General features: G+C 33.9%; 54 protein-coding genes (2 of these 54 running past the window's edge). 24 read left to right on the top strand and 30 right to left on the bottom strand.

Annotated elements, in window-relative coordinates:
- Nucleotides 1-586: the 3' portion of a glycerophosphodiester phosphodiesterase gene (glpQ, locus tag FS85_RS0102150; RefSeq protein ID WP_010134342.1), read on the top strand. The gene continues 419 nt to the left of window position 1, outside the view; 586 of the gene's 1,005 nt are visible here — the last part of the coding sequence; its start codon lies beyond the left edge, outside the window; its stop codon occupies nucleotides 584-586.
- Between the two features lie 635 nt (nucleotides 587-1,221).
- Here the strand turns inward: glpQ and FS85_RS0102140 are convergent.
- The 13 genes from FS85_RS0102140 to FS85_RS0102080 all read right to left on the bottom strand — a co-directional run bounded on the left by FS85_RS0102140 (nucleotide 1,222) and on the right by FS85_RS0102080 (nucleotide 11,888).
- Nucleotides 1,222-1,953, bottom strand: coding sequence for a hypothetical protein (locus FS85_RS0102140; RefSeq protein WP_010134340.1), 732 nt, complete (start codon nucleotides 1,951-1,953; stop codon nucleotides 1,222-1,224).
- Nucleotides 1,954-2,051: 98 nt separating this feature from the next.
- On the bottom strand, nucleotides 2,052-2,594 hold the full coding sequence (locus FS85_RS0102135; RefSeq protein WP_010134339.1) for a hypothetical protein: 543 nt from the start codon (nucleotides 2,592-2,594) through the stop codon (nucleotides 2,052-2,054).
- A gap of 108 nt (nucleotides 2,595-2,702) precedes the next feature.
- Nucleotides 2,703-3,002: a hypothetical protein gene (locus FS85_RS0102130; RefSeq protein WP_010134338.1), complete on the bottom strand. Its 300-nt coding sequence runs from the start codon at nucleotides 3,000-3,002 to the stop codon at nucleotides 2,703-2,705.
- Nucleotides 3,003-3,007: 5 nt separating this feature from the next.
- Complete coding sequence (locus FS85_RS0102125; RefSeq protein ID WP_010134337.1) at nucleotides 3,008-3,670, bottom strand: RNase A-like domain-containing protein; 663 nt, start codon at nucleotides 3,668-3,670, stop codon at nucleotides 3,008-3,010.
- 158 nt (nucleotides 3,671-3,828) lie between these two features.
- Nucleotides 3,829-4,389, bottom strand: coding sequence for a hypothetical protein (locus tag FS85_RS0102120; RefSeq protein WP_139062125.1), 561 nt, complete (start codon nucleotides 4,387-4,389; stop codon nucleotides 3,829-3,831).
- Nucleotides 4,379-4,537 (bottom strand): hypothetical protein, encoded by a 159-nt coding sequence (locus tag FS85_RS16670; protein ID WP_160162377.1) that lies wholly within the window; start codon nucleotides 4,535-4,537, stop codon nucleotides 4,379-4,381. The genes FS85_RS0102120 and FS85_RS16670 overlap by 11 nt, the downstream gene beginning before the upstream one ends.
- Nucleotides 4,537-5,094, bottom strand: a complete 558-nt coding sequence (locus tag FS85_RS0102110; protein ID WP_029489200.1) for an REP-associated tyrosine transposase — start codon at nucleotides 5,092-5,094, stop codon at nucleotides 4,537-4,539. The genes FS85_RS16670 and FS85_RS0102110 overlap by 1 nt, the downstream gene beginning before the upstream one ends.
- A 193-nt stretch (nucleotides 5,095-5,287) precedes the next feature.
- A complete protein-coding gene (locus FS85_RS0102105) occupies nucleotides 5,288-7,087 on the bottom strand; it encodes a chloride channel protein (protein ID WP_010134333.1) in 1,800 nt (599 codons plus the stop codon).
- 277 nt (nucleotides 7,088-7,364) lie between these two features.
- Entirely contained in the window at nucleotides 7,365-7,883 is a 519-nt protein-coding gene (locus FS85_RS0102100; protein WP_010134332.1) for a ferritin, read from the bottom strand.
- A 56-nt stretch (nucleotides 7,884-7,939) separates the two neighbouring features.
- Nucleotides 7,940-9,697, bottom strand: a complete 1,758-nt coding sequence (aspS, locus tag FS85_RS0102095) for an aspartate--tRNA ligase (protein WP_010134331.1) — start codon at nucleotides 9,695-9,697, stop codon at nucleotides 7,940-7,942.
- Between the two features lie 67 nt (nucleotides 9,698-9,764).
- Nucleotides 9,765-10,187 (bottom strand): large conductance mechanosensitive channel protein MscL, encoded by a 423-nt coding sequence (mscL, locus tag FS85_RS0102090; protein WP_010134330.1) that lies wholly within the window; start codon nucleotides 10,185-10,187, stop codon nucleotides 9,765-9,767.
- Nucleotides 10,184-11,308, bottom strand: a complete 1,125-nt coding sequence (gene alr / locus FS85_RS0102085; RefSeq protein ID WP_033194520.1) for an alanine racemase — start codon at nucleotides 11,306-11,308, stop codon at nucleotides 10,184-10,186. Before alr ends, mscL begins: the two co-directional genes overlap by 4 nt.
- Nucleotides 11,298-11,888 (bottom strand): thymidine kinase, encoded by a 591-nt coding sequence (locus FS85_RS0102080; RefSeq protein ID WP_010134328.1) that lies wholly within the window; start codon nucleotides 11,886-11,888, stop codon nucleotides 11,298-11,300. Before FS85_RS0102080 ends, alr begins: the two co-directional genes overlap by 11 nt.
- A gap of 114 nt (nucleotides 11,889-12,002) precedes the next feature.
- On the opposite strand from FS85_RS0102080, the gene FS85_RS0102075 reads away from it, so the two are divergent.
- Together FS85_RS0102075 and FS85_RS0102070 are read left to right on the top strand one after the other, a co-directional pair.
- Nucleotides 12,003-12,827 (top strand): hypothetical protein, encoded by an 825-nt coding sequence (locus FS85_RS0102075; protein ID WP_010134327.1) that lies wholly within the window; start codon nucleotides 12,003-12,005, stop codon nucleotides 12,825-12,827.
- Between the two features lies 1 nt (nucleotide 12,828).
- Complete coding sequence (locus tag FS85_RS0102070) at nucleotides 12,829-13,437, top strand: DUF4254 domain-containing protein (RefSeq protein WP_010134325.1); 609 nt, start codon at nucleotides 12,829-12,831, stop codon at nucleotides 13,435-13,437.
- Nucleotides 13,438-13,469: 32 nt separating this feature from the next.
- On the opposite strand, the gene FS85_RS0102065 is transcribed toward FS85_RS0102070, so the two are convergent.
- Nucleotides 13,470-13,817, bottom strand: coding sequence for an arsenate reductase family protein (locus tag FS85_RS0102065; protein ID WP_010134324.1), 348 nt, complete (start codon nucleotides 13,815-13,817; stop codon nucleotides 13,470-13,472).
- 51 nt (nucleotides 13,818-13,868) lie between these two features.
- Here FS85_RS0102065 and FS85_RS0102060 point away from each other — a divergent pair, with 51 nt between their 5' ends.
- Entirely contained in the window at nucleotides 13,869-14,333 is a 465-nt protein-coding gene (locus FS85_RS0102060; protein ID WP_010134323.1) for a DinB family protein, read from the top strand.
- A gap of 52 nt (nucleotides 14,334-14,385) precedes the next feature.
- On the opposite strand, the gene FS85_RS0102055 is transcribed toward FS85_RS0102060, so the two are convergent.
- Together FS85_RS0102055 and FS85_RS0102050 are read right to left on the bottom strand one after the other, a co-directional pair.
- Nucleotides 14,386-15,966, bottom strand: coding sequence for an Ig-like domain-containing protein (locus FS85_RS0102055; RefSeq protein WP_010134322.1), 1,581 nt, complete (start codon nucleotides 15,964-15,966; stop codon nucleotides 14,386-14,388).
- Nucleotides 15,967-16,001: 35 nt separating this feature from the next.
- The gene (locus FS85_RS0102050) at nucleotides 16,002-16,595 is read right to left on the bottom strand and encodes a ComF family protein (RefSeq protein ID WP_160162376.1); all 594 of its coding nucleotides are present in this window, start codon (nucleotides 16,593-16,595) and stop codon (nucleotides 16,002-16,004) included.
- 158 nt (nucleotides 16,596-16,753) lie between these two features.
- Here FS85_RS0102050 and FS85_RS0102045 point away from each other — a divergent pair, with 158 nt between their 5' ends.
- Nucleotides 16,754-17,665 carry a hypothetical protein gene (locus FS85_RS0102045; RefSeq protein WP_010134320.1) on the top strand — a complete coding sequence of 304 codons (912 nt, stop codon included), beginning with the start codon at nucleotides 16,754-16,756 and terminating at the stop codon, nucleotides 17,663-17,665.
- Nucleotides 17,666-17,771: 106 nt separating this feature from the next.
- Nucleotides 17,772-19,316, top strand: coding sequence for a glycine--tRNA ligase (locus tag FS85_RS0102040; RefSeq protein WP_010134319.1), 1,545 nt, complete (start codon nucleotides 17,772-17,774; stop codon nucleotides 19,314-19,316).
- Nucleotides 19,317-19,431: 115 nt separating this feature from the next.
- On the opposite strand, the gene FS85_RS0102035 is transcribed toward FS85_RS0102040, so the two are convergent.
- The 5 genes from FS85_RS0102035 to FS85_RS0102015 all read right to left on the bottom strand — a co-directional run bounded on the left by FS85_RS0102035 (nucleotide 19,432) and on the right by FS85_RS0102015 (nucleotide 25,925).
- On the bottom strand, nucleotides 19,432-21,669 hold the full coding sequence (locus tag FS85_RS0102035) for a polyribonucleotide nucleotidyltransferase (protein WP_010134318.1): 2,238 nt from the start codon (nucleotides 21,667-21,669) through the stop codon (nucleotides 19,432-19,434).
- 263 nt (nucleotides 21,670-21,932) lie between these two features.
- On the bottom strand, nucleotides 21,933-22,202 hold the full coding sequence (gene rpsO, locus FS85_RS0102030; RefSeq protein WP_010134316.1) for a 30S ribosomal protein S15: 270 nt from the start codon (nucleotides 22,200-22,202) through the stop codon (nucleotides 21,933-21,935).
- A gap of 87 nt (nucleotides 22,203-22,289) precedes the next feature.
- Nucleotides 22,290-23,453: a Na+/H+ antiporter NhaA gene (gene nhaA, locus FS85_RS0102025; RefSeq protein WP_010134315.1), complete on the bottom strand. Its 1,164-nt coding sequence runs from the start codon at nucleotides 23,451-23,453 to the stop codon at nucleotides 22,290-22,292.
- Between the two features lie 139 nt (nucleotides 23,454-23,592).
- Nucleotides 23,593-24,387 (bottom strand): tRNA pseudouridine(38-40) synthase TruA, encoded by a 795-nt coding sequence (gene truA / locus FS85_RS0102020; RefSeq protein WP_010134314.1) that lies wholly within the window; start codon nucleotides 24,385-24,387, stop codon nucleotides 23,593-23,595.
- Entirely contained in the window at nucleotides 24,384-25,925 is a 1,542-nt protein-coding gene (locus FS85_RS0102015) for a hypothetical protein (RefSeq protein WP_010134313.1), read from the bottom strand. Before FS85_RS0102015 ends, truA begins: the two co-directional genes overlap by 4 nt.
- A 214-nt stretch (nucleotides 25,926-26,139) precedes the next feature.
- Between FS85_RS0102015 and FS85_RS14945 the strand changes: the two genes are divergently transcribed.
- The 3 genes from FS85_RS14945 (at nucleotide 26,140) to FS85_RS0102000 (ending at nucleotide 28,258) form a co-directional block, all read left to right on the top strand.
- A complete protein-coding gene (locus FS85_RS14945) occupies nucleotides 26,140-27,303 on the top strand; it encodes a 2-isopropylmalate synthase (RefSeq protein ID WP_010134312.1) in 1,164 nt (387 codons plus the stop codon).
- 101 nt (nucleotides 27,304-27,404) lie between these two features.
- A complete protein-coding gene (locus tag FS85_RS0102005; RefSeq protein ID WP_010134311.1) occupies nucleotides 27,405-27,677 on the top strand; it encodes a Sec-independent protein translocase subunit TatA/TatB in 273 nt (90 codons plus the stop codon).
- On the top strand, nucleotides 27,677-28,258 hold the full coding sequence (locus FS85_RS0102000; protein ID WP_010134310.1) for a phosphatase PAP2 family protein: 582 nt from the start codon (nucleotides 27,677-27,679) through the stop codon (nucleotides 28,256-28,258). The genes FS85_RS0102005 and FS85_RS0102000 overlap by 1 nt, the downstream gene beginning before the upstream one ends.
- Before the next feature lie 3 nt (nucleotides 28,259-28,261).
- On the opposite strand, the gene FS85_RS0101995 is transcribed toward FS85_RS0102000, so the two are convergent.
- The gene (locus FS85_RS0101995) at nucleotides 28,262-29,257 is read right to left on the bottom strand and encodes an NAD(P)H-dependent glycerol-3-phosphate dehydrogenase (RefSeq protein WP_010134308.1); all 996 of its coding nucleotides are present in this window, start codon (nucleotides 29,255-29,257) and stop codon (nucleotides 28,262-28,264) included.
- 117 nt (nucleotides 29,258-29,374) lie between these two features.
- Here FS85_RS0101995 and FS85_RS0101990 point away from each other — a divergent pair, with 117 nt between their 5' ends.
- Both FS85_RS0101990 and FS85_RS0101985 read left to right on the top strand, forming a co-directional pair.
- The gene (locus tag FS85_RS0101990; protein WP_010134306.1) at nucleotides 29,375-30,166 is read left to right on the top strand and encodes an amidohydrolase; all 792 of its coding nucleotides are present in this window, start codon (nucleotides 29,375-29,377) and stop codon (nucleotides 30,164-30,166) included.
- A gap of 31 nt (nucleotides 30,167-30,197) precedes the next feature.
- Complete coding sequence (locus FS85_RS0101985) at nucleotides 30,198-31,643, top strand: RagB/SusD family nutrient uptake outer membrane protein (RefSeq protein ID WP_010134305.1); 1,446 nt, start codon at nucleotides 30,198-30,200, stop codon at nucleotides 31,641-31,643.
- Here the strand turns inward: FS85_RS0101985 and FS85_RS0101980 are convergent.
- Genes FS85_RS0101980 through FS85_RS16665 form a run of 3 tightly spaced genes read right to left on the bottom strand, consistent with a single transcriptional unit; the run spans nucleotide 31,637 to nucleotide 33,540 of the window.
- The gene (locus tag FS85_RS0101980) at nucleotides 31,637-32,380 is read right to left on the bottom strand and encodes a 1-acyl-sn-glycerol-3-phosphate acyltransferase (RefSeq protein ID WP_033194518.1); all 744 of its coding nucleotides are present in this window, start codon (nucleotides 32,378-32,380) and stop codon (nucleotides 31,637-31,639) included. The two genes, FS85_RS0101985 and FS85_RS0101980, sit on opposite strands and share 7 nt — an antisense overlap.
- A 30-nt stretch (nucleotides 32,381-32,410) precedes the next feature.
- Nucleotides 32,411-32,833, bottom strand: a complete 423-nt coding sequence (locus FS85_RS0101975; RefSeq protein WP_010134303.1) for a hypothetical protein — start codon at nucleotides 32,831-32,833, stop codon at nucleotides 32,411-32,413.
- A 29-nt stretch (nucleotides 32,834-32,862) separates the two neighbouring features.
- Nucleotides 32,863-33,540 carry a DUF6973 domain-containing protein gene (locus FS85_RS16665; RefSeq protein ID WP_050809601.1) on the bottom strand — a complete coding sequence of 226 codons (678 nt, stop codon included), beginning with the start codon at nucleotides 33,538-33,540 and terminating at the stop codon, nucleotides 32,863-32,865.
- Nucleotides 33,541-33,595: 55 nt separating this feature from the next.
- On the opposite strand from FS85_RS16665, the gene FS85_RS0101965 reads away from it, so the two are divergent.
- From FS85_RS0101965 to FS85_RS0101955, 3 genes are read left to right on the top strand one after another with little or no spacing between them, the layout of a single operon-like run.
- On the top strand, nucleotides 33,596-35,041 hold the full coding sequence (locus FS85_RS0101965; protein ID WP_010134301.1) for a lipopolysaccharide biosynthesis protein: 1,446 nt from the start codon (nucleotides 33,596-33,598) through the stop codon (nucleotides 35,039-35,041).
- Nucleotides 35,042-35,073: 32 nt separating this feature from the next.
- Nucleotides 35,074-35,508 (top strand): dUTP diphosphatase, encoded by a 435-nt coding sequence (gene dut, locus FS85_RS0101960; protein WP_010134300.1) that lies wholly within the window; start codon nucleotides 35,074-35,076, stop codon nucleotides 35,506-35,508.
- Nucleotides 35,509-35,514: 6 nt separating this feature from the next.
- Nucleotides 35,515-36,378, top strand: a complete 864-nt coding sequence (locus FS85_RS0101955; RefSeq protein WP_010134298.1) for a DMT family transporter — start codon at nucleotides 35,515-35,517, stop codon at nucleotides 36,376-36,378.
- Here FS85_RS0101955 and dprA read toward each other — a convergent pair.
- Nucleotides 36,375-37,478 carry a DNA-processing protein DprA gene (gene dprA / locus FS85_RS0101950; protein WP_010134297.1) on the bottom strand — a complete coding sequence of 368 codons (1,104 nt, stop codon included), beginning with the start codon at nucleotides 37,476-37,478 and terminating at the stop codon, nucleotides 36,375-36,377. The genes FS85_RS0101955 and dprA overlap by 4 nt on opposite strands.
- Before the next feature lie 94 nt (nucleotides 37,479-37,572).
- Between dprA and FS85_RS0101945 the strand changes: the two genes are divergently transcribed.
- Entirely contained in the window at nucleotides 37,573-38,466 is an 894-nt protein-coding gene (locus tag FS85_RS0101945) for an HU domain-containing protein (protein ID WP_029489197.1), read from the top strand.
- 45 nt (nucleotides 38,467-38,511) lie between these two features.
- On the top strand, nucleotides 38,512-39,024 hold the full coding sequence (locus FS85_RS0101940; protein ID WP_010134295.1) for an acyl-CoA thioesterase: 513 nt from the start codon (nucleotides 38,512-38,514) through the stop codon (nucleotides 39,022-39,024).
- A gap of 408 nt (nucleotides 39,025-39,432) precedes the next feature.
- On the opposite strand, the gene FS85_RS0101930 is transcribed toward FS85_RS0101940, so the two are convergent.
- Genes FS85_RS0101930 through FS85_RS0101915 form a run of 3 tightly spaced genes read right to left on the bottom strand, consistent with a single transcriptional unit; the run spans nucleotide 39,433 to nucleotide 43,179 of the window.
- On the bottom strand, nucleotides 39,433-40,665 hold the full coding sequence (locus FS85_RS0101930) for a murein hydrolase activator EnvC family protein (protein WP_010134294.1): 1,233 nt from the start codon (nucleotides 40,663-40,665) through the stop codon (nucleotides 39,433-39,435).
- Entirely contained in the window at nucleotides 40,655-41,467 is an 813-nt protein-coding gene (locus FS85_RS16025; protein ID WP_010134293.1) for a DUF4292 domain-containing protein, read from the bottom strand. The genes FS85_RS0101930 and FS85_RS16025 overlap by 11 nt, the downstream gene beginning before the upstream one ends.
- A gap of 29 nt (nucleotides 41,468-41,496) precedes the next feature.
- Nucleotides 41,497-43,179, bottom strand: coding sequence for an ABC transporter ATP-binding protein (locus FS85_RS0101915; protein ID WP_010134292.1), 1,683 nt, complete (start codon nucleotides 43,177-43,179; stop codon nucleotides 41,497-41,499).
- An 86-nt stretch (nucleotides 43,180-43,265) separates the two neighbouring features.
- On the opposite strand from FS85_RS0101915, the gene FS85_RS0101910 reads away from it, so the two are divergent.
- A complete protein-coding gene (locus FS85_RS0101910) occupies nucleotides 43,266-44,135 on the top strand; it encodes a hypothetical protein (RefSeq protein ID WP_010134291.1) in 870 nt (289 codons plus the stop codon).
- Between the two features lie 95 nt (nucleotides 44,136-44,230).
- Nucleotides 44,231-46,096 (top strand): ABC-F family ATP-binding cassette domain-containing protein, encoded by a 1,866-nt coding sequence (locus tag FS85_RS0101905; protein WP_010134290.1) that lies wholly within the window; start codon nucleotides 44,231-44,233, stop codon nucleotides 46,094-46,096.
- A gap of 132 nt (nucleotides 46,097-46,228) precedes the next feature.
- On the opposite strand, the gene secDF is transcribed toward FS85_RS0101905, so the two are convergent.
- The gene (secDF, locus tag FS85_RS0101900) at nucleotides 46,229-49,186 is read right to left on the bottom strand and encodes a protein translocase subunit SecDF (protein ID WP_010134289.1); all 2,958 of its coding nucleotides are present in this window, start codon (nucleotides 49,184-49,186) and stop codon (nucleotides 46,229-46,231) included.
- A 246-nt stretch (nucleotides 49,187-49,432) separates the two neighbouring features.
- On the opposite strand from secDF, the gene FS85_RS0101895 reads away from it, so the two are divergent.
- From FS85_RS0101895 to FS85_RS0101870, 6 genes are all read left to right on the top strand, one after another.
- On the top strand, nucleotides 49,433-49,825 hold the full coding sequence (locus tag FS85_RS0101895; protein ID WP_010134288.1) for a hypothetical protein: 393 nt from the start codon (nucleotides 49,433-49,435) through the stop codon (nucleotides 49,823-49,825).
- A gap of 155 nt (nucleotides 49,826-49,980) precedes the next feature.
- Nucleotides 49,981-51,063, top strand: a complete 1,083-nt coding sequence (locus FS85_RS0101890) for an efflux RND transporter periplasmic adaptor subunit (RefSeq protein WP_010134287.1) — start codon at nucleotides 49,981-49,983, stop codon at nucleotides 51,061-51,063.
- 26 nt (nucleotides 51,064-51,089) lie between these two features.
- Complete coding sequence (locus tag FS85_RS0101885; RefSeq protein ID WP_010134286.1) at nucleotides 51,090-54,290, top strand: efflux RND transporter permease subunit; 3,201 nt, start codon at nucleotides 51,090-51,092, stop codon at nucleotides 54,288-54,290.
- The gene (locus FS85_RS0101880) at nucleotides 54,280-55,716 is read left to right on the top strand and encodes a TolC family protein (protein ID WP_010134285.1); all 1,437 of its coding nucleotides are present in this window, start codon (nucleotides 54,280-54,282) and stop codon (nucleotides 55,714-55,716) included. The genes FS85_RS0101885 and FS85_RS0101880 overlap by 11 nt, the downstream gene beginning before the upstream one ends.
- Before the next feature lie 159 nt (nucleotides 55,717-55,875).
- A complete protein-coding gene (locus tag FS85_RS0101875) occupies nucleotides 55,876-56,406 on the top strand; it encodes a hypothetical protein (RefSeq protein WP_010134284.1) in 531 nt (176 codons plus the stop codon).
- A 41-nt stretch (nucleotides 56,407-56,447) separates the two neighbouring features.
- Nucleotides 56,448-57,671, top strand: the 5' portion of a protein-coding gene (locus FS85_RS0101870) for a sulfatase (protein WP_050809600.1). Its footprint extends 192 nt past the window's final position; the window shows 1,224 of its 1,416 coding nt (coding positions 1-1,224); its start codon is at nucleotides 56,448-56,450; the stop codon falls past the right edge of the window.

Here is a 57,671-nt window from a genome sequence, read left to right as displayed (position 1 = left end):
GTTAAGTGATGAAATAGAAATGATACAAGGTTTAAACAAAACCATGAAACGTGATGTAGGAATTTATGTAGAAATTAAAGAACCCCAATTTCATAGAAATGAAGGAAAAGATATCTCAAAAATTGTATTAGAATTGTTGTCTAAATACGGTTACACAACTCAGCAAGATTTGTGTGTTTTACAATGTTTTGATGCGGTGGAATTAAAGAAAATTAGGAAAAATTACTTATCAGATTTATTCTTGGTACAGTTGTTAGAAATAGGTTATTTAGACGAAGAGTTTAGAAACAAAACACCACAAGAAATAGTAAATTATATAGCAGATTATGCCAATGGAATTGGCCCTTGGTACAAGCAAATTTTAGAAGGTAAAAATCAGTCAAAAATAAAAGATTTTGATAAGATTGTACAGTTGGCTCACGAACAACATTTAAAAGTGCATGCGTTTACGTTCCGAGCGGATGACCTAGCGGATTTTAAATCTTACGAAGCCCTACTCCAAAAAGCTGAAGAATTGGAGTTAGATGGTATTTTCACAGACCATCCTGATTTAGCTGTTTCTTATTTTAAGAAAAAGAATCGCTAGACATAATTAATTTTCTCCTGTATGCGTTTAATAGTCGCGATTTAGAAATAAAACCAAGATATTTGCCTTCTTTTATAATAGGTAAGTTCCAGGCAGAGGTAATTATTGAAAATAAAAGAGCAGTAGAACAAATGAGATTGATACAACAGCTTGACGAAGAGGATAAGTAAACTGTTTTTAAAATCATTTATAAAATGCTTACCACCAAGAAGTTTAAAGATTTCTTTGATAAAAACAGACCTTAATAGCTTTTAATGGCTATTAAGGTCTAAATTAAAATACTCCATGCAATAAAAGTCAAGCACTCATATAAAACTTAGTAATTGTAAACACTAATATTATAAAACCTAAAATAGACTTCCAACCCGTTTTATATTTTTTGTTATCTACTAAATAAATTACTTCTACTACAGAAAGAAGTATAATTAAAATAACGTGCAGATAAGAGAATATTATTGATAAGATATATAAGCTATCAAAATGCCTCACTAGACTCAACATAACGAAAGTTAAGATATTAATTATCCTAACTTTTTCCACTATCTTCTCCATCTATATTGGATTATATCCATTCGACAATAATTATGTTGTTAAATTTTTATAAATCCTTCCTTTTAAAACAAAGAGTGAACAAATTATGATATTTGTTTTACGAAACCCAACTTCAAATCATTGTTGTAATGATACAGGTGTTGAATTGAACTTTTAAACTTTAATTTTGAAACTAAAAAATTATCTATACCTAATTGTGTTTTCAAAGAACTAAGAGGAAACCATCCTTCATTTTGAGTATTTTCATTTATTAGGTATTCACATTCTAATGACGTTGCTTTTATCAATTCCTCTGAATACAATCCTGGATATAAAAAATCCCAAACCAGTTTTTTTAGAAATAAAAATACATCTTCATTATCGTATACATCCTCGCCAAAACACTCTTTCAATATAACTTTGGTATCAAACCTAAGAAAATCAAAGTATTCATAATCAACCAATGCATGAATATCTTCAAAGTCTTCTAAATTGATACTTCTGATTACTTCAGAGAAAAGGTTCCTTTCAGGTTCTGAAATATTAAATGTAGAACCTAAATAACTACCTCTGTACAAGTTACCTACACGTATTAGCAAATTATCCACATCCAATTTTGGCTTTTCTTTATAAGTAATTAACCCTGTTTCTAAAGCCAAAGCAACCAAATTATATTGTTTATTGTTTTGAATATGGTCTATCTCTTTCTTTAAATCACCTACATTGAATGTTTCATTCCTTTTACTTATTTTTTCAAAACATTTATCAACTCCAAAGCCTAATTGTTTAAAGGGCAATATAGACCTAAATAAGATTTTTAAATTTGGTACTTCCATGCATTATTTGTTTGGATACATTGTTAGCAATTCAAATGTTCCTGGTGATACTTCTTCATAAACAGCTGTTACTTTATTCATTTGTATCAATCCTTCATCTACTCCTCCTCCTTGTTTGCAATCCGAGTTCTTACACAATTAAAACAAAGGCAAACACCCCCCTCTGTACTCGAAATAATTCGAGCACGAGAGAGGAGTTTGTTACCATCTTCATCTGTATACTCAGTTACATTTGTTTCCGTGTTATTTGTGGTGCTTGTTTGTGTGGTAGTATCTCCACCTTCTCCATCAGGTTTAACTTGCCCATAACTCAAATCTTTCATTTCCGCATTCCGGGTATCTAGAGCAGCCTTGTCAGGAAAATGACTCGCTAATAGCGAATTGTTATGAGTTATATCTGCATCAGTACCCGTAAACGTAAACATATAATTCCCTTTTTCTGTAACCACAATTCCATAAACACTATGAGTATCGTTGCCGTCTTCTGCTGCATACTTTACCATATCTAAAAAACCTCTAAGATCTGCAGGTGAAAACATCGGAACTAAACCAGGCCTCGTATATGTAGTACTTGACCCATCTGGGGTAATTGTTATAAAATATCCCGTATCCTTTTCTATAGCTTTGTATCTGGAAGGCATAGCATTTTTCTAAAAGTAATAAAAAATGCCAACTACTCAATAGTTGACATTTCTTGTTATGTATTATACTATAGACTTGGATTGCAAATCCGAGCCATCAGGTTTTTACTAATATTCAATTATCATAGAGTTTTCAGAACCTAGTGAATTAATTAGCATCAAGTTAAGCCATTTATAAGCCTCATCATCACTATTATCATCCAAAACTTGGTTTGCAATATTATGAACAAAATCCAAAGGATTGGAAAGCTCTTTAGCTAAAATCATTCTTACAATTTGCTCCCAATGTTCAGCGTAGGAAGATTGATTACTTAAAGATTTTCTTAACTCTTTAACAGCTTGAGAATAATATTGATCTCTAAAAAACTGAGATAAAACACTTTTGAGTTTAGTCTCTAATAAATTCATAAATTTTAATTTAAAGACGGATATGCAGAGTCTAAAATATAACCGTCTGGATTAGTACTATCTCTTTTTAATGCAATTACAACTTTATTACTCTCGACATGCTCTGCGACTGGATTGTTTCTCGATCCTGTATTTGTATAACCAGACCCTACTTTACTTCCATAATCGTATTCCAAAGTTAAATAATCATCACTAGAGCTAAAGTGAGATTCTATACTTGACTTATGATGTTTAAATGCTTTATTTACAGCATCTTGATGAACAGCATCCGAATCAAACTTTAGTGCAGATCGTGATTGAGGAAAATCAGGATGTTTATTTAAAACCCTCAATTTCATGTCATTATATGTTAAATGAGATCCATGTCTAAATTTCGAATGTCCTCCTAAAACTTCTTCTACATCTAAGTTTATTTCATTTTTTCTACCACTATTGACATAATCTAGAACCTTTGGATCATTCTTTAAAGCATTATCTGCTCCTAAATCGTCTAGCTTCTTCCACGCATCAACCAACTTTGGATTTTCTTTTACAGCCTCTGCTAGTTTTGGATGATTATTAAGTTCATCAATAACCTTTTTTAGTACTAAATCGCAATCATCACTTGCTTTGTTAAAGCTAGCAAGTAAAAAAAATAGAGATCCTATTATAAATAATATCTTTTTCATGGTATAAAGTCTTTAATTGTATTGTTATGGGTTGGTAATTTTTAAATATTGCCAGTCTTCTGATGTAGTAGTTCTTAATCTAATTTTATAAATATATCCTTTACATTGTTTCTCCTATAAAACCTATGATACCACAACTTTGAAGGATGGTTCAGCTATTAAACCTCTTTTTTCCTCCAAAAATCTTCTCCCCAATTTTTATAAAAATTAGTATAATCTAAATTATCATCTATTATAACAGGCTCTAAAATCGACAAGAACTGAAACAAATCATTTGAAATTTTTATAGCAGTAGTATTTTCATCTCCATCCCAGTCTACTCTATAAATAAAACCAAAATTATCTCGATTTAATCCTAGATAAACTCCTCCTCCTGAAGGAAAAGAAGAATATGCAATTCTAATTAAATTTAAACCATCATCACCTAAAACAGGGTCGTCATAAGGTCTATCATCTAGAGCTGTTTCTAACGATAAAAATGAATCTAATTCCAATAGAAATTCATTTTGTTTGTATTGATAACTAACCAGAGGTAATTTAAATCCAATATCTTCATCTAAATAACTCTGCTTATTAAGACTTTCATCTCCAACCTTATATTTATTCAAAAAAATTTTATAAGAGAGAGGTAAAACAATGCCTCTCTCTTTTTCAATAATAGAAAAATCTAAATCTTTTTTCTCAGAATATAAAAAACTATAAACTAAATTATTCATCATGAATCTTAAAATGGTGAGGTAAACAAATCTTCCAATCCTCCATTGATAACAGCTCTACCTCCTGAATGACTAAAAGAATTACCACTCTGGTGCTCGAATCTTTTCGAGTACCTATACCATCCACATCGTATGTACGATACATACTCATTATTCAAATAAATTAGTAAGTTCTAAACCACCATCGTAATTCAGCTCTTCCGCATAAAAATTATAACTACTATTCTTCCAATATTCAGGTCTAGATACAAAACCTTCATCCACAGGATTTGCATGTATGTAGTGGATTCGTTGTTCTAATTTCTTAGCAGTATCTAAAATAACAGGATGAAAACCATCTTTCCATACTTTATATTGATTGGCTCTTTTGGTTCTATTAGCTTCGTATTTGAACTTTGCTAGTAGCCATTCTCTTCTACTTTCACCAATATCTTCAATTGCTTGAATCAACATTTTGTTGGTATATCTTTTAAAATCTCTAACTATTTCTTGAAGTTTGTTTTTAGCAGAGGTAGCTATCAAATGAATATGATTTGTCATGTATACATAGTAGTGAATCCTTAATCCCTTTTCATTGATACAAAACTGTAAAGATTCATCTAATATAGATGTATAATTTGGTCTTGTTAAGATATCTGCCCACTGGGTAAAAGAGCAAGTAATAAAGGTAGGCATAGAGCTGTCTATAACCTTATATTTCTCTGACATAGTTTTTTCTTTAAAGATATAAAAACTTGTGATAGTCATTGAGAGTCTTTTGCGTATATACGCAATTTATGGTTGGTACTCAAAAGTCCCAAAATTTGGGAGAGCACTAAAGAAGGAAATTTTTCGCATAAATACGCTAGGTTATGATAGGTACTCGAAGGGATTCGAGCACCAGACATATAGAAAACAAGTTTTAAGAAAAAGAATCGCTAGCCATAATTAATTTTCTCCTGTAGGCGTTTAATAATCGCGATTTAGAAATAAAACCAAGATATTTGCCTTCTTTTATAATAGGTAAGTTCCAGGCAGAGGTAATTTTAAATTTTTCCATAATGACTTCCATAGAATCTTGATCGTAGTCAATAATATCTCGTGGACTGGTCATTAAATCAGAAACAAAAGTAGAGTCGTACAGCTCTGTGTTAAACATAATCGGTCTTATATCATCCATATGCAAAACACCAATAAGTTGATTGTCTTTATTTACTACAGGAAAATTATTTCTTTTAGATTTAACGACCGCTTTTTGAACCAGTTCGCCCAAAGTCATTTTAGGAGTGGTAGAAATAAAATCAGTCTCAATAACTTTATCTATATCCATCATCATTAGTACATTTTTGTCTTTGTCGTGTGTAATAAGCTGTCCTTTTTTGGCCAATTCTGCAGCGTAAATATTGTGAGGAATAAAGTTTTTGGTAACCAAAAATGAAATGGCTGCAACAATCATTAACGGGATAAATAATTCGTAACCTCCTGTAATTTCAGCAATTAAAAAGATTGCTGTTAGCGGAGCATGCAACACTCCTGCCATTAAACCAGCCATACCTACCATAGCAAAATTACTTTGAGAAACTGTGTGCGAAACAATTTTAGAATAGTTTACAACCGTTGCTACCACATAACCCGTAACACTACCAATAAAAAGAGTAGGAGCAAAAACACCTCCAATACCACCAGCCCCAAAGGTAAGAGCCATGGCTATCACCTTAAAAATAATAAGTCCTACCAATAAGCCAACTATCATAAGTATAGAGTCTGCTTTAGAGTGAAAAATATTGTTTTTAAGTATGGTAGAAGCATCCCCACGAAGAACACCATTAATAGTTTCAAAACCTTCTCCAAAAAGAGGAGGAATGAAATAAACAATAATTCCAATTAATCCACCCCCTAAAAGGAGTTTGTACCATGGATTCTCAATTTTTTTAAAAAAATCGTGAGTCCAAAAGTACACCTTAGTAAAGTAAATTGAGGTTAGGGAACATATAATTCCCAGAAAAATGTAGAAAGCAATGTCTTCTAACTGAAATTTATCCTGAATCTCAAAGTGTAATAAAACTTCTCCTCCTAAAAAGAAATAAGAAGTTATAACTGCCGAAATAGAAGCCAACAGCAATGGAACCATAGAGGCTAGCGTAAGTTCTAAACTAAAAATTTCTACCGCAAAAACAATGGCTGCAATTGGAGCTTTAAAGATAGAAGACATTGCACCTGCAGCAGCACAACCTACCAAAAGTGTTCTTGTTCTTTGATCTAAGTGAAACAATCTTGCAAAGTTAGAGCCCAAAGCAGAACCCGTTGCTACGGTCGGGCCTTCCAATCCCACAGAACCTCCAAACCCCACGGTTAGCGGGGCGGTTAAAATAGAAGCCCACATTTGGTATCTATACATAATAGATTCTCGCTTAGAAATAGCATAAAGGGTTGATGGAATACCATGCCCAATCTTTTTTCTAATCACAAACTTTATGACCAGTAAAGTTAGACATAGACCAATGATTGGAAATACGAAATAAAATCCCATATGGATTTCTTTAATGAATCCTGTTCTTAAAAACTCAAAAATAAAGTGAGTAAGGTTTTTAAGAGTAACCGCTCCAATTCCGGCCAAAAATCCAACTAAAACACTAATAATATATACAAAATTCTCTGGCGAGATATGCTTGTACTTCCAGATTAGAAATTGGTTAAATAGACTTCTTTTTCTATGTGGCATAAAGCAGTTAGTTTAGATGGCAAAAGTAGGATTTCTGCTTTAAAATATAAAAGGATTTAAGCCTGTATAGGACACTTTTTACAGTGTGATTTTCCTTTCTTTTTATATTTTTTGCAACATTTTTTCTTTTTACCCATACAAGAATAACCAGTACAAGCACTAGTAGTTACTTGTGTTTGCTCTGTAATAGAAAGTTTGTTTAATAAAAAATGCACTGATTTATGTTTTTGATAATCAGTGCAAATATAAACTTTTTATTTTAATCTAATCTAAATAATTATTCTTGAGCTTCGTTTAGTTCAGTTTGAGCCACAATACCTTCAATGTCTTTATCAAACAAATAAGTTCCACTTTTGTCGTCTCCAATAATTTTTAATTTATCCAGAATAGTTCTGGCCAATGCTTCCTCTTCTGCTTGTTCTGCAACGTACCATTGCAAAAAGTTGTGCACAGTGTAGTTTTTTTCTTCCAAAGTTTGAAAGACCAAGTGGTTGATGCTTTCGGTAACGGCTTCTTCACTTTCTAAAAAGTTGCCAAACAATTCGTGCAAATCTTTGTAAGTGCTTTTTGGAGCTTCCAAGCTAGGAATTTCTGCAGTTCCTCCTCGTTCGTTTACAAATTTCACCAGTTTAAGCATATGAATTCTTTCTTCATCCGATTGTTTGTAAAAAAATCCTGCTACTCCGTTGTAACCAATTACTTCGGCCCAAGTTGCCATGGCTAAATATCTCATACAAGCATTGGCTTCTAATTTAATCTGCTTATTTAATGCGTTTTCTATAGTTTCCGATAACATATTCTCTCTTTTTGGGTTACATAGTAAATGTAACAAGTTTGCAATTTACTTCAAAATTAATCTTCAGATGGCTTACTTGCAATGCTCAACTCTTCCAGAACTTCGTTGGCTACTGCAGCAGGTGCATTGATCATAACGTCTCTACCCGAATTGTTTTTTGGGAAAGCAATAAAATCACGAATGGTTTCTTGTCCTCCTAAGATAGCAACCAATCTATCCAAACCAAAGGCTAAACCTCCGTGTGGTGGAGCCCCGTATTCAAATGCATTCATTAAGAAACCAAACTGTTCTTTTGCTTCTTCTTCGCTAAATCCTAAGTGTTTAAACATTAGCGCTTGTACTTCTTTGTCATGAATCCTAATCGATCCTCCTCCAATTTCGTTTCCGTTCAATACCAAGTCGTAAGCGTTGGCTCTTACCTTTCCTGGTTCTGAGTCTAATAAGGCAATATCTTCTGTTTTTGGGCTTGTAAACGGATGGTGCATTGCATGGTATCTTTCTGTATCTTCGTCCCACTCTAATAATGGGAAGTCAACTACCCATAAAGGAGCAAATTCATCCGATTTTCTTAATCCCAAACGCTCTGCTAATTCCATACGTAAGGCAGATAATTGAGCTCTTGTTTTATTTGCTGGTCCAGATAATACACAAATTAAATCCCCTGCTTTAGCTCCTGTAGCTTCTGCCCAAGCAGCTAAATCCTCTTGATCGTAGAATTTGTCTACTGATGATTTGTAAGAACCGTCTTCATTGCATTTAACATACACCATTCCTAAAGCTCCAACTTGTGGACGTTTTACCCAGTCAATCAACTTGTCAATTTCTTTACGAGTATAACTAGCTCCTCCTGGTACTGCAATTCCCACCACCAATTCAGCAGAGTTGAATACCTTGAATTCTTTGTGTTGTGCAACAGCGTTCAACTCACCGAACTCCATTCCAAAACGGATGTCTGGTTTGTCGTTTCCGTAGGTTTTCATGGCATGCTCAAAAGTCATTCTAGGGAAACTCCCCACTTTTACATTATTGATTTTCTCTAACAAATGACGAGTCATTCCTTCAAAAATTCTTAAAATATCTTCTTGCTCTATAAAAGCCAATTCACAGTCAATCTGAGTAAATTCTGGTTGACGATCGGCACGTAAATCCTCATCACGAAAACACTTTACAATTTGAAAGTATTTATCCATTCCCCCCACCATTAACAACTGTTTAAAAGTTTGAGGTGATTGTGGTAAAGCATAAAATTCTCCTTGGTTCATTCTCGATGGAACAATAAAATCACGAGCTCCCTCTGGAGTAGATTTAATTAAATAAGGAGTTTCTACTTCAATAAAATCTTGGTTAGATAAGTAGTTTCTTACCTCTTGTGTTACTTTATGACGGAAAATCAAGTTGTTTTTAACCGGATTTCTACGAATGTCTAAATAACGGTATTTCATTCGGATGTCTTCACCTCCGTCAGTTTCATCTTCAATCGTAAAAGGAGGGAGGCTAGCCTCGTTTAGTATCTCTAGCTCGTGTACAAGTAGCTCAATATCCCCGGTAGGAATGTTCTTATTTTTAGCTTCACGCTCAATTACAGTTCCCTTTACCTGAATTACGAATTCACGACCTAACGTTTTTGCTTTTTCAATTACAGAAGCTTCTGTTCTTTCTTCATCAAAAATCAATTGTGTAATTCCATAGCGATCACGTAAATCTACCCAAATCATAAATCTTTTATCTCTTGATTTTTGCACCCATCCAGCCAATGTTACTTCTTGGCCAGCGTTTTCCATTCTTAATTCTCCGTTGGTGTGACTTCTGTACATGTTGATTTTGTTATTTTTAAAGTGACAAATTTACTTTTTTAATCCGATGTCTGAAAAGATAAAAGATTTATTGCTCTTTTTGTTGAGCTAACAAATCTCTGATTTCTGTTAACAACTGTTCTTGCGACGGTCCTTTTGCCTTGGGTTCTTCTTTCTTTTTGATTTTTTCGTAAGCTTTTAAAAACAAAAAAATCACAAAACCGATGATGATAAAATCAGTAACAGCCTGAATGAAATTTCCGTAAGTCAATACAATTGCATTGGCTTTTTTGGCTTCAGCCAAGGTTTCGTAACGTCCTTTACCCAGTACCACAAATAGGTTGCTAATGCTTTTATCAGCTAAAAATAGTCCTATAATTGGCATTAAGATATCTTGAGCAAACGAACTAACAATGGTTTTAAAAGCACCCCCAATAATAACAGCGGTAGAAAGGCTTACAATATCACCTTTCATTAAAAAGGTTTTAAAATCGTTGATTAGTTTTTTCATAAAACAGAATGAGGTGTTTTTACAAAACTTCTTTTAATGCGTTGAGAAATCGCTGTCAATATTTCATAAGATATGGTATTGCAAATAGTCGCAAATTCTTCTACGGTTTGTTGGTTGTCAAAAATCACAACTGGGTCTCCTTCTTGGCAATCAATATTTGTTACATTTACCAAAATCATGTCCATACATACATTTCCGGCAGTATATGCTTTTTGTCCGTTAATGGTTACATAGCCGTTGCCACAACCCATAGGCCTGGAAAACCCGTCGGCATGTCCTAAAGGGATCACGGCAATTTTTTCTTCTTTGTTTGTAATCAAAGCTCGGTTGTAGCTAATGCTTTCTCCTGCTTTTACGGTTCTGATTTGAGAAACTACCGATTTTAATACAGCAACATTTTCTAGTTGTTGGGTTTCTTCTTCATCATTTCCAAACCCATACAAGCCAATTCCTAAACGAACCATATCAAAATGTGCATTTGGGTAATTAATTACTCCCGAAGTATTGCTCATATGTACCACAAAGTGATGTTTTAGTTCAGAGCGTAGTTGCCTAACTATTCCGTTGAACTTGTCTATCTGATTTTCTGTAAACTCCTTTTCATTTAAATCTTCACTGGCTGCAATATGAGAAAATACGGACGTTAATCTGATGTGAGAGTTGTTAGTTACCAACGCAACAATATCGCTTACTTCTTCTGGATCAAAACCCAAACGGTTCAATCCAGAGTTGAACTTAAAGTGAACTGGGTATTCTCTAAGGTTTTCTTGTTGAGCAAAAGCCAAGAAAGATCTTAGTGTATGCAAAGAATACAAATTAGGTTCTAAATGATATTGATGTAACAAAGCATAATTGCTAGGTTGTGCGTGCAATACTAAAATAGGAGTTTTAATTCCTTTTTTTCGCAATCGAATTCCTTCATCTGCATAAGCGACTCCAAAATAATCAACACCTTCTTTTTCTAACTCTAATGCAATGGTTTCAGCCTCTAGTCCATAAGCAAAAGCTTTTACAACTGCTAATGTTTTGGTTCCTTGTTGCGTTTTATTTTTTAAATAATGATAATTGTGTTTTAATGCAGATAAGTTGATTTCTAATTGCGTAACGTGGTTATTTTCCATTTCCATTTTTTTTAATGGCCTCAAAGTAAGCGGCTCTGCTCAGCGGTTCATAGGCTTCGTTTTCTCCTAACATTACTTGTTTGTCTTCTGTTGATTTTCGGTGACTGTAATGTGCCAAACTTCCTGTTTTTGCACAGATAGCATGAACTTTGGTTACATATTCTGCTGTGGCCATTAAATTGGGCATCGGGCCAAAAGGCTGTCCTTTAAAATCCATGTCCAAGCCAGCAACAATCACTCTAATTCCTTTGTTGGCCAAATCATTACAAACATTAACGATTTCGTCATCAAAAAATTGTGCTTCGTCTATCCCAACCACATCTACATCGTTGGCAAGCAATCGAATGTTGGCTGCAGCAGGAACAGGTGTAGAGCGAATGTTGTTTTTGTCGTGAGAAACCACATCTTCCTCATCGTAACGGGTGTCTATGGCAGGTTTAAATATTTCAATACGTTGCTGGGCAATTTGTGCACGTTTTAATCTGCGAATTAACTCTTCGGTTTTTCCCGAAAACATCGATCCACAAATCACTTCGATCCATCCAAATTGTTCGTTATTTAAAGTGTTTTCAAGAAACATTTTGTACTTTTATCTGAGTTAATTTTTACTTGTCTTTAGTGTTGCAATAAGATAAGTGGCACAAATTTATCAAATAAAAATCTTACTCTCTAACCTAAATTTAGTTAAGTACCTATGCAGAAAAAATTAGAAGCAGAATTGATGAGTTTAGCTCATAGTATTCTAAAAATGAAAAAAGGAGACGATGTAAAGGTTTTAACAGCAAAAGCACAAAAAATATACGAGCAATTAGCCGTTTTGTCTTTTATAGAAACATACGTAAAAGAAACACCACAAAACAATAAAACAGTTACAGAACTGGTTGATGAAACTTTTGGTAAAACAGAAACATCAGAACCTCAAGAGAGTGAAATAGTAGCACAGGAAGAGAAAAAGGAATCTCTTCAAGAATTACAAAATTGGGTAGAAGAAGAAACCGTTGAGGTTACAACAACAGCTGTCGAAATAGAAAAAAAACCTGTAAACGAACCTGTACCACAAGTCGAAACGGTAGAGCAGGAAAAACAACCAGAACCAGCAACTAGTTTAACAGAAGTTACCGAGGAGAGCCAAGTGGTAAAAGAAACTACAGAGTTTGTAGAGGAACCTTATAATTTACAAGCTTCTTTAGAAAAAGAATTAGGAACCAATGTCTCGTTAGACATGACCACTAATTTATTTGAAAACGCACAAAGAATCACTCCAAAAAAATCGTTAAACGATAGCGTGATGCATAAAAAGGGATTGCAAATAGATTTAAATGACAGAATAGCCTTTGTTAAGTATTTGTTTGATAACAGTCAAGAAGATTTTAACCGTGTTGTTTCTCAGTTAAATACAATGGAGTCTGAAAAAGAAGCATTAACTTTCTTAAAAATGATAAAAAAGGAGTATAATTGGAGCGGAAAAGAAATGTACGAAGAAAGACTACTTTTGTTAATCGATAGAAAATACAATTAAGATGAGTTTAAAAGCGGAAGATTTTAACAAGATATTTGATGCTGTTATTGCAAAATATCATATAGTTGATGATGTCAATCAGCCATTTGAAAATGTATACGATGCGGCTAGTTTAGAGCATTTGCTGTATAGAAAGTGCTGGATTGATACCGTGCAATGGCACTATGAAGACATTATACGTTTGCCAGAAATAGATCCTATAGAGGCTTTGGCCTTAAAAAGAAAAATTGATACATCTAACCAAGACCGTACGGATATGGTAGAGTATATTGATAGTTATTTTTTGCAAAAATATGCAGAGGTGCAACCTAAAGAAAATGCTAAAATTAATTCTGAAAGCCCTGCTTGGGCTATTGATAGACTGTCTATTTTAGCTTTAAAAATTTATCATATGGCAGAAGAAGTAAACAGACCCACTGCTTCTGAAAGCCACAAAGCAGCTTGTCAGAAAAAATTAGACATTCTTTTAGAACAACGTGTAGATTTGTCTACAGCCATAAACGATTTAATTGCCGATATAGAAAATGGTGACAAATACATGAAAGTTTATAAGCAAATGAAAATGTACAACGATGAGGAACTAAATCCGATGTTATATAATAAAAAATAAAGAACAAGGTCTCGAAAATTCGAGACCTTTTTTTATGTTGTTTTAGCAACCAAAGCTTCAACTACTTTTTTACTATTTCCTACAAAGATTTCATCATCAACAATGGCTACAGGACGTTTTAAAAAAGTATATTCAGATAAAATATAGTTTTTGTAATCCTCTTCTCTTAGATTTTTTTCTTTTAAGCCCTGCTCTTTATACAAACGAGCTCTTTTGTTAAATAAGGCTTCGTAAGAGTTTGTAAAGGCATACATTTCTGCCAATTGCAATTCTGTAACAGGATTGCTTTTTATTTCTTGCAACTCAAATCCATTTAGGTTCAGTTGTCCTAAAATTCTTTTACAAGTATCACAGGTTTTTAAATGGTAAATTTTTTTCATAAGTGATGAGTCTTTCTATCTTTAGGGAGTCAAAAATAAAAAAATAAACGAATGGAAATTGCCAATCAAATAGACGGATTGAAAAAAGGAAGAGCCTTGATGTTAAAAGTTATAGAAGGTTATACTCTAGAGCAAATCAATACAATTCCCCAAGGATTTAATAACAACATAGGGTGGAATATTGCACATTTGGTTGTAACTCCTTATTTGTTGTGTTATAAAATGTCTGGACTGTTATTGCCTATTTCTGATGAAATGGTAAATAGGTACAGAAAAGGAACTGCACCAAACGGACATGTAATAAATGCCGAGGAATGGCAACAGATTTTAGATTTATTTGTGTCTTTTGCTGATGAATTAGCAGCGGATTATCAAAAAGGGATTTTTGAGAATTATACAGAATATACCACCAGTGTAGGCGTATGTTTAAACAATGTAGAAAGAGCAATTGATTTTAACACTTTTCATGAAGGAATTCATTTGGGAGCTATTTTAGCGTTAAGAAAGTTAGTATAAAATTAAATAATTTTAAAAAAACGAGCAGTTGCTCGTTTTTTTTTGTGATTTTCTATTCAATAGTTATGTTTTCATTAATTTCAGAATTGGCTCTTAGTGTAAGAACTTTTTCGATGTTAATGACTTCTTCGGGTTGAATTTTTAAAGCAAAATTTCCGTTATCATATTGCTTGTTGTTGTTAAGGTCTTTAATAATTCGAACAGTGTATTTTTCGGGAATTAGATCCTTAAAACGTAGAGCACCAGAATCAGAAATACATTGACTAATTTTATTTTTCTTAGCGTCTCTAAGCTCAACGATTAAATTGATTTTTTTAGGATTGTTAATGTGGAGTACAATTTCTCCGTATTCTTCTGGGTTGGTGATGTTAAAAGTAAAGTTTTTTGGATAACTATGAAATCCTAAAAAGTCTACCAAAGCATATTCTTTTAATTTTAATGCGTAAAATGTGTTGTTTTTACGCTCAAAATCAAGCTGAAGCAAATGCTCTTTTGGGTTAGAGATCAACTTAAAATCTACAGGTATCGAATCGTTTTCTAATAACGAAATACTGTCGTTTAAAATGGCTGCTACTGGTACCGTTGTTTTAATAGCAAAGGTGTCTCTAGGATGTAAGGTTCCTCCAATGTTGCTAGAAATAGCAATAGAGTCCATGGCTAATTTTCTAGGTAATAATTTGTAATGTTCTTTTAAAGTGTCCAAATCAACATATAAATGAACGGTATCCTGAGGGATTTCTTTAAACCAAATGTATAAGGAGTCTTGTGCTTTTTCCTTGCTGATAAAATAGTTGTCTTTTTTGATGCCTTCTAGCTGCAATGTGGGTTCTTTTGTTCCGTTGTAACCCAATATAATTTGATTTCCTTTGGTTTGACTTGGTCTAAAAATTTTAAAATCTTTAGCCTCCTTAAATAAGATAAAATCTAAAGAGTCAATAGGTTTGTTTAGGTAAATAGAATCGTTTAAAAAACCAATTCTTTCTAAACCTTTATCGTATTTGTAGTTGTTGTTTTTATCTTCTAATGCAATTAAGGTATAAGTAGCTTCTGATAAATTTTCTAAGCTGTAAAAATTACTTTTTAAAGAATTGGTTAAATAGTCTGGAGTATAGTTTCCTACTAGGGAATCGTGTGCGTTTTTATACCCCATTACACTAATTTCTTCGACATCTTTTTCCGCCAAAGGGTCAAAAATAAAACCATTAACACTTAGAGAGTCTAGCAATTCTCCGGTAGAAAATACGTAAGAAAATCTACCCAATTCATTTTTCTCATTGTTGTCAACAATGCTATTTCCAAAATTTATGGTATAAGTGGTGTTGGGCTTTAATTTCTCTAAAAATTCAATGGTAATTTTTTTAGAAGCATCTGACAAAGGTTTTATTTCGGGTTTTTTCTCCATCGGAGGAGAAATAATTAATTGTTGACTTAGGTTGTTAAAGCGAATGTATTCATCAAAAAGAATGGTTACTTTTTTTGCTTTAAACAAGGTGGTTTTGTTTTGTGGTTTGGCCAAAGCCATTACAGGAGGAATACTGTCTTTAGGACCTCCGTCCGGACTTCCTATTCTTGCACAACTTGCCAGTCTAAACGCAAGTATACATAAGCTGATGATGAAGATTTTTTTGATCATAATTTGGTTACAAAGAAACAGATTTTTTACCATAATTAAGGTACGCAGGCAATGGTAATCACCGAGATTTTTACGTTAAATGCTTTTTTTAGTACTTGGCAACAAGCGGTTAAGGTTGCTCCTGTAGTGATGACATCGTCAACCAAAACAATATGTTGATGATCAAAGGTGTATTTGGGATTAATTTTATAGGCATTTTGTACGTTATAAAAGCGTTCGTCTTTAGTGTTTGTAGTTTGCGATTTGTTGTTGTCAATTTTTATAAGGCCGTCTTTAATAAAATCAACCTTAAAATAGTTAGCCAATGTTGTGCCAAACAAAGCTATTTGGTTGTAACCTCGCTTTTGTTCTTTTTTAGGGTGTAGCGGAATAGGAACAACAGCATCTATACCATAAAAAAAGGAACTGTTTGCTAATTTAGGCAAAATTGAGTGTGCTGCATATTCACCTATTTTCTCTATACCTTTGTACTTTAACGTTCTTAAGAGTGTTTGTGCAGGACTGTTTTTTTGATACACAAATAATGCGATAGCTTGTTCTATAGCAATTCTCCCTCTAAATTTTTGTTGTACGTTATTGTTTGTGTAAGATAAAAACTCTACCTGTTCTATATTTAAGCTGCAGTCCAAACACAGATAATTTTGTTTAGGTAGAATAATTTTTTTGCAATGCAAACATCTATTGGGAAAGAACAAATAGATGATATCTTTCAGTAGAATCATAGCTTTTATTTTAAAAATAAACAATATTTTTAGACTGGATTCTATCCAATAAAATATTTCAACTTATGAAAAACTTAAAAATTGTATTAATTGTTGTTTTACTGCTGGTTATAGGCGGAATGTGGTATTACATGTCATCAGTAACACAAGAGAACGAAGCTTATAAACAAGATTTATTGCAACAAAAGCAAGCGTTACAAACCGAATTTGATTTGGCGATAGAAGATTTAAACACAAGTCAGCAAAAAAATATAGCCATCACTCAAGATTTTAAGGAAGCAAATGACAAATTAGAAAGCATCCGAAATCAATTAAAAAAGTCTAAAGAAGATGTGTTGGCTCTAAAAAAGCAACTTGAAAATTCTAAAACAACCAGTTTTAAAGAGTTGCAAAAAGCAAAAAACACTTTGCTAGAAGTAAAGTTAACCAACAGAATGTTATTTCGTAGCTTAGATTCTATTAAAACGTTAAACGACAGTTTAATGGTAACTATTGCTGTAACCAAATCAGAATTAAACACAGAGAAATTGCAGAGTAAAAGATTACAACTTCAACTATCCGAAGCAACTAAAGTGCAGATTGCAGATGTAGAAGTGTTTGCAGTGCAACAAAAAGAATCTGGCGAGGTAAAAGAAACCAAAAAATACAAAAAAGCCAACGGAATTCAAGTAGTGTATAACGTGTTGAACAACAAAGCACTAAAGGATGTTGAGTGTGATATTTACTATGTTCTAAAAAATGAAGAGGGGTTGGTGTTAAAAACAAGAGGAGATTTTTTGTTTAATGGAGTGAATAAAAAATTTACCGATGGAACACGTTTAATCTTAAACGGAAATACGATGCCAGTAACCGATGTCATTTCTTTAGACAACGTTGCTTTAGAAAAAGGAATCTATACGTTAGAATTTTACAGTGCAGATGGTTTGCTGGCCAACGAATCTTTTGAGTTAAAAAATAGTTTTTTAGGCGTTTTTTAATGCTTTAACCAAAGAGAAGTAATTGCTGATTATCAATTCTTGACAGTAAAATTTTTAATACCAAATAGTTGTAACATATTAACAAAAGCTTTTATATTTTTGCGGAATGGCAAATCAAGAAGATCAATTTAAAAAAGTATTGTCTCACGCCAAAGAATACGGATATGTATTTCAGTCAAGTGAGATTTATGATGGATTAAGTGCAGTATACGATTATGCACAAAACGGAGTAGAACTTAAAAAAAACTTGCGCGAATATTGGTGGAAAGCCATGGTGCAAATGCACGATAATATTGTAGGTTTGGATGCTGCAATTTTTATGCATCCCACTACCTGGAAAGCTTCTGGCCACGTAGATGCTTTTAACGATCCTTTAATAGACAACAAAGATTCTAAAAAGCGATATAGAGCAGATGTGCTGATAGAAGATTTTGCAGAAAAGTTTGAAGACAAGGTTCAAAAGGAAGTAAAAAAGGCAGCAAAGCGTTTTGGTGATGCTTTTGATGAAGCACAATTTTTAAGCACAAACCCTAGAGTTTTAGATTACAGAGCTAAAAAAGAAGAGATTTTAACCCGTATGGGAAAATCTTTAGAAGCAGAAGACTTAGCAGATGTAAAAGCTCAGATAGAAGAATTGGGGATTGCATGTCCTTTGTCAGGTTCTAAAAACTGGACAGATGTAAAGCAGTTCAATTTAATGTTTGGAACAAAACTAGGAGCTTCAGCAGAACATGCAACCGATTTGTATTTAAGACCAGAAACTGCACAAGGTATTTTTGTAAACTTTTTGAATGTGCAAAAAACAGGAAGAATGAAAATTCCTTTTGGAATTGCACAAACAGGAAAAGCGTTCCGTAACGAGATTGTGGCACGTCAATTTATTTTCCGTCAAAGAGAGTTCGAGCAGATGGAAATGCAGTTTTTTGTTCGTCCTGGTACGCAAAAAGAATGGTATGAGACCTGGAAAGAATCACGTTTAAAATGGCATTTGTCTTTAGGTTTAGGAATGGAAAATTACCGTTTCCACGACCATGATAAGTTGGCTCATTATGCCGATGCAGCTGCAGATATCGAATTCAAATTTCCGTTTGGGTTCAAAGAATTAGAAGGAATACACTCTCGTACAGACTTTGACTTAAAAGCACATGAAGAATATTCAGGTAAAAAATTACAGTATTTTGATAATGAAATCAATAAAAGTTATGTGCCTTATGTGGTAGAGACTTCTGTAGGTTTAGACCGTTTGTTCTTGGCTGTTTTTTCTAATGCACTGCAAGAAGAAGAATTAGAAGACGGAAATACAAGAACAGTGCTAAAATTACCTGCAGTAGTTGCTCCAAACAAAGCGGCTATCTTGCCATTGGTAAAGAAAGACGGATTGCCAGAAATTGCCAAAGAAATTTTTGACCAACTTAAGTTTGATTTTAACGTAACTTATGATGAAAAAGATGCCATTGGTCGTAGATATCGTCGTCAGGATGCAAATGGAACACCTTTCTGTATTGCCGTTGATTACGAAACTAAAGAAGACAATTCAGTAACCATACGCCACAGAGATACCATGGAACAAAAACGTGTTAAAATTTCTGAATTAAAATCAATTATTGATGCAGAAGTAAACATGGGAGTTTGGTTAAGCAAAGCTAAATAAATTAATATCTAAGTTTTATAAAAGGAATACTATTTTAGTATTCCTTTTTTTTACAAAGTAAAAAGCCGATTAGAATTTCTAATCGGCTTTTGTTTATTATAGGGAAAAAATAAGACTATTCAGCTTTCTTTTCTTCTCTTGGTTTTCTATTGTCATTTCTACGGTTGTTGTCTCTACGTCCTCCGCCATCTTTGTTGTTGTCTCTAGGAGGTCTAGATTTAAAACCTTCGGGTTTTGGTAACAAGGCTTTTTTTGAAACTTTTTCTTTACGTGTTTTAGGATCTGTACCAAAGTATTTAACGTTAAATACATCTCCCATGTTTACAACATCAGAAACATTTTCTGTGCGTTCCCAAGCCAATTCGCTTACGTGCAATAAAACTTCGTTTCCTGGAGCTTCAGTATACTCTACCACTGCACCAAAATCTAGCATTTTAATTACTTTAACTTCGTAAGTTTCTCCAACTTCCGGTTTAAATAGCATGGCATCAATCTTAGCTAATACAGCATTAATTCCTTCTGCACCAGTTCCTAAAATTTCCACAATTCCTTCTTCGGTAACAGGGTCTTCGTTAATTACAATAGTAGTCTCGGTTACTTTTTGTAATTCTTGAATGTTTTTACCTCCAGGTCCAATCAATTGTCCAATGTATTCGTTAGGTATTACTCTGGTTACCATTTTCGGAGCATGTTCTTTAACGTCAGTTCTTGGAGCTTCAATAGTGTCTGTTAATTTGCTTAAAATATGCAAACGTCCCTCACGTGCTTGTAATAAAGCTTGTGTTAGGATTTCGTAAGACAGTCCTTTAATTTTAATGTCCATTTGACAAGCTGTAATACCATCTGCAGTACCTGTTACTTTAAAGTCCATATCTCCTAAGTGATCTTCATCACCTAAGATATCAGATAGTACAGCCCATTTCCCAGATTCTTGATCGGTAATCAATCCCATTGCAATACCAGAAACAGGCTTTTTCATTTGTACCCCAGCATCTAATAAAGCCATTGTACCTGCACAAACTGTAGCCATAGAAGAAGAACCGTTAGATTCTAAAACTTCTGATACAACACGCACTGTGTAGGGGCAATCCGAAGGAATCATTCCTTTTAATGCTCTTTGTGCTAAGTTTCCGTGTCCTACTTCACGACGAGAGGTTCCTCTTAAAGGTCTTGCTTCTCCTGTAGAAAATGGAGGAAAGTTGTAGTGTAGGTAAAAGTTTTCTTCTCCTTCTTGTGATGGATTATCAATTACATTAGCCTCTCTAGAAGTACCTAAAGTTACTGTTGCCAATGCTTGTGTTTCTCCTCTAGTAAAAATTGAAGAACCATGAGCAGAAGGTAGGTAATCAACCTCACACCAGATTGGTCTAATTTCGGTAGTTTTACGTCCGTCTAAACGTAAACCTTCGTCTAAAACAACATTACGTACAGCTTCTTTTTGAACTTTGTTAAAGTACTTAGAAATAAATTCACCTACTTCTTCTAGTTCTTCTTCTGTATATTCTGCAACAATGCTTTCTTTTACTGTAGCAAACTGTTCGCTTCTTTCTTGTTTAGACGTTCCTGCTTTTGCTATTTCGTAGCATTTATCGTAGGCCAGTTCTTTAACTTTGGCTTCTATTGCTTCGTTTTCTTCTTCTTTTTCGTAGTCACGAACCTCTTTTTTTCCTACTTTTTCTGCCAATGCTACTTGTGCAGCACATTGTACTTTAATGGCTTCATGAGCAAAACGAATAGCTTCTGTCATTTCCTCTTCAGAAATCTCATTCATTTCTCCCTCTACCATAGCAACAGAATCTGCAGAGGCACCAATCATCATGTCAATATCTGCAGTGGCCAACTCTGACTGGCTTGGGTTGATAACAAATTCTCCGTTAATTCTTGCAACTCTTACTTCAGAAATAGGAGCTTCAAAAGGGATGTCTGTAATGGCTAAACATGCAGATGCTGCCAATCCTGCTAAAGAATCGGGCATTACATCTTTGTCTAAAGACATTAGTTGAATCATAATTTGCGTTTCTGCATGGTAGTCCTTAGGAAACATAGGGCGTAACACACGGTCAATTAAACGCATAACTAAAATTTCTTGGTCGCTAGGACGAGCTTCTCTCTTAAAAAAACCTCCTGGAAAACGACCAGCTGCAGCAAATTTTTCTCGGTAATCTACTGTTAAAGGCAAAAAATCTACACCTGGAGCAGCTGTTTTGTTAGATACAACTGTTGCTAATAACATAGTGTTTCCACACTTTACTACAACAGAACCGTCTGCTTGTTTGGCTAATTTTCCTGTTTCTAGTGTAATGGTTTTACCATTTGCTAGCTCAATTGATTCGGTATAAACCGTTGGTATCATAAAATAAAGTTTAGTGAAATTCAACGACTAAATAATGTAATAATTAAAGAATTTGCTGTGACAAATCATTTAATTTTTAAACGTTTAATCATTTAAATCTCTAAATTGTTAAACAAAAAATGTTGTGTTGTTGTTGGGCTTTTTGTTTACAATGGATTCAGAATTCAATCTGATTTTTTTCAAAATGGCCAAGCAGAATGCTGTGCCTATGTGAAGTGTCTAAAATAAAAAAAAGAGGCGATTAAGCCTCTTTATATTCTGAATTATTTTCTTAATCCTAATTCTTTTACAATTGCACGGTAACGCAAAATGTCTGTCTTAGTTAAGTAGTCTAATAAAGCTCTACGCTTTCCTACCATTTTTACCAAAGAACGTTGTGTGTTAAAATCTTTTCTGTTCTTTTTTAAGTGCTCTGTTAAGTGAGCAATTCTGTAAGTGAACAATGCAATTTGACCTTCTGCAGATCCTGTGTCAGTTGCTGAGTTTCCGTACTTTTCGAAAATTTCAGCTTTTTTTTCTGGTGTTAAATACATACTAATATTTTTGTAAATAATTATAATGCAAATTACCTCTTTGGTAATCGGACGGCAAAGATACACTAATTATTTGATTTACAATTGTTATTGATGGATTAATTCTTTCTTTCCTTCTGGTTTGATAAGAATCTTTTTTAAACTAAAGTAGCCTATCAAACCTGCTACTAGTGAGGTGATTAAGATTACAAGCTTAGCTTTGTTAATGAGTTCTTGTTCTTCAAAAGCAAGTAGCGTGATAAAAATGGACATGGTGAATCCTATTCCTCCTAAAAAACCAACACCTGTAATTGATTTCCATGACAAATCTTTAGGTAGTGTACAGATACCTATGCTTACTGCCAAAAACACAAACAGCAAAATCCCCATAGGTTTTCCTGCTAATAATCCTAAAGAGATTCCTAAACTATAGTTTTCGGAAAAAATGTTGTTTATAGAACTGCCTAACACAATAGAGGTGTTGGCCAAAGCAAAAATAGGCAGTACAATAAATGCTACAGGAATATGTAAAAAATGTTGAAGTTTATATGATGTAGAGGTTTTACTACCATCTTTGTATGGAATTGCAAAGGCTAGTAAAACCCCTGTAATTGTTGCATGCACTCCTGAATTTAGCATAAAATACCACATTAAAATTCCACCTACTAAATACACACGTAATGAGGTAACTCTCTTTTTACTGAGCAGTAGCAAAACTCCAAAAATAGCTAAAGCAATCAAAAGGTTGTTCCATAAAATAGTTTTGGTATAAAAGAGTGCAACGATAAGAATTGCTCCCAAATCATCAATAACAGCCAACGCGGTTAAAAATATCTTTAGTCCCATAGGAACCCTGTTGCCTAAAAGAGATAATATTCCTAGTGCAAAAGCAATATCTGTTGCCATAGGGATTCCTGCACCCACCTGTGTAGAGCTGCCGTAATTGAAAAATAGATAAATTCCTGCGGGAACTAAAATTCCACCCAAAGCACCAAATATAGGAAGTAACGCATCTTTAAAGTTAGACAGTTCTCCATGATAAATTTCTCTTTCTAACTCTAATCCAATTAGTAAAAAGAAAATGGTCATCAAGCCGTCGTTGATCCATTGAGTAACGCTTAGTTTTCCAATGTTCATTTGCCAAAGTTCGTTGTACATTTCTCCTAAATCAGAGTTGGAAATAATTAATGAGATTAATGTGCAAACAATCAATAACAATCCTCCTGTTTTTTCGCTTTGAAAAAATTCTTTGTAAAGTTTGTTGTTTTTCATAAGTTTTTGCCTGATGAGATTTGAGAATTAAAAACATCAAAAATAGCAAACAATTCTTTCTTTGTGTGGTTAACTTATTGATAATTAAGTAAATTAGGTGTTTTTACGTAGGCAGAGATGGTGGTATTACTCAGAAAAATTAAGAATGATTTTTTAACTTGTTTTTGTAAAGTATCAATCCGCTTGCGGGAGCAATTTCGGTAAGTAGCTTTCCGTCATCAAAATGGCTAAGAGAGTGCTGAAGGTCTTTTATAGAAATTTCATGCATTCCTAATAAGAATAATTGTCCCATCATCATTCGAATTTGGTACCTCATAAAACCATTGCCAGTAACTTTGTATAGGTAGCTTTTTTTTGGGAAAAAATTGGCTTTGTACAAGGTGTTTTCTTCAATTATCGAGGTTTTTACACTTCTTGTAAATTGGGTGTTTTTGTTAGCGCGTACGGTGTATTTTTTAAAGTTATGAATGCCCTCAAACAATTTAGCTCCCTCCTGCATTAGCGGGAGGTCTAGTACTTGATGTTTTCCAGTCATCAAGCTGGCACAAAAAGGATGATTTCTTTCACCGTGAGAAAACAAGTAGTGGTATTCCTTTTCTTTATTTTGTTGCAAAATGTCAAAAGTAGCATCGACCTTAGTAATGTCTAATATACGAATGTCTTGGGGTAAGTTTTGATTTAGTTGACTTAGTAGCCAGTCTGTTGCGTAAGCGGTTTTGGTGGTTAAGTGACAATGAGTTTCTTGGGCAGATACCATAGCATCCGTTCGGCCAGCTGCCAATGTCTTAAAATGGTGATGTTGAAAAACAAAACGCAATGTTTTCTCTAAGGTTCCTTGCACAGTTTTTACCTTGGGTTGTTTTTGCCAGCCATGAAAACGAAAGCCAAGGTACTGTAATTTAATTAAGTAGTAAGAGTCGTTTTCGTATTTCAATTCAGTCGTTTTATTTTTTGTTTTACAATATCTTCTACGGGTACACCTTTGATATTTGCTTCTAACCAAGACAAAATATCTAAGTATAAAAAAGAGCGTTTTTCGTATGGATGATCTTCGTATATTTTTAGTTCTTGATACAGTTCGTTAAAAGATTTTCGTAGCTGATGTGGGTATAAGTTGCTTAAGTTTCTTAAAAATTTAATCATCTTTTTCTGTACCTCGTACAGGTTGTTCATTTTTAATAAAAACTTATAGGTTGATTTGATCAACTCGTCAATGTTTTCATCTTCTCCAGATTCGTAATGAGCCACCAAATTTAGAACACGTGTGTAGCACAACAAATCCTCTCTCATTTTTAAATCTTTATTTTTAATAATTTTACTTAAATAAACAATACAGTTTTTGTAATCTCCGGCACCAAAATACATACAGGCAATTTTGTAGTAAAATAGCATTACGTGGTGTGCATCTATTTTTTTGTCTGTTTTGTTTAGTTCTACCACCACTTCTTTTACAAACTCGGTACCTTTGTTAAACTCTCCTGTTAAGTAGAACGAGTTAATTTTATGTTGATATAAGTATAAAAAACAAAGGTTTTGTGTGTTTTCGGAAGAGAATTTTTTTTCTTCTCGTATTTCTTTTGTCAGTCTACTTAGTGTTTCCTGAAATTTATCTTTTCGCTGCAAGTAAAAAAGCGACTCTAATAAATAATTCACTGCCTTTAAATAAAAAACAGGATGAAGTTTTTTCATGTCAGGTAGGTCGTGAAACAATTGTACTAATTTTTGAGAATTTCGATAACAAGACAGAAAATCTTGTGTAATAAATCCTTGCCATAAATTGGCTTGATACAAGTACATTTTTCCTGTAAAACCTAATTCAGAAAAAGTATATTTTGGAATACGATCTTTGTAGTATTGCTCAACCAAATGCGTGTCGTTGTCGTTTCTTGCATATCCGTGCTTTAAAAACCAACTGTACAATTGCAAAGAAAGGTTAGAAAGTTTACTGGTAATTACATTTTTTTGATTGATGTTTTTTGCCTCAATTGCTAAAGTGTCTGCACGGTCGTTCATGCTTCGGGTAATGTATTGAGATTCAATTACTTTTTCCAGTTCAATAATCTCGTACGCTAAGTTATACTGTTCTTTGTTAACAGCCACTAATTTGGTTTTGTCTAGCAATCGCAAACTTTGCTTGTACAATCCTTTGGTGTATAGTATGGTGGCAAAATCAATTTGTTCGCGTATTTGTGTAATGCTATTTTGGTGTACTGGGCTTAAACGTAAGCTGATTAATATTTGTCTGTATAAATGAGCTTTTGTGTTAGAAATTTGCTGTTTTTTGATTTGTGTCTTTTCTAAAATCAAATTTTCGTCGTACGTCTTTATTTTGTCCATCCAAACAAACAGCGACATAAAATTAGACTCGGTGTTTCCTCCCAATCTACCAGCATACAACTTAAATTGTCTTTTTTCGGATTTGCTTAACGATTTAATTAAGGAAAATAAGGGATCGTTTTTCTCTTTTTTCATGGGTTGTAAAGTAAGCTAGAACAAATCAAAAGTACAAAAAACTTCAGATTTTTTAGGTTGGATGTCGTAAAGTTTATTTCTCTTTTGTACTGTATTTATTGGGGTTTGACCTAAAAACTCTTTTTTGACCAAAGGAAAGGATATTTAATGACTTTTTGCATAACTACTCATAGCTTTATTTTTGTTAGCTCAACTAAGTTAAAATATAATAGAAATGGCTAAGGAACACGTACAGATTTTTGATACTACTCTTAGAGATGGGGAGCAAGTCCCTGGATGTAAATTAAACACAGAGCAAAAATTAATTATTGCAGAGCGTTTAGATTTACTAGGAGTAGACGTAATTGAGGCAGGTTTTCCAGTTTCTAGTCCTGGAGATTTTAAATCTGTTGAAGCTATTGCAAAATTGGTTAAAAACGCAACCGTTTGTGGATTGACAAGATCTGTAGAAAATGATATAAAAGTAGCTGCAGAAGCATTAAAATACGCAAAACGACCAAGAATACATACAGGAATTGGTACTTCAGATTCACACATACAATTTAAGTTTAAATCTAACAGAGAAGCAATTATAGAAAGAGCTGTAGCTGCTGTTAAATTTGCAAAAACATTTGTAGAGGATGTAGAGTTCTATGCAGAAGATGCAGGAAGAACAGATAACGAATATTTAGCAAGAGTATGTGAAGCTGTGGTAAAAGCAGGAGCAACGGTATTAAATATTCCAGATACTACGGGGTACTGTTTGCCAGATGAATATGGTGCTAAAATAAAATACCTAAAAGAAAACGTTGCGGGTATAGAAAAAGCAACGTTGTCTTGTCACTGTCATAACGATTTAGGTTTGGCTACCGCAAATTCAATTGCTGGTGCAATTAACGGAGCTCGTCAAATAGAGTGTACTATTAATGGTATAGGAGAAAGAGCTGGAAATACGTCTTTAGAAGAGGTAGTTATGATTATGAAACAACATCCAGATTTAAATTTAGACACCAATGTAAATACCAAATTGTTGTACAGTACTTCTCAAATGGTGCAAGAACACATGGGAATGTTTGTACAGGCAAACAAAGCGGTGGTAGGATCTAATGCATTTGCACACTCATCAGGAATACATCAAGATGGGGTTATTAAAAACAGAGAAACGTATGAAATTATGGATCCTGCTGAGGTAGGAGTTACCGAATCTGCTATTGTATTAACGGCACGTAGTGGTAGAGCTGCTTTGGCTTACAGAGCTAAAAATGTTGGATACGAATTGACCAAGCTAGAACTAGATGCGGTATATCCTAAATTTTTAGATTATGCAGATACAAAAAAAGAAGTTGTAGACGAAGATATACATATTTTGATGAGTCAAAACAACATCAAACTAAGCTAAATCTTTATACATAGCAATAAAAAAAGGTCTCTTTTATAGAGGCCTTTTTTGTGATTAAAAATTCATTTATTCCTAGTATCTTTGTTAAAAATCAGAAGCACATGTATTTATTTATTGGAGGTCCAGAAGTGATTATCATCTTGTTAATTGTAGTGATGGTGTTTGGTGCTGATAAGATTCCGGAAATAGCAAGAGGATTAGGAAAAGGAATGGCTCAGATTAGAAATGCAACAGACGATATCAAACGTGAAATAAACAATTCTGCTAAAGATGCAGGATTGGATACTGACGTAACTAAAGACATCAAGAAAACTATAGATGATGCCAAAGAAGACATTGATAAGATGACAGGTCCCATCAAACGTATGAAATAATGAGTTTTTTAGACACAATTATACAAGCCGATCGGCAGCTGTTAGTTTACTTAAATAATTTTGGTAGTACACCCTACGATGCTTTTTGGTTGTATATTACCAGGCCTGCAAATTGGTGGCCTTTGTTTGTGTTTTGGTTGCTGCTGTTAATTAAAGATTTTAAATGGAAACAAGGCTTGTTCTTGTTCTTGTTTATTTGTGCTATGGCAGGTTTGTCTGATGTGTTGGTAAATATTATTAAATATACGACAGCTAGACCAAGACCTTGTTGGCAAGAAGGGGTGCTAGAACAGATTAGAGTGTTGAATTGTTCTAAGAGTTTTAGTTTTGTATCAGGGCACGCAACCACATCTACAGCTGTTACTACTTTTGTGTACTTGTTGTTTAGAAAACGTTACAAATGGACCGTACTATTTTACAGTTACCCTTTGTTGTTTGCTTACAGCAGAATTTACATGGGAAAACATTATCCTTTAGACATAGTATGTGGTTTTACGTTAGGAGTTCTAGAGGCTGTTTTGTATTTAAAATTAGCGCAATACCTGCTTCAAAAATGGTTTAAAGTTGCAGTAGAATCATAGATCTTAGTCTAATTGTTCTGACAGGTTTTTAAAACATTTTTTTGGACTTCCTCCTTTGTATACAATATGATAAACAGTATCTATAATGGGTGTAGTGGCTCCATTTTTTTGATTTAGTTCAAAAGCAGATTTAACAGCATAATATCCTTCGGCAACCATCTTCATTTCCATCATGGCTGCTTTTACGGTATAGCCTTTACCAATCATATTTCCAAACATACGGTTTCTACTAAATGTTGAATAGCCTGTAACTAACAAATCTCCTAAGTAAGCAGAATTGTTAATGTTACGTTTCATTTTATGTACCTTTTTTATGTATTGCTTCATTTCTCTAATAGCGTTAGACATAAGTACAGCTTGGTAATTGTCGCCATAACCTAGGCCATGAGCTATTCCTGCTGCAATTGCATAAATGTTTTTTAACATGGCTGCGTATTCGGTACCAATAATATCATCTGAAGTTTTACATAGAATATAGTCTGAGCTTAGGCAATTGGCAAGTTGGCTTGCTTTTTCTTCGTCCTGACAGGCGATGGTTAGGTAAGATAAGCGTTCCATAGCAACCTCTTCGGCATGACATGGCCCTGTAATAACTCCGATGTTTTCTAATGGAATGTGATAGGTTTCGTGCAAGTGCTCCCCTACAATCAGTCCAGTTTCAGGTACAATTCCCTTAATGGCAGAAAACAAAATTTTATCCTGAATAGATGTGGTAAGTTTAGAAAGCTCTTTGTTTAAAAATGCAGAAGGGATGGCTAGAATAATTAAATCGGCATTGCTAGCAATTGCATTGATATCGTCAGAAATAATTAGCTGATCGGTTTTAAATTCTACAGAGGTTAAGTAATTTGGGTTGTGGTTGTGTTCATTGATGTATTCAATAGCGGCAGTATTTCTCATATACCAACCTACTTTTTCTACATTCTCAGATAACATTTTTACTATAGCGGTTGCCCAACTACCTCCTCCAAAAACGGCAACATGTATGTTTTTCTTCATCAAAAAATAAAACTTTTCAAGTTTTTCAAAAATAAGATTTCTAATGAGATTAGCCTTTCAATTTTAATTTAAATCCAAAATCTATTGGTAATTTTAACACTCAAAAGAGCTAATCAAATGAAAGACAACTCTATTCGAAGCCAAGAAAAATTAAATATCACACTTATACAAACCGATATTGAATGGATGGATAGCAAAAGCAATCTGAATTTTTTAGAGAGTCAGATTCAAAACATCAAAACTGACCTAATTGTGTTGCCAGAAATGTTTAACACTGGTTTTTGTATGCAGCCCAGTGCTATTGCAGAAACGATGCAAGGGCAAACGGTGCAATGGATGCTGCAAAAATCTAAAGCGTTAAATGCTGCTATTTGTGGCTCTCTATGCGTGAAAGAGGAGGAAGAGTATTACAATCGTTTTGTTTGGGTAGAACCATCTGGAAAAACTGTGTATTATAACAAAAAGCATCTTTTTAGTTATGGAGGAGAACAAGATGTTTTTGAAGCAGGAAATGTAAGGGTTACCATATCTTACAAAGGTTATGTTATTCGACCTTTTGTATGTTACGATCTTAGGTTTCCTGTTTGGTCGCGCAACACCCATTTATATGATATCGCAATTTATGTAGCAAATTGGCCAGCTAAAAGAGCGTTTGCATGGAATGCTTTATTAACCGCAAGAGCTATAGAAAATATGTGCTATGTGGTGGCTGTAAATAGGCTTGGGATTGATGGAAATAAATTACATTATCAGGGAGATTCTCAGGTAATTGGACCTTTGGGAGAGTTGATAACACAGTGTGAAAATTTGCCCATAATGCGACAATTGGTCATTGATAAGCAAACTCTTGAAAAAGCTAGAAGTCAATTTAAATTTTTAGAAGACAGAGATAATTTTGAGTTGAAATAGTTGTAAATTGCACTCATAATAAGACAGATAGATGAAACAAATAATTCCCCTAGTCTTTTTGTTTTCTATTTGGATAACAAGCTGTACTCCAGAATCTTCAAATGAAGAAGCTAAAGAAACCATAAATTTGGACCTGAGTGCAGTAAGCTATGCATCTAAGACAAAAACAAATTCCCTACACCTAGGCTTTAGAACTCTTGCAGGTGATGAGTTAAGTATAGAAACTTCGGATACAATTAGCGGGGCGTATACGTTTGTTTCTTATGCCAACGCTTTGGAAGCAAAACAAGCGGTGGCTCGCATTCAAAATAGCAAAGAAGATTACAAAAGTACTTCAGGAATATTAGAGCTTGTTATAAAAGATTCACTAATCTCAGGGCAATTTAGCATTGCAATGCAAAGCGATAATGGAACTCAAAAAGAGATAGAAAATCAAGAGTTTAAAAATTTAAAACTAGAGGATTATGTTTCGGATCAAAACCCAATAGAATTTCTAGAACAAGAGATTTCTAGTGCAAGATACCACCTAAACGAAAATTTAAAAGCCTTGGTTCGCAGTCAATTGGTGTACAATACTTATTATACCCATCAGTTGGATGTTGGTTTTCCGGAAATAAGAAATAATACTGTAAAACCTTCTAGTAAAACGTTACTTGATTTTTGGAACAAGCATTTTCAGGTAATACGTTATGTAAATACTTTAAAAGCATCTTTGCATACCTACTACGATGATGATGCTTATCAGATGAATCAAAAAATAGCAGAAGTGCTTTGTTACAGAGCATATGTATATAGTAGTTTAGTCAATTGGTTTGGAAATTCTCCTTTGTTGTTAGAGTTTCCATTAGCTCCTTCTGACAGGTATCCTATATTCCATAATACCGAAGAAATACAAGCACAAATAAGTAAAGATTTAGAATTTGCTATTCAGAATTTACCAGAAACTAAAGAAGAAAATACGGAAGGATTGACTCAGGATTTTGCTAAGTTTTTATGGGCTAAAATAGCATTGTCACAAAAAAAATACAGCAAAGTAATAACGTTGTTGGCTTCTAATGGGTTTGATACAAACTCCTTAGATTGGGCGTACAAAGTAAACTTTAATGGAGATCAAAAATTAGTAGGATTTTTTTCAGAAATTGAAGAAGTACCTTTGGCAAATAATTCTCAGTTAATGCTATTGTTGGCAGAAGCTTATGCCCAAAATAACCAGTTAACACAAGCAATAGAAGTATTAAATTTTTTGAGGAAAAATAGTGGTTTGGATGAGGTAAATACTGTAAATACTCAAGAGTTTCATCAATTGTTGTTAGCACAGCTAAAGCAACAGCCTTATGGAGTCTTCCGGTTTTTTATGCTAAAAAGTATGGGAGCTGCTAAACAAGAATTGGGAATAGAAGACTATCAGTTAATTTTACCAATACCACAATCAGAATTAGATTACAATATCAATGCAAAGCAAAATCCAAATTATTGATGGATTTTGCTTTTTACATTTGTTTCAATTTTTTGAAAAAGCTCCTCAAAAGAATGGTCTGCAACACGGATTGGTTCGTGTGTTTCTATAGTCATTTCAATTCCGATATTCATAGGAAATTGACCATATTCCCATAGTTTCCAAGAGTTGTTAATGGTTACCGGAATAATTACCGAAGATCGTGAGAATTTGGTTAAAATCTTTAAACCATTTTCAGAAAAGCGTTTGGGTTTTCCGTCTCTACTTCTCGTTCCTTCAGGAAAAATAATTCCAGCTCTTCTGTTTTCTTCTATATATTTGGCAAAGAAACCAATAGCAGATAAAGATTGTCTGGCATCTTTTCTATCAATCAAAGCAGATCCACCGTATTTTAAGTTAAAAGAAACACTAGGAATTCCTTTTCCTAATTCTTTTTTTGCAATAAACTTTGGATGCAATTCTCTAAAAAACCAACCTAATGGTGGAATTTCGTGTGTGCTTTGATGATTGGAAACAATTATGTGAGGTTCTTTAGGATTAAACTGATGCTTGTTGATAAAAGTAACTCTGGTCCCAAGTATTCTTAAACTGTAAACCAGGCAAGCGTTTAAGACATCGACCACTTTTTTATGAGCCTGATAGCCACCTAGTTTTAGTGCCAACCATTGAATGGGGTGAAAAATACACAACAACAAGGCGTAAACAAAATAAAAAAGAACGGATAAAGGATATGCCAATAAGCGTTTGCGAATTGGCATTTTTTTGTGTTTAGACATATGCTTAATTTATTACCATTGAGCCCAAGGAATTCTTGATAAAATTAGCAACAAAGCAATACCATAAAATATGGCAAAAGATTTAAACTTAGCTTTGTCTTGGGTTAGTTTTTTATGACGAGACCACCCTATAGTTACCAATACAATGGCAATAATCATGGTTAAGGGGTGTTCTACGCTCATCAATCTCAATTCTGCATCTTTCATCGCTTTAGCCATTCCTACATTTCTCATACTTTTGTACCACGGAGAGATATAGTAAGTAATCAAACCAACAATAAATTGGATGTGAGTTAAAATTAAAGCTATCAAACCAATAGTTCGATCTCCTTTTTTAAATTTTTCTTCTCTTTTGGCACTAATAATGGCATTAAATAAAGCCATTCCTAAAGAAATTAAAACGGCTGCTGCTAAAATGGAGTGTACTGTTTTCATGGTTGATTATTTTGATACTGCAAATTTAATCATTTCAATAAATTATCATCTATAATATTGCTGGACTTTGAGGGAACCAAGTGACGTTCATTTTCCCACTTTCCGATATAGTTCTTTGGCAAGATAATTTGTTTTTTTGAATTTAAGAAAACCCCTTTTTTTGTTTGCGATAACATTCTTGTTTTTCCCTGCAACACCGCTTTTATAACCAAAGCAATTCTTTGTTGTTTGCTTAGTTGTTGATGCTTGTGTGTTTTGTAAAGAGTAATACCTATTTGATTGTTAAAAGCATCCATTTCAGAACTTGCTTTGTCGGGTAGTTTACCGTCTTCTAACTCTTTGTTTAAGTACATTTGGTAATTCCCTTTTTCATGAGCTTTACCTAAGCTTTTAGCAGCCCTCCAGCCAATTTCTTCGGCTAAAGACCACATCCAAAAGGAGTGTTTAAAAGCATCTAGTTGATTTCCTACTTTTACTTTTCCTAGTGTGTTTTGATGAGCAATAGAGTCTACAACCTTTTCTATAGATTTAGAAATGCGATACGCTTTTTGGGCTCTAAATGGATGGAAATATACCCAGTACTTTTCAGGTTTGCTTAGTGTTTTAAAAGCTTTTTTAGGGCTTTGTGCTACAGCTGTTGCTATAACGCCTAAGAAACCCAATGAAAGGATAAGGATAAAAATTTTTTTTTTAGGATTCAAAAACATAGGTAACTCGTATTTATCTACAAAATTAAAATATCTTAGCACTAAATTTTATGTTTTGAGTACACTTAACTCTTTTTTAAAACGCACAATTGTTTATGGTGTTGCTGCTGTATTGCCCAAGGCAGTAAACGTTTTTTTAGTTGGGTTACACACCAAAATACTTCCTGATACAAAGCAGTTTAATACCAATTCCGAATTTTTTGTTTGGGCTGCTTACTTTAATGTACTGTTAACTTTTGGTATGGAAACAGCTTTTTTTAGATTTTACAATTCTGAAAAAAGTAAACAAAAAGTGGTTAGTACCACACTTACTATGGTTACCACAGGGGCTTTGTTGTTGGTGTTGCCATTGTTTTGGTATGCATCGGAAGTGTCTAGTTATTTAGGTTTTTCTCAGGTTTTACACTTTAAAACTCTATTAGGAATTTTGCTTTTCGACACCTTTGTTGTTATTCCATTTGCATATTTACGGGTTACTAATAGAGCAATTAATTATGCATTGTATCGTGTGCTGAATATTACTGTTTATGCCGTTTTAAATGTATTGTTTTTGTGGTATTTTCCAACTTATGGAGGCATGCAGTATCTACAATTTTATCCCACAGAAACTCAAGTAGGCTATATTTTTTTAGCAAATTTAATCGGGTCTGGAGTTACTTTTTTAATGGTATTTCCTATGTTCTTAGGCTTTAAATGGCAATTAGATTTTTTGTTGATGAAAAAGATGTTACGCTATAGCTGGCCTATTTTAGTAGCAGGTTTGGCTTATATTACCAATGAAAACTTGGATAAGTTAATTTTACCTAGATATTTAGACAAATCCATCGCAGGGGCTTATGCCGGAACCTATAAACTAGGAGTCTTTATGTCTTTGTTTATCACTGCATTTAAGTTGGGAGCAGAACCTTTCTTTTTTAATATTTCCAATCAAAAAAATGCCAAAGAGACTTATGCACTTATCTTAAAATGGTTTAGTGTTTTAGGAGCTTTTATTGTGTTGTTTATAGTAGCTTATATTGATTTTTTTGCCAGTCTATTACTTAAAAAAGAAGCTTATTTTCAGACCTTGTCTATCGTACCTATTATTTTAATTGCCAACCTAATGTTAGGTATTTACAACAATCTGTCTGTTTGGTACAAAAACACCGAAAAAACACAATACGCAATGTATTTTTCTGTTTTAGGAGGTATTTTAACCATTATAGGCTTACTTGCTTTAGTCCCTGTTTTGGGATATGTAGGAGCTGCTTGGGTTACTTTTGTTGTTTACTTTGTAATGATGATGAGTTCCTATGTGTTTGGACAAAAGCACTACAAAACTCCTTACGAGGTAAACAAAATTTTAGGATTGCTAGCTTGGACAATGGCAATTAGTTTTGTTTCTTTTTATGTTTTTAGAAATCATTTTTGGATTAACACTGTGTTTTTATTGATTACTTTGTGGGGAATTTATAAGGTAGAACAAAAATTTATCCATCAAAAGTTCTTAAAACGTTCATGAAGATTTTACTTTTGCAGTAAACCTAATTTGTCATGAAAGTACAAATCATCAATAATTCTGAACATGCTTTACCACAATATGAAACAGAGGGTGCAGCAGGGCTGGATTTAAAAGCGAATATTTCTGAATCGATTCTGTTAAAACCTTTAGAAAGAGCCATTGTAAAAACAGGCTTATTTATTGCTTTGCCCCAAGGATACGAAGCACAGGTAAGACCCAGAAGTGGTTTGGCAGCTAAAAAAGGAATTACGGTTTTAAATGCTCCTGGAACAATAGATGCAGATTATAGAGGAGAAATAGGTGTTATTCTTGTAAATCTATCCAATCAAAATTTTGAGATAACCAACGGAGAACGTATTGCTCAATTGGTGATTGCAAAACACGAACAAGTTGCTTGGCAAGAAGTAGAGGTTTTAAGTACAACCGAGCGTGGTTCGGGTGGTTTTGGAAGTACAGGTACTAAATAAAAAGAAATGAACAAGGAACTAAAAAATTTTTTAGAACTGAACTTGGCTTTGTTAATCATTGCCACATCTGCTCCTTTAGGAAATTATATTTTGTTACCGCCAGAAATTAGTGCTTGGTCTCGATGCTTTTTTGCCTTTTTTGCTGTTGCCGTTTTTTGTATAATTACCAAAGTTTCACTTGTTTACAATTATAAAAAACACACAGGTATTTTTGCTTTGGCAGCTTTGCTGCAGGGAATTCACTGGGTAACTTATTTTTATGCCTTACAAATGGCAGGTGCTGGGCTAGGGGTAATTTCGTTGTTTACATTTCCTATTTTTACAACGTTGCTAGAGCCCTTAATTCTAAAAACAAAATTCAATCCCAAACACTTATTGCTAGGACTTTTGGTTTTGGTAGGGTTGTATATTTTAACACCAGAATTAAGTTTAGGAAATCAAACATCCTTGGGAATTTTATTTGGAATTTTATCTGCAGTATTCTTTGCTACTAGAAATATATTAATGAAAAAAAGCGTTGCCAACTATAACGCAAGTATGTTAATGTTTTATCAAACAGGATGGATTGTCGTACTTGCCTTTCCAGCTTTATTTTTGTTAGATTGGGACTTTAAGCATTATCAATCGCAATTGCCTTTTTTAGTTTTTTTAGGAATGGTTTCTACAGCCATAGGACATACTATCTATGTAAGAGCATTTCAGTACTTTTCGGCAACCACTGCATCGCTGTTTAGTTGTATTCAGCCTTTGTATGTAATTGTGTTGGCTTTTTTCTTTTTAGATGAGGTTCCTACCGTATCTACTGCAATTGGCGGAAGTGTAATTTTGTCAGCCGTAATTTTAGAAACTTTTATCAGCAAAAAAGTCTAAGAAGTTTTTTTGATTAGTTTTCCTGGAAGCACCTGTATCAAACCTTTCATTTCTAACTGAAATACAAGATTGGAAACTTTGTAAATGGGAATACCACTGGTTCTAGACAAATGATCTAAATGCAAGGCTTCGTAAGTTAGTAAATCATAAAGTGTTTTTTCTTCTCCCTCAAGTGTGATAAACAATTCTGTTTGTTTTACTTGTGTAGTTGTTGTTTGTTGTTTCCAACCTAACTGAGTAATTAAATCTTGTCCCGAGGTAATGAGTGCTGCTTTGTGATTTTTAATCAAATTATTACAGCCTTTGCTATAAGGATCTGTTGTTTTACCAGGAACGGCAAATACATCTTTGTTGTAAGAGTTAGCAATATCTGCCGTTACCAAAGCTCCTCCTCGGGCTGCAGATTCTACTACGATGGTAGCTTGACTAATCCCTGCTACAATTCTGTTTCGTTTTAAGAAATTTTCTCTAAGCGGAGCTTCATTGTAAGTAAATTCACTTAAAAACCCTGCACTTTCTTTTACATCTGGATAAAAACGTTTGTGCTCTTTAGGATATAAAGTTCCGTAGCCATGAGCCAACACAGCCAATGTTGGCAGTTGATTTTTTAACGCTTCTGTATGTGCTGCAATATCTACTCCAAAAGCAAATCCACTAACAATTAAGGGGCGATAGTCTTTTACAGCCGCAATCAGTTCTTCACAAAAAGCACGTCCGTAAGGAGTAATGTTTCGGGTGCCTACAATACTGATGGTTTTGTTAAAACTATTTAGTTTTTTTACTCCATCATAAAAAAGCAACAAGGGACCGTCGCTACAATTTAGCAGTAACTCAGGGAAATCAGGCTCTTTAAAATACAGGATATTTAGGTTGTTAGCAATCGCTTTTTCAATTTCTTTTTCGGCTTTAAGTAAAGTTTGCATGTTGAACAATTGTTGAGATATTGCGGGTTTTAATTCTTTAATTCCCTCTTTGCTTTGATGTGCTAAAAATAAATTGGTAGCACTCCCATAATTGTTAATTAGTTTCTTAGCGTTTACAAATCCAATTCCTTTTACCTCTTGTAAAGCCAGTACATATTGATACTCTTGATGATTCATTGCGATTTTTTTGATCAATAAGTTACAAAATTGTTTGTTAGTAAAAAGTAGGGGTGTGGTTGGACAAAATTTATTTTTTTGATATTTTTGTGAAATGCAGTTATCAAAATACATAAGTGAATTGTTGTTTAGGTACGATTGTGTAATGGTGCCAAACTTTGGAGGATTTGTAAGCAATACCGTACCGAGTAAAATCAATGCGGAGCAACAACGGTTTACTCCCCCTTCTAAAATCGTTTCATTTAATGTAAACTTGCAGCAAAACGATGGTTTGTTGGTAAATCATTTAGCAACTTCGTTAAAAATATCTTACGACGAAGCTCTAAAAATTATTCAAAAAGAAGTTGTAAGATGGAAATCTGATTTAAAGAATGCTCCATTACTGCTTCAAAACATTGGGCAATTGACTTTGATAAACGGACAGCTAAGTTTTGAACCTATAGATAAAATCAATTATTTAACAAGCTCTTTTGGATTAAGTGATGTAGATGCTAATTACATTTTAAGACAAAACAAAATCAGTTCACCAGCAATTTCTACAAAAAAGACGTATGGTAAATACATTGCTGCTGCTGCTGTTGTTTCTGGTTTGTTGTTAGGAGGTTCTTTGGCAGTAAATTATGCTCAGCATCAACAAGAAGTAGCACATCAACAGGCATTAACAGCTAAAATACAAAAAGCTTCTTTTGATATTTTAAAACCTTTGCCAAGTGTTACTGTTACGGTAGAAAAGGAAGTAGCAGAAGTCAAAGAAATTGAATACAAATATCATATTGTAGCAGGAGCTTTTAAAGAAGCTAAAAATGCTAAAAAAAAAGTAGCTATCTTACAACAAAAAGGATATGAAGCTCGTATTCTTAGAGTTAACAAGTGGGGGTTAACAGAAGTGTGTTATGCATCTTTTCAAGACAAAAGAACTGCAATCAATACGCTAAATAAAATCAAAAGAGAAGATAATAAGTATGCTTGGTTGTTGGTGAATGAATAAATTATCGACTATCTTAGGGGCAACAATTGTCAGTACCCTATTTTTATGAAACCCAAAACATCTTCGGCATCTCTTGCCATTACTACCGACATTATTTTGCCTAGTGATACCAATGCTCTAAACGGTTTGTTTGGAGGAGAGTTGTTAGCACGTGTAGACAGAATTTGCTGTATTGCTGCTCAAAGACATTCGCATCAAATTTGTGTTACAGTTGCTGTAAACAATGTTTCTTTTGGACAGGTAATTCCTCTAGGAAGCATGATGACCATAGAGGCAAAAGTTTCTAGAGCTTTTACTTCGTCTATGGAAGTTATTGCTGATGTGTTTTTAGAAGACAGAGATTCTGGAAAAGTAACCAAAGTAAATGAAGCGATTTATACTTTTGTAGCGGTTGATAAAAATGGAAAACCACAAGCTATTCCAGAAATTATACCCGAAACAGAATTAGAAAAACAACGTTATGACAGTGCCTTGCGAAGAAGACAGTTAAGCTTAGTTGTAGCCGGAAAACTATCACCCAAAGATGCTTTGGAACTAAAAGCTTTGTTTGTAGAATAAGTTTAGTTTGCAGCAATTAAATCTTCTATACTTTTAATAGGTGTTTGTTTGTGCAAAGACAAACGTACAATACTGTTGGATGTAACCTTTAAACGGTGGTACAGGTAAGCTTCTAAAGCAGGCAAATCACCTTCAATTATCTGATCTTAGGAGTCCTCTATCCAAAAGTTAAGACTTCCTTTAAAAACTTCTACAACTATAGGGAATGAAGTTTTATGTTCTGTTAACTCTTATTCTTTTTTTGCAAAACTCTAATTTCTTTGCTAAAAGGAGTGTCTATAAGAACAGATATAACAGGTTTTTTATTTGTATACTCTAAGCGGTGTAATAAAGAAGACGTCATTATTGTTTTTTAGAACTTAAAGACAAAGACTAAAAAAGAACAATCTATGACTAAAGTCATAAGCGTTATTTGCTAAGCCAATATTGTGGGTTTTGTCTTTGTGTATCTTTCCAAATTTGGAATTTTAAGGTTGTTTTGCCTGTAACTTTATCGGTAAAAACAGTTCCTATAGATTGTTTTAAGACAACTTCTTGCCCTTTGTTTACATAAACTTTATCTAGGTTGTTGTATAGCGAAATATAGTTTCCGTGTTGTATGTATACCGCATGTCTACCGCTAACAGATTGTATAGCCAGCACTGTGCCTTTAAAAACCGTACGAGCAATAGCATTCTGTTTAGTAGTAATGTGTATCCCTTTGCTGTCTATTTTAATTCCCCTAAGGGTAGGGTGTGGAATTACACCGTATTTTCTAGTAACAATTCCTTCCGAAACAGGCCAAGGAAGTTTTCCTCTGTTTTGTTCAAATCTAGAAGCTAAGGCTTTTCCTTCTGGAGTTAGTGCAAATCCCTCAGATTTGGCATTAACATCAACTGTTTTTTTGGTGCTTTTGTTTTTTTTGTTAGCGTCAGCAATTGCAGCCTTAATAACACGTTCTATTTCACGTTCTATTTGTTTTTCTTCTAGTTGCTTCTTTTTTATTTGTTTAGCATAGCTTCGTTCTTTAGATTTTATTTGTCGAATCAGTTCATTCTGATTGGCTTTTTCTTTTTTTATTTGATTGGCCTCGGCACGATTTTCTTCTGCTAATTTTTCTTTACTTTTTTTCTGATTTTCTAAAGATCTTTTTAGTTGATTGATTTGTGTAGTTTTTAGTTGAATAGAATCACCTTGTTTTTTTCTAAAAGCAGCATATTGTTGCATGTATCGGTAGCGTTTGTAAGCTTGAAAAAAATCTTCGGAAGATAATAAAAACATCAATTTGCTTTGTTCAGATTTGCTTTTGTACGATTTTAAAATCATCTCGGCATAATCTGCTTTTAGCGCTTCTAGTTCTTTATTTAGTTTGGCAATTTCTTTTTGCTGCTGTTGCACTTTATTATCAAGATAGGCAATCTCTGCTTCTATAGCTTTAATTAGTTCTTCTCTAACTTCAATTTTTTTGTTTAAATCTTCTAAATTACTCAGTAAATTTTTTTGTTTTTTCTGAGTGCTAAAAAGTAGTTTGTTCACCCTAGCAATTTCTTGTTGCAGTTGCTCTCGTTTTTTTTCCAAAGCTCTTTGTTCAGCAGATTGCCCCCAACACCCTAAGGTGATGAACAAAAAACAGCAACCAAAAAGTATTTTTTTAAAAGGCATTTTGCAAGTCTGTTTTAGATGGAATTACAATTTGTTTGTTACAGCTACTCGGAATTTTAAAAGGAAAACCCAATTTGGTATTTACGACAATATCTTGATATTCTATATATATAAACGAATTTTTGTTTTGTTTCGTTCCTGTAAACTCCATTTTTTTGGGAAATAAAAATCCATCAACTGCCTGATGGCTTTTATAAGATGCTTGAAACAAACTCTGGGTAATTTGATTGTAAATACTTTGTTGTTTGGTTTTAAATACCAAAGGATAAATACTAGCTTGTTTGGTATAAACGGAAGATTTTTTATCTGTTATAAAGTAAGCATTGTCTTTTATTTCTAAATCAAAACTTTTAAACTTTTTATTGGGAATAATCAAATCGCCTAATAACAATTGTTCTAAGGTTGTATAGTTTACCTGGGTTCCTATAAGTTGATGAATAAAATCAAAAGAACCTTTAAAATATGTTTTATCAAACTTATTATAGTAAAAAACACTATCATTTTCTATCAGCAATTTGGCTATGGGCAATCCTAAAAACTCCCCACTCATCCAAATTTTTTCACCTTTTTCCAATCTAATTTTTAAGCCAATTTTTTGAGATTTTTGAGCATCTTTATAATTTAGTTTTGCATCGATTTTTAGTGTTGTTATGTCTGCGTTTTGAAAAGAAACGTTTAGGTTTTTTTTGTACAGAGAAGATTTGCTTATTTCAGGTACAACAGCAGAATCCGATATGTTTTTTGATTTACAAGAAATCATCAAAACTAAGGCTGTTAGCAAAGCCAAAAATCTACATTGCATAGGTTTGAATTTTGTTGCAATATACAATTTTATATCCCTTTAGGAATGGCTTCTATCAATGCTTTGGTATAACTGCTTTTCGGATTTTGGTAGATGTTATCTGCATCTCCGAGCTCTTCAATTTTTCCTTGATGAAGCACAATAAGTTGGTCGGACATAAATTTTACAACAGACAAATCATGCGAAATAAAAATACAAGTAAAATCAAACTCTTGTTTTAATTCGTTTAGTAAGTTTAATACTTGTGCTTGTACCGAAACGTCTAAAGCCGATACCGATTCGTCACAAATAATAAGTTTGGGTTGCAAAGCCAAAGCTCTAGCAATTCCAATACGTTGTCTTTGTCCTCCAGAAAACTCATGCGGATAACGGTGGTAATGCTCTTTGTCTAATCCTACTTTTTCTAGCAATTGGTAAATGTATGCTTTACGTTCTTTTTTTGAAGCTAAAATTTTATGTTTTTCCATAGGTTCTAAAATAGCATCACCTACTTTTAGAACAGGATTTAGCGATGAATAAGGGTCTTGAAAAATTAATTGAATCTGTCTGCTGTATTTCTTTCTTTCCAAGGTGTTTAGTGCTTCCAAATTTACTCCTTGGTACCAAATTTCTCCGCCAGTAGCTTTTTCCAATCCTAAAATGGTTCTTCCAATAGTCGATTTACCACTTCCCGATTCTCCCACTAGTCCAATGGTTTCTCCTTTGTAAACCTGAAAAGAAACATTGTCTACCGCTTTTACCACAGAGGGTTTTGAAAACCAATTATTTTTTGAAAAATAATATGTTTTTAGATTTTTTACCTCTAGTAAAGGAGGTTGACTATATAGCTGTTGATGGAACTTTGCTCGTTCTTTAGGGGTATATATTTCTTCTACAAAATCGTTTTGCAAATAGCTATTTACCGAAGGTAATTTTTTATAGCGAAAACTTAGTTTAGGTTTTGCGTTTAAAAGCGCTTTGGTATAGCTTTCTTTAGGATGTAAAAACAATTCTTTGGCTTCACCTTGCTCTATTAAAGTACCTTTTTGCATTACAATTAAGTGATTTGCAATTTCGGACATCAATGCTAGGTCATGAGAAATAAACAAGATACTCATAGCGTATTCTTGTTGCAATTCTTTTAGGAGGCAAATGATATCGTGTTGCACCGAAACATCTAAGGCTGTAGTAGGCTCATCTGCAATTAGAAGTTTGGGTTTACAAGCCAATGCCATGGCAATCATTACACGCTGTTTTTGTCCTCCAGAAAGTTCGTGAGGATATTGCTTTAGCATTTTTTTAGCTCTAGGAAGTTTTACTTTCTGAAACAATTGTAAAACTTCTTGTGCAATTTCTTGTTTAGACAATGTAGTGTGTTGTTCTAAAACCTCTGCAACCTGAAAACCACAAGTTAGACTGGGGTTTAATGAAGTCATAGGTTCCTGAAAAATCATACTAATTTCTTTTCCTACAATGTTTCTAAGCTTAGTATTAGACAGTTTTAAAAGTTCTAAGTCTTGGTAAAAAATACTTCCAGAAACCGTGCTAATTGTAGCAGGCAACAACCCCATGATGGCCATGGAAGTAACCGATTTACCACTTCCTGATTCTCCTACAATCCCCACAATTTGATTGGGGTAAACATCAAAATTGATGTTTGATACCACTTTTTTTTGTTGGTGATTGTTTTTAAAAAAGATTGCTAAATTTTTAACGCTTAATAAAGGCTTCATAAAAGTAAAGATAAGCAAAGTACCTAAAAAAGGACTTCAAATTAATTTCTATATATTTGATTTTATCAGCCTAATTTTACGAGGATATGAATCGAAGGAGGAAATACTTTTTTATCATTACTTGTTTTACGATTTTGTATTTTATTTGTTTGGACATTGCTACCAAGCAAAAAAACAAAACGGTTACAATACCTAGTAAAATAGAGAAGAAGAAAACTCCACGAAAGTCTAAAAAAGTACAACCAAGTTTAAAGTACAAATACCGAAAATACACTCATGTAACTCGTTTTTACCAAAGATTGGCTTTGCCAGTAACGGAATTGTGTGTAAAATACAAAGTACCACCAGGTGCTGTGTTGAGTATTTTGTCTTTAGAGTCTGGATGGGGGCAAGGTTATATTGGCCAAATAACAGGAAACTTTTTAAGTTTAAACGCCACCAAAAGTGAGGTAGAGTTGCCTGCTTTGCAAATGCCAAAAGATCTTATTACGGGCAAAACCATACTAGATTCAGACCAGTTATCAAAAATTCCTGAAGCGAATATTGTTTGGGAAGACAGGCCTCCTTCGTTAAAAAAAGACTATCGACCCGACAGTATTGCCGGAAGTACTAAAAACTTAGATTTTCTATTAAAACATCCCGAAGAAATGACAAAAGCTAACTTACAAAACGTGTCCGATTTTGTAAGTAGGTTTATTTCTAAAACCAGCAGTATTAAAGCGTATAGACAAGCACGAGAATTGTTAGACAAAACCCTGCAAAAAGAAGGAATAGAAGCTTTGTTTACAGACGACTTAAACCGAAAGTTTATTTACACCATTGGAGGGAAACCCAATTCTTTTAATTTTAGAAACTCTTGGCCAAGAAAAGTAATGAGCATATATAGAAATGTAGGAGCTAACAAATTAGCAAAGCAATTGTACATAGAACATCAAGAGTTCGAAGACGTTTGGTAAACATCAATCCTAACCTCTGCTTTATAATACTAAAAGCAGAGAACAATTTTAACTATCTGCTAATAAAGAACTACTTTTGTATAAAATCAATTTTTGTGAATTACCTATCTATAGAAAATGTCTCCAAAGCATTTGGAGAACGCGTGTTGTTTGAAAACTTATCTTTTGGAATAAATAAAGATCAAAAAATAGCTTTTGTTGCCAAAAATGGAACAGGAAAAACAAGATTGTTAGAAATTATTGCGGGGAATGATGTACCCGATACGGGGCAGGTAATTCAACGAAAAGACATCCATATTGCCTATCTAGCTCAAGAAGATTCTTTTGATGAAAATACAACGATTGAAGATGTCATTTTTGCATCAGACAATCAAGTATTAAAGGTGATAAAAAACTATGAAAAAGCATTGTTACACCCCGAAGATGCAGATGCCTACCAAACTGCATTCGACCAAATGGATCAATACAATGCATGGGATTTTGAAACTCAATACAAGCAAATACTCTTTAAATTAAAACTAGAAGATTTAAGTCTAAAAGTTAGCGATTTGTCTGGAGGTCAAAGAAAACGTTTGGCCTTGGCGACAGTGCTTATCAGCAAGCCCGATTTGTTAATTTTAGACGAGCCTACCAACCACCTAGATCTAGAAATGATAGAGTGGTTAGAGTCTTTTTTTGCCAAAGAAAAAATGACTTTATTTATGGTAACTCACGATCGTTATTTTTTAGAACGTGTTTGCAATGAAATTATAGAAATGGATCAGGGACAGCTGTATAGTTACAAAGGGAACTACTCGTACTACTTAGAAAAAAAAGAAGAACGAATGGCTTTGGAACAAACGGTACAAGCAAAAGCAAAAAATTTGTTTAAGAAAGAGTTAGATTGGATGCGGAAACAACCCAAAGCACGTACCACCAAATCTAAATCTAGAATTGATGACTTTTTTGAAATAAAAGAAAGAGCAAAAAATAGAAGACAGAATCACAAAGTCCAGTTAGAAATTAATATGGAGCGTTTGGGAAGCAAGATTGTAGAGTTACATAAAATTTCTAAGTCTTGGGATGATAAAGTAATGTTAGATCAGTTTGAGTATAATTTTAAGCGTGGTGAACGCATAGGTGTTATTGGAAAAAATGGAACCGGAAAATCTTCTTTTTTAAACGTTTTAACAGGAGCAACTCCTGTAGATTCGGGTAAAGTAGTTGTAGGAGAAACTGTAAAGTTTGGCTATTATCATCAATCAGGAATTGTGATTAAAGAAGGCCAAAAAGTTATTGATGTAATTAAAGAATTTGGTGAGTTTATCCCCTTGGCTAAAGGGCATAAAATTTCGGCCAGCCAGTTGTTAGAACGTTTTTTATTTGACAGAAAAAAACAGTACGATTTTGTAGAAAAACTAAGCGGAGGAGAACGAAAACGACTGTATTTGTGTACGGTGTTAATTCAGAATCCTAACTTTTTAATTTTAGATGAACCCACTAACGATTTAGATATTGTAACGCTAAATGTGTTAGAAAGTTTCTTATTAGATTATCCAGGGAACTTAGTGGTTGTTTCGCACGATCGTTATTTTATGGATAAAATAGTAGATAGTTTGTTTGTATTTAGAGGTGATGGAGTTATAGAAAACTTTCCAGGAAATTATTCAGACTTTAGAACTTATGAAGATTCTGTTGAAGAAATACCTGAAAGCAAACCTGAAAAAGAAAACACAAGCAAAGAAAAACCAAAAACAGGAAGTAAGCTTAGTTATAGCGAAAATAAAGAATACATTAATCTAGAAAGTGATATTGCCAAGTTACAACGTAAAAAAGAATTGATAGAAGCTGATTTTTCGGAAGGTAAATTTGAAGGAGAGGATATTGAAAAGAAATCGTTAGAGTTACAAAAAATCATTCAGGATATAGAGTACAAAGAGATGAGATGGTTTGAGTTGTCAGAAAAACTAGAAGGAGCATAATATACTTTGCTTTTTTAGTTTGTGATGGTAAATGCTTGTAGTTTTTACTGTAATACAAAACAATTTTAAAATAAAACACCCAAAATGCTACTGCATTTTGGGTGTTTTTGTATGTGTAAAGCTGAGTTAAATTTAGCTTTTTAGCTCTTTTTTAGCTTTGATATCGTGCATTATTGGTGATGCAATAAATAAAGAAGAGTAAGTACCCACTACAACTCCAACAATTAACGCAAACATAAACCCTTTAATACTATCACCTCCAAAAATAAAGATGGCTAACAATACAACCAAAGTAGTAATAGAAGTGTTAATAGTACGTCCTAAAGTAGAACTCAAACCTCTGTTTACAATATCTGTAAAAGACCACTTGCTGTGTTCAGAGTTAAATTCACGAATTCTATCAAAAATAACTACGGTATCGTTTAGAGAGTAACCTACTACTGTTAGGATGGCAGCAATAAAAGACTGCCCAATCTCCATGTCAAAAGGCATAATTTTATAAGTAATAGAGAATACAGCCATTACGACCAATACATCGTGGAATACTGCAGCTACTGCTCCTAAAGAGAAGTCCCATCCTTTAAATCTGTATTTAATGTATAACAATACAACCAATAAAGAACCTAAGATTGCCCATCCTGCAGATTTTTTAATATCATCAGCAATGGTAGGTTCTACTTTTGCATAAGATAAAATTCCGATAGTCTGACCGTCAAACCCTCCTTTGAAATCTTCTATAGTAGTTCCAGAAGGCAAATAGGTTGTCAACCCATCGAACAAAGCTTTTTGAACTTGTGCATCAACTTTTGGTCCTTCTTGCTCAATCAAATACTTGGTAGTAATTTTTAATTGGTTGTTGCTTCCGTATGTTTTTACTTCGGGTGCAGATCCAAAAACTTCTTTTAAACTTGCGGCAACATCCGATGGATTCATTGCTTTTTCAAAACGAACTGTATAAGTTCTACCTCCTACAAAATCTACTCCATAGTTCAATCCGTTAGTAAATAAAGAAATCAAACCAATAACAATAATAGTTCCTGAAACGATGTAAGCAATTTTTCGTTTTTTTAAGAAATCTACATCAATATTAGCAAACCAGTTTTTAGTGGTAGGAGTTGCAAATGCCAATGTTTTTCCTTTTGATGTAGCTCCATCCAACAAAATTTGTGTAATAAAGATTGCTGTAAATAAAGAGGTTAAAATACCTACGATTAAGGTAAATGCAAAACCTTGTATAGGTCCTGTTCCAAAAACATATAAAATTCCTCCTGTTAATAATGTAGTAATGTTGGCATCAATAATTGCAGATAAAGCTCCTTTTACACTAAACCCGTTATCGATAGCTGCCTTAATTCCTTGCCCACTTTTTAAATTTTCTTTAATACGCTCAAAAATAATTACGTTTGCATCTACAGACATACCTATGGTTAAGATAATTCCGGCAATTCCAGGTAACGTTAATACGGCACCAAAGGATGTCAATACTCCAAAAATGAACAAGATGTTTACCAATAAGGCAATGTTGGCATACCATCCTGCTTTACCGTAGTACAAAATCATCCATGCTAAAACTAATAAGATTGCAATGGCAAAAGAAATCATAGAAGCATTGATGGCTTCTTGTCCTAATGATGGTCCAACTACTTCCGATTGGATGATATGAGCTGCAGCTGGTAATTTACCAGCTTTTAATACATTGGCTAAATCGGTTGCTTCTTCTACTGTAAAGTTACCAGAAATAGAAGTTCTTCCTCCTGTAATAGCATCGTTTACTCTAGGAGCAGTATACACGTAATTGTCTAATACAACGGCAACAAATTTTCCAACATTCTGTGCTGTCATTTTTGCCCACAACTTGGTTCCGTTTCCGTTCATGGTCATGCTAACCTCAGGATTTGCTCCTAATTGATCGAACTGTTGACTTGCATCAGCAATTACATCTCCTTCTATAGGAGCTTGGTTTCTTCTGTTAGATTTGATGGCGTATAACGATAAGAAATCGTTATTTGCTTTGGCATCCCATAAAAACTTAGTGTATTTAAAATCTCCTGTTAATAACGATTTTACTTTAGGGTTGTTTAAGTACTCGTTTACCTTAGCAGTATCTTTTACCTGTGCATAACCAATTACAGAAGAAGGTTGCCCTGTAGGTTGTAAGTAAGTAAACAAGCTAACTGTTTTGGCACTTTTAATGCTGTCGTTTTCTTCTACATCACCTAGTAAATCATCAATTTCTTGATCTCCTTCTTTGGTTTTGTTTTCAGTTACAGTTGGTTCGTCAACCTCAATAGTTTCTGCTACTTGTTGGTTTGCAGCTACTAAAAATTGAACCAATTCTTGTCCTGTGTATACTTCCCAAAATTGCAATTCTGCAGTAGATTGTAATAATTTTTTTACACGTTCTACGTCTTTGGCACCTGGCAACTCAATTAAAATTCTACCAGAAGTTCCTATACGTTGAATGTTAGGTTGTGTTACCCCAAACTTATCAATACGTGAACGTAATACTTGAAAAGCAGTAGAGATAGAGGCATCAATTTCGCTAGCCAATACTTCTTTTACTTGGCTGTTAGGAGTGTCAAACCCAATTTTTTCTTGTAGGTTTTTGGTTCCAAAAATAGAAGGATCACTCAATTTTGTTTTTCCAGCAATTTTTTCAAACTCTTTATAGAATAAATCAAAATAATTGTCTGATGAGTTTTTTTGAGCTTCGGAAGCTGCATTTAATGCCTGAGTAAAAATTGGATTTTTAGAATCATTAGACAACCCAATTAAAATATCTTTTACAGATACTTGTAAGGTTGCATTAATTCCTCCTTTTAAATCCAAACCTAGGTTAATTTCTTTGTCTTTGATGTCGTTGTAGGTATATTTTCCAAAACCTAAAACACCTTCAATGTTGGCTACAGAGTCTAAATAAGCTTTCTCTAATCGAGCAATCTCTCTTCCATTGTTTTCTTTTGCATTTGCACGTGCATAAGCTTTGGCATCATTTTCTACTCTTCCTGCAAAGAAAGTAAAAGACAATGAGTACAAACTTACGACTCCAAAAAGGATCGCAAATAATCTGATAAGTCCCTTGTTTTGCATTTTCTTATGTGTATTTTCTATACTTTATTTTATGTAAGTCCGCAAATATAATATTTCGACTGAATAAAGTCTAATTTTAATAAAGTAAATCTGAGAGAATAAATTAAGCTTTTAGCATTGCTTAAGGTTTGATATAGAGTAAGTATCATTTATTTTATTTTGATGGGGGATCTATTCAAAAGATTGATGAAAAATACTTTTTTATTGCTTGTACTCTTAAAGACTTTCTTTAAATTTGTACATCGGATGAAAAGGATAGAAAAAAATATTGCTTTTATTTTAATCGTTTTTTTAGGACTTGTCTCTTTAAGTTCTAAGGAGGTTAGCAATGTTTTTCTAAAAAATCACAGTACTTTTCACAAAGAAATAAGCTGCAGTAAGTGGGCTTTCATTAACACATCAAAGCACAAAAATCAGACTTCGATTGCAGAAACGGAAGTAATGGAGTCTGAAGAAGACGAAGAATCTGAAAGTCTTCATAATAAAGAAAAGCTCAGCAATACTACAGCAAATAATATAGTAAACTACAGTCTAGGTTACAAAACATTACAAGTAGCTATAGACAGAGCTAAAGAAACCACCCCGTTTACATACACTTACCCTGAAAAATACATCTTATTTCAGGTATTTAGAATTTGATTCTTTTTCTTTTAATCTTGGTAGTGATGCATTGTTAAATGCTTGTCACTAGGGTTTTTATGTCTATAATCTACTTGATTAGACTTTTACACCAGCAACGTAGCTACACGTTGTTATAAACAACAAAATTTAATACTATTTAAATCATTATTGATATGAACAAACTTGCGTTTGTAGGTTTTTGTGTCTTGTTGTGTTTTACAAGTTGCAAAAATGAACATGAAAAAATCATAGAAAAAGAAACAGAATTTTTAGTAACCAGTCCTGTAAAAATGGATACAACTTTAATAAAAGAATACGTTTGTCAAATACACGCTATACAACATATAGAGCTAAGAGCACAAGAGCGAGGTTACCTAGAAAAAATATATGTAGACGAAGGCCAGTTGGTTAAAAAAGGACAACCTTTGTTTCAAATTATGCCAAAACTGTATCAGGCAGAGCTAGAAAAAGCTAAGGCTGAAACCAATTTTGCAGAAATAGAATATAAAAATACCAAACAATTAGCAGATCAAAATGTGGTAGCTCCAAACGAGCTGGCTATGGCCAAGGCAAAGTTAGAAAAAGCAAAAGCCGAACTTTCCTTAGCAAAAGTACATTTAGACTTTACCTTGATTAAGGCTCCTTTTGATGGAATTATAGACAGGTTCCATGTTCGATTAGGGAGTTTGGTAGATGAAGGAGAGCTGCTAACCAACTTATCGGATAATACCCGTATGTGGGTATACTATAACGTTCCAGAAGCAGAGTACTTAGATTTTAAAATGAATACCAATCCTAAAGTTGTAAGCAATGTTCAGTTACAAATGCCTAACAATAAGTTATTTTCAGAACAAGGGGTGGTAGAAACCATAGAGGCCGATTTTAACAACGAAACGGGAAATATTCCTTTTAGAGCAACTTTTCCCAACCCAATGGGATTGCTAAGACACGGAGAAACAGGAAGTATTCTTTCTAAAATTCCGCTAACAGATGTAGTGTTAATTCCGCAAAAAGCTACGTTCGAGGTACTGGACAAAAAATACGTATACATTGTAGACAAAGATCAGGTAGTGCATTCCAAAGAAATTATTATTGGAGAAGAAATTCCGCACTTGTATGTCGTTAAAGAAGGCTTGTCAGAGCAAGATCACATTTTAATAGAAGGGTTAAGGTTAGTAAGAGAAAATGATAAAATCTATACCCAATACCAAAAACCAGATGTTGTGTTATCTCGATTGCAATTGTATGCAGAGTAATATATCGTCTTTAAAAAAATAACAACATGTTTAATAGATTTATACATAGACCGGTATTTGCTATTGTAATTTCGATCATTATCGTTTTTATAGGAACCTTATCCATTAAGCAATTACCCATTTCACAGTTTCCTAAAATTGCACCTACTACCGTCAATATTTTTATTGCGTATCCAGGAGCAAGTGCAGATGTTTTAGTTAAATCGACTTTGGTTACTTTAGAAAACTCCATCAATGGAGTTCAGGGAATGAGGTATATGGCCACCGATGCAACAAGTGCAGGAGAGGCTACTTTAAGAGTAATTTTTGAACCAGGAACAGACCCTAACCAAGCGGTGATAAGGGTAAAAACAAGAGTCGATCAAGTAATGCCTTTACTGCCCGAACTGGTGCAAAGAGAGGGAGTTGTAATAACACCAATACAACCTAGTATGTTGATGTACGTAAACCTCTATGCAAAAAATAAAAGCATGGACGAAAAGTTTTTGTACAACTATGCCAACGTAAAAATGATACCTGAAATCAACAGGATAAAAGGGGTTGCAAGATCTCAAATTTTAGGAAGTAGAAGATATGCCATGCGTGTTTGGTTAAAACCAGATAGAATGAGAGCGTACAATATTTCTATTGATGAGGTAATGGAAGCATTGCAAGAACAAAGTATCGTAGGTCGTCCGGGTAGAATTGGTAGAAGTTCGGGAATTGAGGCACAGTCTTTAGAATATGTGCTTACATATAAGGGTAGATACAATGAACCCAAACAATATGAGAATGTAATACTAAGAGCCAATGCCGATGGTGAAAGCATTCACTTAAAAGATATAGCCAACATAGAACTAGGAAGTGAGTTTTTTGATATTTATTCAAACTTAGACGGACATCCATCTGCAGCCATAGTTCTGAAGCAAAATTATGGTAGTAACGCAAGTGATGTTATTGAAGATGTAAAAGAAAAGTTAGAAGAAATGAAAGCAACTTTTCCTCCAGGTTTAGATTATAAAATTAGTTATGATGTCTCTAAGTTTTTAGATGCATCTATAGAACAAGTTATAGATACATTACGAGATGCTTTTATTTTAGTAGCCTTAGTTGTATTTATCTTTTTAGGAGATTGGCGATCTACCTTAATCCCTATTTTGGCAGTACCTGTTTCTTTGGTTGGAGCGTTTTTTATCATCAATGCATTTGGATTGTCCATTAACCTAGTCACATTATTTGCCTTAGTATTGGCTATTGGTATTGTAGTAGATGATGCTATTGTGGTGGTAGAGGCTGTACATGCCAAGTTCGAAGAGCATCCTCACATAAGCCCGTACAAAGCCGTAAAAATGGTGTTGGGGGAAATTAGTGGAGCAATCATTGCTATTACAGCTGTTATGGTATCGGTGTTTTTGCCTATTTCTTTTATGTCTGGACCTGTGGGTACCTTTTATCGTCAGTTTTCTATTACTATGGCAAGTTCTATCGTAATTTCTGCACTAATTGCTCTTACACTAACCCCTGTTCTTTGTGCAATGTTGCTTAAAAACAACCATGGTAAAGAGAAAAAGACCAACTTTTTAACCCGAGGATTGGATAAATTTAACCATGTGTTTGATAAGACGACAGGAAAATATGTGGCTGCACTAAAATCTATTGTAAGTAGAAGGTGGCTCACCTTTGGAGTTTTAATCGCTTTTTGTATCAGTATTTTTTTGGCGAATAAAACATTGCCATCTGGATTTATTCCTAGCGAGGATCAAGGAACTATTTATGCAATTATCCAAACACCACCAGGAGCTACACTAGAAAGAACGAATGAAGTTTCAAGAAAACTTCAAAGAATATGTGAAGAAGTAAAAGGAGTAGAATCGGTGTCTTCTTTAGCAGGATATGAAATAATGACTGAAGGTAGAGGGTCTAATGCGGGTACTTGTTTGATCAACCTAAAAGCGTGGTCGGATAGAGAAGGCACTGTAGAAGATATCATGGAAGAGCTTGAAGAAAAATCTAGAGGTTTAGGGGCTATTATCGAATTTTTTGAACCGCCAGCAATTCCAGGATTCGGTTCTTCAGGAGGATTCTCTATGCGTTTGTTAGACAAAACAACTACTACAGACTATCAAGAGTTTGATAAAATCAACAAAGAGTTTATAGACAACCTTAAAAAAAGAAAAGAGCTAACAGGTTTGTTTACTTTTTTTGCTGCCAATTATCCGCAGTACGAATTAGAAATTAACAACGATTTGGCCATGCAAAAAGGAGTTTCTATAGGTAAAGCAATGGAAAACTTAAATATTTTAATTGGAAGTACTTACGAACAAGGTTTTGTGAAATTCGGTCGATTTTTTAAAGTCTATGTACAGTCAGATCCAAAATACAGAAGGCTGCCCTCTGATATTTTAAATCTTTATGTAAAAAATAATCATGAAGAAATGGTGCCCTATTCGGCTTTTATGAAACTAAAAAAAACACAAGGGCCTAATGAGGTAACACGATACAATATGTACAATTCTGCAGCTATTCGAGGTTTGCCCGCAAAGGGTTATAGTACAGCAGATGCTATTCAGGCAATAAAAGAGGTTGCTGCAGAAAGCTTGCCTAAAGATTATGATATTGCATGGGAAGGACTTTCTTATGACGAATCTAATAGAGGAAACGAATCACTTTATATTTTTTTAATTGTACTGGTTTTTGTGTATTTCGTTTTAGCGGCCCAATACGAGAGTTTCATCATTCCTTTAGCAGTAATTCTATCTCTGCCTGTTGGTATTTTAGGGTCGTTCGTATTGCTAAAAATGATGGGCTTAGAAAACGATATTTATGCCCAAATTGGTCTGATTATGCTGGTTGGTTTATTGGGTAAAAATGCGGTGTTAATTGTTGAATTTGCTGTGTTAAAAAATCATGAAGGTGCAACTATTTTAGAAGCAGCTATCCAAGGAGCCAAAGTAAGATTTAGACCTATTTTAATGACTTCTTTTGCTTTTATAGCAGGGTTAATTCCGTTAATTCTAGCATCGGGGGCAGGAGCTATAGGAAATAAAACTATTGGAGCCTCTGCCTTAGGAGGGATGTTATTCGGAACTGTATTTGGGGTACTTATAGTTCCTGGACTTTATTACATTTTTGGATCATTGGCCAAAGGCAGAAAATTAATTAAAGACGAAGATGATAATTCACTATCGGAAGATTTTGTGCATTCTGTCGATACATTTTCTATAAAAGACGATACAGATGAAAACTAAAAGAAACAAATTATATCAATACATGCTAGCAGCTCTGTTGTTAAGTATGTGGGCTTGTAAAACACCTGAAATTGTTCAAAGAGAACTAGATGTAAAGATACCAGATAATTTTAATACTGCTACAGATACGGCCAATGTGGCAAAAATCAATTGGAGAGACTATTTTAAGGATGAAAACTTGATTAATTTGATTGATGAAGCTTTGGAAAACAATCAGGAGTTAAATATGGTGATGCAAGAGATTGAAATGGCCAAAAATGAAATTGATGCCAGAAAAGGAGAATATTTACCTTTTGTAGGTGTTAAAGCAGGGGCAGGTGCCGAAAAAGTAGGGCGTTACACCAGTCAAGGAGCTAATGATGCTACTACACCTTTTAAAGGAACAAAAGAAAATCCTGAGTTTTTACCTGATTTTATGATGGGATTACATGCTTCTTGGGAGTTGGATATTTGGAACAAATTACACAATGCAAAAAAAGCAGCTATAAGTAATTACTTAGCTACTGTAGAGGGTAAGAACTTTATGGTTACCAATTTAATTGCTGAAATAGCCAATTCTTACTACGAGTTGTTGGCATTGGATAACCAATTGGAAATTTTAAAAGAGAATATTAAAATTCAAAGCAATGCTTTAGAAATTGTAAAATTTCAAAAACAAGCTGCAAGAGTTACTCAATTGGCTGTTCAAAGGTTTCAAGCTCAGTTGTTAAAAACTCAAAGTGAACAATACCAAATAGAGCAGCAAATAAAAGAAACTGAAAATAGAATCTATTTTTTAATAGGAGGGTTTCCTAGTAAAATAAAAAGAGATCCTTCGGTTTTAATGGGTACAGAGCCCAATGTAATTCAGGCAGGGATACCAGCCCAGCTATTGGCCAATAGACCCGATGTTAAACAAGCAGAGTTTGTACTAGCAGCTTCTAAACTTAATGTAAAAGTAGCTAAGGCTAGATTTTATCCATCGCTAGGGTTAAGTGCCAATGTAGGCTATCAGGCTTTTAAAGCAAAGTACCTTTTAAATAGTCCAGAATCTTTGTTGTATTCCATTGCGGGCGATTTGGTTGCTCCCTTAATCAACAAAAGAGCAATTAAAGCAGATTACAAAAATGCCAATCGAAAACAAATTCAGGCTGTTTACAACTACGAACAAACAGTGTTAAATGCTTACGTTCAGGTAGTAAACAAGTTGTCTAAAATAGACAACATGAAAAAAAGTTTTGATTTAAAGAAACATGAAGTAGAAACCTTAACAAGTTCTGTGGCTATATCTAATAAACTGTTCAAGTCTGCCAGAGCAGATTATATGGAAGTATTGCTAACACAACGAGAGGCATTAGAAGCCAAATTTGAGCTGATTGAAACAAAAAAAAGTCAATTAAATGCGTTTGTAAATATTTATAAAGAGTTAGGAGGAGGATGGAACTAATCCTATAAAATTTCATTGTTGGTTTTGTTGTTTGGAGCCTTGGCTTTTCGTAATGAAAAGTTGAGGCTCTTTTACATTCACACGTTTTCGTAAAACATAAAAATCAAAAATAAAAGGACAAAAAAGTCTTAATATTTTTGTAGTACAAACAAAACAAATATGAAAAATAAAATCATTTTAATTGTACTATTACTATTTGCAAAGGGTCATACGTTTGCACAAGAAACCGAAGAAATTAGAGACAAAAAACACCGTGTAAGTGTAGTATTAGGTCATTCTTATCTAAACTTAGGGTTTGAGCTAGGAAACAAAGATGTGTTGTCTATTCCTTCTTTTGGATTGGATTATGAGTACTGGTTTCAGGACAAATGGGGAATTGGAGTTTTTACGGATGTGGAATTGATTTCTAGCAAAGACTCTCAGGAACTGCATGGGGGATTTGTAGACAGGCGTTACCCTGTGGTAATTACTTTAGATGCGTTGTGGAACCCAATAGAGCATTTAGAGTTTGTGTTAGGGCCTGGAGTTATTTTTGAGGACGGAGAGATAAAAGATTTGGTAAGAATAGGGCTTGAATACGATTTGGCCTTAGGACATCATTGGGATGTGGCTCCAAGTATTTTTTACGATCATGCTACCGATGGAATTTCCAATATTTCTATTGGAATTGGTATTGGAAAAAGTTTTTAAGGTTTAAATCATTAGTTTAGTGTTGTTTTTATTTGTTAAGTATGAAAAAAATAAGATTATTTCTGTTCTGGTTTAGTATGTTTACGTTTTATGCTCTTCAATCTCAAGAGAAAAAAACAAACGTGATCTTATTTTTGGTTGATGACATGGGGTGGACCGATGCTAGTTGTTTGGGAAGTGATTTGTACAAAACTCCCCATTTAGACAAACTAGTTTCTGATGGAATGATGTTTACCAACGGCTATGCTTCAAGTACCGTGTGCTCTCCTACAAGAGCAAGTATTGTAACAGGAAAATATCCTGCAAGTCTTAGATTAACAGATTGGATAGAAGGACACCAAAAACCTTTTGCAAAAATGAAAATTCCTAAGTGGAATCAGAAATTAGATATAGAAGAGGTTACCATTGCCGAAATGTTTAAAAAAAATCACTATAAAACCATACATCTAGGAAAATGGCACTTAGGAGAAGATCCAAAGTATTGGCCAGAACATCAGGGTTTTGATATTAATATAGGAGGCTATAGTGCAGGATCACCAAAGGCTGATGGAGGGCAAGGTTATTTTTCTCCATACCACAATCCTAGAATGTCTAATGGAAATAAAGGTGAATATTTAACCGATAGATTGGCCAACGAAGCAGTTTCGTTTATCAAAAAAAATAAGACAAAGCCTTTTTTTATGAACTTATGGTTGTACAATGTACACATGCCCTTACAAGCAAAAAAAGAAGTTGTACAAAAATACAAGTCAAAAATAAATAAGGGAATGACTCACAACAATGCTACCTATGCTGCAATGATAGAGCATATGGATGATGCCTTAGGAGCAGTAGTACAAGCCTTAAAAGAAACAGGTTTAGAAAATAATACGATTGTTGTTTTTCATAGCGATAACGGTGGGCACTTAAAGCCTACATCAAATGCTCCTTTAAGGTCTGGAAAAGGAGATCTGTACGAAGGGGGAGTTAGGGTTCCATTGGTGTTTAAATGGCCTCTAAAAATAAAAGCAGGTGCTGTTTCAAATGAATTGGCTATTTCTGCAGACATTATGCCTACTTTGTTAAGTCTTGTAAATAATAAGTATAAGATGCCTAAAGGAGTTGATGGAATAGATTTAAGTCCTGCTCTTTTAGAGCATAAAAAATTAGACAGAGAGGCAATTTACTGGCACTATCCACATTACCATAAAGGGGGAGCAAAACCATACAGTGCCATTAGAAAGGGAGACTGGAAATTGATTCAGATATATGAAGAAGATATGCTA

It is taken from the genome of Ochrovirga pacifica (genome assembly GCF_000220525.1).
Lineage (GTDB): Bacteria > Bacteroidota > Bacteroidia > Flavobacteriales > Flavobacteriaceae > Ochrovirga > Ochrovirga pacifica.
Note: the sequence above shows the minus strand (reverse complement) of the source record. Positions and strands in the feature narration are given on the sequence as shown.

What these genes read in the sequence shown, in the direction of transcription:
- FS85_RS0101940 (WP_010134295.1), top strand. Translation starts at nt 38,512, where the DNA reads ATGAAACCCAAAACATCTTCGGCATCTCTTGCCATTACTACCGACATT.
- FS85_RS0101945 (WP_029489197.1), top strand. Translation starts at nt 37,573, where the DNA reads ATGCAGTTATCAAAATACATAAGTGAATTGTTGTTTAGGTACGATTGT.
- FS85_RS0102045 (WP_010134320.1), top strand. Translation starts at nt 16,754, where the DNA reads ATGAAAAACTTAAAAATTGTATTAATTGTTGTTTTACTGCTGGTTATA.
- FS85_RS0101975 (WP_010134303.1), bottom strand. Translation starts at nt 32,833, where the DNA reads ATGAAAACAGTACACTCCATTTTAGCAGCAGCCGTTTTAATTTCTTTA.
- FS85_RS0102130 (WP_010134338.1), bottom strand. Translation starts at nt 3,002, where the DNA reads ATGAATTTATTAGAGACTAAACTCAAAAGTGTTTTATCTCAGTTTTTT.
- rpsO (WP_010134316.1), bottom strand. Translation starts at nt 22,202, where the DNA reads ATGTATTTAACACCAGAAAAAAAAGCTGAAATTTTCGAAAAGTACGGA.
- FS85_RS0102070 (WP_010134325.1), top strand. Translation starts at nt 12,829, where the DNA reads ATGAGTTTAAAAGCGGAAGATTTTAACAAGATATTTGATGCTGTTATT.
- FS85_RS0101910 (WP_010134291.1), top strand. Translation starts at nt 43,266, where the DNA reads ATGAATCGAAGGAGGAAATACTTTTTTATCATTACTTGTTTTACGATT.
- FS85_RS0102040 (WP_010134319.1), top strand. Translation starts at nt 17,772, where the DNA reads ATGGCAAATCAAGAAGATCAATTTAAAAAAGTATTGTCTCACGCCAAA.
- FS85_RS0102055 (WP_010134322.1), bottom strand. Translation starts at nt 15,966, where the DNA reads ATGATCAAAAAAATCTTCATCATCAGCTTATGTATACTTGCGTTTAGA.
- FS85_RS0101880 (WP_010134285.1), top strand. Translation starts at nt 54,280, where the DNA reads ATGAAAACTAAAAGAAACAAATTATATCAATACATGCTAGCAGCTCTG.
- FS85_RS0101885 (WP_010134286.1), top strand. Translation starts at nt 51,090, where the DNA reads ATGTTTAATAGATTTATACATAGACCGGTATTTGCTATTGTAATTTCG.
- FS85_RS0101890 (WP_010134287.1), top strand. Translation starts at nt 49,981, where the DNA reads ATGAACAAACTTGCGTTTGTAGGTTTTTGTGTCTTGTTGTGTTTTACA.
- FS85_RS16670 (WP_160162377.1), bottom strand. Translation starts at nt 4,537, where the DNA reads ATGAGTATGTATCGTACATACGATGTGGATGGTATAGGTACTCGAAAA.
- aspS (WP_010134331.1), bottom strand. Translation starts at nt 9,697, where the DNA reads ATGTACAGAAGTCACACCAACGGAGAATTAAGAATGGAAAACGCTGGC.
- FS85_RS0102105 (WP_010134333.1), bottom strand. Translation starts at nt 7,087, where the DNA reads ATGCCACATAGAAAAAGAAGTCTATTTAACCAATTTCTAATCTGGAAG.
- FS85_RS16025 (WP_010134293.1), bottom strand. Translation starts at nt 41,467, where the DNA reads ATGCAATGTAGATTTTTGGCTTTGCTAACAGCCTTAGTTTTGATGATT.
- FS85_RS0102015 (WP_010134313.1), bottom strand. Translation starts at nt 25,925, where the DNA reads ATGAAAAAAGAGAAAAACGATCCCTTATTTTCCTTAATTAAATCGTTA.
- FS85_RS0102000 (WP_010134310.1), top strand. Translation starts at nt 27,677, where the DNA reads ATGAGTTTTTTAGACACAATTATACAAGCCGATCGGCAGCTGTTAGTT.
- FS85_RS16665 (WP_050809601.1), bottom strand. Translation starts at nt 33,540, where the DNA reads ATGTTTTTGAATCCTAAAAAAAAAATTTTTATCCTTATCCTTTCATTG.
- dprA (WP_010134297.1), bottom strand. Translation starts at nt 37,478, where the DNA reads ATGAATCATCAAGAGTATCAATATGTACTGGCTTTACAAGAGGTAAAA.
- FS85_RS0101875 (WP_010134284.1), top strand. Translation starts at nt 55,876, where the DNA reads ATGAAAAATAAAATCATTTTAATTGTACTATTACTATTTGCAAAGGGT.
- FS85_RS0101980 (WP_033194518.1), bottom strand. Translation starts at nt 32,380, where the DNA reads ATGCCAATTCGCAAACGCTTATTGGCATATCCTTTATCCGTTCTTTTT.
- FS85_RS0102075 (WP_010134327.1), top strand. Translation starts at nt 12,003, where the DNA reads ATGCAGAAAAAATTAGAAGCAGAATTGATGAGTTTAGCTCATAGTATT.
- FS85_RS0101915 (WP_010134292.1), bottom strand. Translation starts at nt 43,179, where the DNA reads ATGAAGCCTTTATTAAGCGTTAAAAATTTAGCAATCTTTTTTAAAAAC.
- FS85_RS0102110 (WP_029489200.1), bottom strand. Translation starts at nt 5,094, where the DNA reads ATGTCAGAGAAATATAAGGTTATAGACAGCTCTATGCCTACCTTTATT.
- mscL (WP_010134330.1), bottom strand. Translation starts at nt 10,187, where the DNA reads ATGAAAAAACTAATCAACGATTTTAAAACCTTTTTAATGAAAGGTGAT.
- FS85_RS0102140 (WP_010134340.1), bottom strand. Translation starts at nt 1,953, where the DNA reads ATGGAAGTACCAAATTTAAAAATCTTATTTAGGTCTATATTGCCCTTT.
- FS85_RS0101995 (WP_010134308.1), bottom strand. Translation starts at nt 29,257, where the DNA reads ATGAAGAAAAACATACATGTTGCCGTTTTTGGAGGAGGTAGTTGGGCA.
- nhaA (WP_010134315.1), bottom strand. Translation starts at nt 23,453, where the DNA reads ATGAAAAACAACAAACTTTACAAAGAATTTTTTCAAAGCGAAAAAACA.
- FS85_RS14945 (WP_010134312.1), top strand. Translation starts at nt 26,140, where the DNA reads ATGGCTAAGGAACACGTACAGATTTTTGATACTACTCTTAGAGATGGG.
- FS85_RS0102100 (WP_010134332.1), bottom strand. Translation starts at nt 7,883, where the DNA reads ATGTTATCGGAAACTATAGAAAACGCATTAAATAAGCAGATTAAATTA.
- alr (WP_033194520.1), bottom strand. Translation starts at nt 11,308, where the DNA reads ATGGAAAATAACCACGTTACGCAATTAGAAATCAACTTATCTGCATTA.
- FS85_RS0101985 (WP_010134305.1), top strand. Translation starts at nt 30,198, where the DNA reads ATGAAACAAATAATTCCCCTAGTCTTTTTGTTTTCTATTTGGATAACA.
- FS85_RS0102080 (WP_010134328.1), bottom strand. Translation starts at nt 11,888, where the DNA reads ATGTTTCTTGAAAACACTTTAAATAACGAACAATTTGGATGGATCGAA.
- FS85_RS0102005 (WP_010134311.1), top strand. Translation starts at nt 27,405, where the DNA reads ATGTATTTATTTATTGGAGGTCCAGAAGTGATTATCATCTTGTTAATT.
- FS85_RS0101955 (WP_010134298.1), top strand. Translation starts at nt 35,515, where the DNA reads ATGAACAAGGAACTAAAAAATTTTTTAGAACTGAACTTGGCTTTGTTA.
- FS85_RS0102120 (WP_139062125.1), bottom strand. Translation starts at nt 4,389, where the DNA reads ATGATGAATAATTTAGTTTATAGTTTTTTATATTCTGAGAAAAAAGAT.
- FS85_RS0101895 (WP_010134288.1), top strand. Translation starts at nt 49,433, where the DNA reads ATGAAAAGGATAGAAAAAAATATTGCTTTTATTTTAATCGTTTTTTTA.
- FS85_RS0102065 (WP_010134324.1), bottom strand. Translation starts at nt 13,817, where the DNA reads ATGAAAAAAATTTACCATTTAAAAACCTGTGATACTTGTAAAAGAATT.
- FS85_RS0102060 (WP_010134323.1), top strand. Translation starts at nt 13,869, where the DNA reads ATGGAAATTGCCAATCAAATAGACGGATTGAAAAAAGGAAGAGCCTTG.
- FS85_RS0101930 (WP_010134294.1), bottom strand. Translation starts at nt 40,665, where the DNA reads ATGCCTTTTAAAAAAATACTTTTTGGTTGCTGTTTTTTGTTCATCACC.
- secDF (WP_010134289.1), bottom strand. Translation starts at nt 49,186, where the DNA reads ATGCAAAACAAGGGACTTATCAGATTATTTGCGATCCTTTTTGGAGTC.
- FS85_RS0102035 (WP_010134318.1), bottom strand. Translation starts at nt 21,669, where the DNA reads ATGATACCAACGGTTTATACCGAATCAATTGAGCTAGCAAATGGTAAA.
- FS85_RS0102125 (WP_010134337.1), bottom strand. Translation starts at nt 3,670, where the DNA reads ATGAAAAAGATATTATTTATAATAGGATCTCTATTTTTTTTACTTGCT.
- FS85_RS0101990 (WP_010134306.1), top strand. Translation starts at nt 29,375, where the DNA reads ATGAAAGACAACTCTATTCGAAGCCAAGAAAAATTAAATATCACACTT.
- dut (WP_010134300.1), top strand. Translation starts at nt 35,074, where the DNA reads ATGAAAGTACAAATCATCAATAATTCTGAACATGCTTTACCACAATAT.
- FS85_RS0102135 (WP_010134339.1), bottom strand. Translation starts at nt 2,594, where the DNA reads ATGCCTTCCAGATACAAAGCTATAGAAAAGGATACGGGATATTTTATA.